Origin of the sequence: Nostoc mirabile CHAB5784 (assembly GCF_020829645.1) — a bacterium.
Taxonomy (GTDB): domain Bacteria; phylum Cyanobacteriota; class Cyanobacteriia; order Cyanobacteriales; family Nostocaceae; genus Nostoc; species Nostoc mirabile.
The window spans coordinates 1-57671 of sequence record NZ_JAIVFS010000048.1; the positions used below are offsets into that span (position 1 = coordinate 1).

At 44.3% G+C, this 57671-nt stretch carries 45 protein-coding genes and 3 pseudogenes (1 of these 48 running past the window's edge); 19 read left to right on the plus strand and 29 right to left on the minus strand.

The genetic code is table 11. The annotated features are described in order from the left end of the window. Positions 1-92 precede the first annotated feature (92 nt). Both LC653_RS25555 and LC653_RS25560 read right to left on the minus strand, forming a co-directional pair. Complete coding sequence (locus LC653_RS25555; protein ID WP_229497518.1) at positions 93-3872, minus strand: strawberry notch-like NTP hydrolase domain-containing protein; 3780 nt, start codon at positions 3870-3872, stop codon at positions 93-95. A 313-nt stretch (positions 3873-4185) separates the two neighbouring features. Continuing rightward, on the minus strand, positions 4186-4632 hold the full coding sequence (locus LC653_RS25560; RefSeq protein ID WP_229497519.1) for a hypothetical protein: 447 nt from the start codon (positions 4630-4632) through the stop codon (positions 4186-4188). A 352-nt stretch (positions 4633-4984) separates the two neighbouring features. Here LC653_RS25560 and LC653_RS25565 point away from each other — a divergent pair, with 352 nt between their 5' ends. Continuing rightward, the gene (locus LC653_RS25565) at positions 4985-5935 is read left to right on the plus strand and encodes an RpoD/SigA family RNA polymerase sigma factor (protein WP_229497520.1); all 951 of its coding nucleotides are present in this window, start codon (positions 4985-4987) and stop codon (positions 5933-5935) included. A 343-nt stretch (positions 5936-6278) separates the two neighbouring features. On the opposite strand, the gene LC653_RS25570 is transcribed toward LC653_RS25565, so the two are convergent. Next, positions 6279-7262: a Rieske 2Fe-2S domain-containing protein gene (locus LC653_RS25570; protein WP_229497560.1), complete on the minus strand. Its 984-nt coding sequence runs from the start codon at positions 7260-7262 to the stop codon at positions 6279-6281. 61 nt (positions 7263-7323) lie between these two features. Here LC653_RS25570 and LC653_RS25575 point away from each other — a divergent pair, with 61 nt between their 5' ends. Together LC653_RS25575 and LC653_RS25585 are read left to right on the plus strand one after the other, a co-directional pair. Further along, positions 7324-8145: a TetR/AcrR family transcriptional regulator gene (locus LC653_RS25575; protein ID WP_443689862.1), complete on the plus strand. Its 822-nt coding sequence runs from the start codon at positions 7324-7326 to the stop codon at positions 8143-8145. Between the two features lie 229 nt (positions 8146-8374). Further along, positions 8375-8758, plus strand: coding sequence for a hypothetical protein (locus LC653_RS25585; RefSeq protein ID WP_229497521.1), 384 nt, complete (start codon positions 8375-8377; stop codon positions 8756-8758). Here LC653_RS25585 and LC653_RS25590 read toward each other — a convergent pair. Continuing rightward, positions 8739-10745 carry a DEAD/DEAH box helicase gene (locus LC653_RS25590; protein ID WP_229497522.1) on the minus strand — a complete coding sequence of 669 codons (2007 nt, stop codon included), beginning with the start codon at positions 10743-10745 and terminating at the stop codon, positions 8739-8741. The two genes, LC653_RS25585 and LC653_RS25590, sit on opposite strands and share 20 nt — an antisense overlap. A gap of 394 nt (positions 10746-11139) precedes the next feature. Here LC653_RS25590 and LC653_RS25595 point away from each other — a divergent pair, with 394 nt between their 5' ends. Both LC653_RS25595 and LC653_RS25600 read left to right on the plus strand, forming a co-directional pair. Continuing rightward, complete coding sequence (locus LC653_RS25595) at positions 11140-11706, plus strand: D-glycero-alpha-D-manno-heptose-1,7-bisphosphate 7-phosphatase (RefSeq protein WP_229497523.1); 567 nt, start codon at positions 11140-11142, stop codon at positions 11704-11706. A 320-nt stretch (positions 11707-12026) separates the two neighbouring features. After that, a complete protein-coding gene (locus LC653_RS25600; RefSeq protein ID WP_229497524.1) occupies positions 12027-12371 on the plus strand; it encodes a hypothetical protein in 345 nt (114 codons plus the stop codon). A gap of 86 nt (positions 12372-12457) precedes the next feature. On the opposite strand, the gene LC653_RS25605 is transcribed toward LC653_RS25600, so the two are convergent. Beyond that, positions 12458-12961 (minus strand): GNAT family N-acetyltransferase, encoded by a 504-nt coding sequence (locus tag LC653_RS25605; RefSeq protein WP_229497525.1) that lies wholly within the window; start codon positions 12959-12961, stop codon positions 12458-12460. A gap of 134 nt (positions 12962-13095) precedes the next feature. Here LC653_RS25605 and LC653_RS25610 point away from each other — a divergent pair, with 134 nt between their 5' ends. Beyond that, on the plus strand, positions 13096-13680 hold the full coding sequence (locus tag LC653_RS25610) for a TetR/AcrR family transcriptional regulator (RefSeq protein ID WP_229497526.1): 585 nt from the start codon (positions 13096-13098) through the stop codon (positions 13678-13680). 177 nt (positions 13681-13857) lie between these two features. Here the strand turns inward: LC653_RS25610 and LC653_RS25615 are convergent, their stop codons facing one another. The 4 genes from LC653_RS25615 to LC653_RS25630 form a co-directional block, all read right to left on the minus strand. Beyond that, positions 13858-14079 (minus strand): hypothetical protein, encoded by a 222-nt coding sequence (locus LC653_RS25615; protein ID WP_229497527.1) that lies wholly within the window; start codon positions 14077-14079, stop codon positions 13858-13860. A gap of 13 nt (positions 14080-14092) precedes the next feature. Next, entirely contained in the window at positions 14093-14545 is a 453-nt protein-coding gene (locus LC653_RS25620; RefSeq protein ID WP_190727755.1) for a cupin domain-containing protein, read from the minus strand. 16 nt (positions 14546-14561) lie between these two features. After that, complete coding sequence (locus tag LC653_RS25625) at positions 14562-14978, minus strand: RidA family protein (protein WP_229497528.1); 417 nt, start codon at positions 14976-14978, stop codon at positions 14562-14564. 71 nt (positions 14979-15049) lie between these two features. Next, positions 15050-15772, minus strand: coding sequence for an SDR family NAD(P)-dependent oxidoreductase (locus LC653_RS25630; RefSeq protein ID WP_229497529.1), 723 nt, complete (start codon positions 15770-15772; stop codon positions 15050-15052). Between the two features lie 105 nt (positions 15773-15877). Between LC653_RS25630 and LC653_RS25635 the strand changes: the two genes are divergently transcribed. Then, complete coding sequence (locus LC653_RS25635; protein ID WP_229497530.1) at positions 15878-16519, plus strand: helix-turn-helix transcriptional regulator; 642 nt, start codon at positions 15878-15880, stop codon at positions 16517-16519. A gap of 85 nt (positions 16520-16604) precedes the next feature. Continuing rightward, a complete protein-coding gene (locus LC653_RS25640) occupies positions 16605-16853 on the plus strand; it encodes a hypothetical protein (RefSeq protein ID WP_229497531.1) in 249 nt (82 codons plus the stop codon). Positions 16854-17154: 301 nt separating this feature from the next. On the opposite strand, the pseudogene LC653_RS25645 reads toward LC653_RS25640, so the two are convergent. Next, positions 17155-17352 (minus strand): annotated as a pseudogene (locus LC653_RS25645) (molecular chaperone DnaJ); the annotation flags it as partial. A 386-nt stretch (positions 17353-17738) separates the two neighbouring features. Further along, a complete protein-coding gene (locus LC653_RS25650; RefSeq protein WP_229497532.1) occupies positions 17739-18245 on the minus strand; it encodes a DUF1993 domain-containing protein in 507 nt (168 codons plus the stop codon). Positions 18246-18332: 87 nt separating this feature from the next. Between LC653_RS25650 and LC653_RS25655 the strand changes: the two genes are divergently transcribed. Beyond that, positions 18333-18497, plus strand: coding sequence for a hypothetical protein (locus LC653_RS25655; RefSeq protein ID WP_229497533.1), 165 nt, complete (start codon positions 18333-18335; stop codon positions 18495-18497). Positions 18498-18613: 116 nt separating this feature from the next. Here the strand turns inward: LC653_RS25655 and LC653_RS25660 are convergent. Next, positions 18614-18793 (minus strand): annotated as a pseudogene (locus LC653_RS25660) (trypsin-like serine protease); the annotation flags it as partial. 26 nt (positions 18794-18819) lie between these two features. Then, positions 18820-19608 (minus strand): alpha/beta fold hydrolase, encoded by a 789-nt coding sequence (locus tag LC653_RS25665; protein WP_229497534.1) that lies wholly within the window; start codon positions 19606-19608, stop codon positions 18820-18822. Positions 19609-20331: 723 nt separating this feature from the next. On the opposite strand from LC653_RS25665, the gene LC653_RS25670 reads away from it, so the two are divergent. Further along, the gene (locus tag LC653_RS25670) at positions 20332-20529 is read left to right on the plus strand and encodes an NblA/ycf18 family protein (protein WP_229497535.1); all 198 of its coding nucleotides are present in this window, start codon (positions 20332-20334) and stop codon (positions 20527-20529) included. A 161-nt stretch (positions 20530-20690) separates the two neighbouring features. Here the strand turns inward: LC653_RS25670 and LC653_RS25675 are convergent, their stop codons facing one another. From LC653_RS25675 to LC653_RS25735, 13 genes are all read right to left on the minus strand, one after another. Beyond that, positions 20691-23972, minus strand: coding sequence for a plasmid replication protein, CyRepA1 family (locus LC653_RS25675; protein WP_229497536.1), 3282 nt, complete (start codon positions 23970-23972; stop codon positions 20691-20693). A gap of 117 nt (positions 23973-24089) precedes the next feature. Then, positions 24090-24689, minus strand: a complete 600-nt coding sequence (locus LC653_RS25680) for an alpha-ketoglutarate-dependent dioxygenase AlkB family protein (RefSeq protein ID WP_229497537.1) — start codon at positions 24687-24689, stop codon at positions 24090-24092. Positions 24690-24758: 69 nt separating this feature from the next. Beyond that, positions 24759-25037, minus strand: coding sequence for a hypothetical protein (locus LC653_RS25685; protein ID WP_229497538.1), 279 nt, complete (start codon positions 25035-25037; stop codon positions 24759-24761). A gap of 29 nt (positions 25038-25066) precedes the next feature. Continuing rightward, positions 25067-25864, minus strand: a complete 798-nt coding sequence (locus LC653_RS25690) for a KilA-N domain-containing protein (protein WP_229497539.1) — start codon at positions 25862-25864, stop codon at positions 25067-25069. Positions 25865-25898: 34 nt separating this feature from the next. Next, complete coding sequence (locus LC653_RS25695; RefSeq protein WP_229497540.1) at positions 25899-26357, minus strand: DUF1392 domain-containing protein; 459 nt, start codon at positions 26355-26357, stop codon at positions 25899-25901. After that, positions 26354-27346 carry a DNA cytosine methyltransferase gene (locus tag LC653_RS25700; RefSeq protein ID WP_229497541.1) on the minus strand — a complete coding sequence of 331 codons (993 nt, stop codon included), beginning with the start codon at positions 27344-27346 and terminating at the stop codon, positions 26354-26356. The genes LC653_RS25695 and LC653_RS25700 overlap by 4 nt, the downstream gene beginning before the upstream one ends. After that, positions 27343-27741 (minus strand): MerR family transcriptional regulator, encoded by a 399-nt coding sequence (locus tag LC653_RS25705; RefSeq protein ID WP_229497542.1) that lies wholly within the window; start codon positions 27739-27741, stop codon positions 27343-27345. Before LC653_RS25705 ends, LC653_RS25700 begins: the two co-directional genes overlap by 4 nt. A 17-nt stretch (positions 27742-27758) precedes the next feature. Further along, complete coding sequence (locus LC653_RS25710) at positions 27759-27968, minus strand: hypothetical protein (protein WP_229497543.1); 210 nt, start codon at positions 27966-27968, stop codon at positions 27759-27761. A gap of 68 nt (positions 27969-28036) precedes the next feature. Further along, entirely contained in the window at positions 28037-28867 is an 831-nt protein-coding gene (locus LC653_RS25715) for a hypothetical protein (protein WP_229497544.1), read from the minus strand. A 125-nt stretch (positions 28868-28992) separates the two neighbouring features. Continuing rightward, entirely contained in the window at positions 28993-29382 is a 390-nt protein-coding gene (locus LC653_RS25720; protein ID WP_229497545.1) for a hypothetical protein, read from the minus strand. 24 nt (positions 29383-29406) lie between these two features. After that, positions 29407-29607: a hypothetical protein gene (locus LC653_RS25725; protein ID WP_229497546.1), complete on the minus strand. Its 201-nt coding sequence runs from the start codon at positions 29605-29607 to the stop codon at positions 29407-29409. Continuing rightward, positions 29600-29926, minus strand: coding sequence for a hypothetical protein (locus LC653_RS25730; RefSeq protein WP_229497547.1), 327 nt, complete (start codon positions 29924-29926; stop codon positions 29600-29602). The genes LC653_RS25725 and LC653_RS25730 overlap by 8 nt, the downstream gene beginning before the upstream one ends. 126 nt (positions 29927-30052) lie before the next feature. Then, the gene (locus LC653_RS25735; protein ID WP_229497548.1) at positions 30053-30973 is read right to left on the minus strand and encodes a hypothetical protein; all 921 of its coding nucleotides are present in this window, start codon (positions 30971-30973) and stop codon (positions 30053-30055) included. Positions 30974-31187: 214 nt separating this feature from the next. Here LC653_RS25735 and LC653_RS25740 point away from each other — a divergent pair, with 214 nt between their 5' ends. From LC653_RS25740 to LC653_RS25755, 4 genes are all read left to right on the plus strand, one after another. Further along, the gene (locus LC653_RS25740) at positions 31188-31640 is read left to right on the plus strand and encodes a helix-turn-helix domain-containing protein (RefSeq protein WP_229497549.1); all 453 of its coding nucleotides are present in this window, start codon (positions 31188-31190) and stop codon (positions 31638-31640) included. Positions 31641-31799: 159 nt separating this feature from the next. Continuing rightward, on the plus strand, positions 31800-32720 hold the full coding sequence (locus LC653_RS25745) for a hypothetical protein (RefSeq protein WP_229497550.1): 921 nt from the start codon (positions 31800-31802) through the stop codon (positions 32718-32720). A gap of 1274 nt (positions 32721-33994) precedes the next feature. Continuing rightward, complete coding sequence (locus tag LC653_RS25750; RefSeq protein ID WP_229497551.1) at positions 33995-41704, plus strand: SpvB/TcaC N-terminal domain-containing protein; 7710 nt, start codon at positions 33995-33997, stop codon at positions 41702-41704. A gap of 103 nt (positions 41705-41807) precedes the next feature. Further along, positions 41808-42056, plus strand: a complete 249-nt coding sequence (locus LC653_RS25755) for a Uma2 family endonuclease (protein WP_229497552.1) — start codon at positions 41808-41810, stop codon at positions 42054-42056. A gap of 132 nt (positions 42057-42188) precedes the next feature. Here the strand turns inward: LC653_RS25755 and LC653_RS25760 are convergent, their stop codons facing one another. Together LC653_RS25760 and LC653_RS25765 are read right to left on the minus strand one after the other, a co-directional pair. Further along, the gene (locus LC653_RS25760) at positions 42189-42569 is read right to left on the minus strand and encodes a type II toxin-antitoxin system VapC family toxin (RefSeq protein ID WP_229497553.1); all 381 of its coding nucleotides are present in this window, start codon (positions 42567-42569) and stop codon (positions 42189-42191) included. Then, the gene (locus LC653_RS25765) at positions 42566-42832 is read right to left on the minus strand and encodes an AbrB/MazE/SpoVT family DNA-binding domain-containing protein (RefSeq protein WP_229497554.1); all 267 of its coding nucleotides are present in this window, start codon (positions 42830-42832) and stop codon (positions 42566-42568) included. Before LC653_RS25765 ends, LC653_RS25760 begins: the two co-directional genes overlap by 4 nt. Before the next feature lie 53 nt (positions 42833-42885). Here LC653_RS25765 and LC653_RS46365 point away from each other — a divergent pair, with 53 nt between their 5' ends. The 3 genes from LC653_RS46365 (at position 42886) to LC653_RS25775 (ending at position 54970) form a co-directional block, all read left to right on the plus strand. Continuing rightward, positions 42886-43008, plus strand: a complete 123-nt coding sequence (locus LC653_RS46365) for a hypothetical protein (RefSeq protein ID WP_267923174.1) — start codon at positions 42886-42888, stop codon at positions 43006-43008. A gap of 96 nt (positions 43009-43104) precedes the next feature. Beyond that, entirely contained in the window at positions 43105-54417 is an 11313-nt protein-coding gene (locus tag LC653_RS25770) for a Tc toxin subunit A-related protein (protein ID WP_229497555.1), read from the plus strand. A 154-nt stretch (positions 54418-54571) separates the two neighbouring features. Next, a complete protein-coding gene (locus LC653_RS25775; RefSeq protein ID WP_229497556.1) occupies positions 54572-54970 on the plus strand; it encodes a hypothetical protein in 399 nt (132 codons plus the stop codon). A 29-nt stretch (positions 54971-54999) separates the two neighbouring features. Here the strand turns inward: LC653_RS25775 and LC653_RS25780 are convergent, their stop codons facing one another. Continuing rightward, entirely contained in the window at positions 55000-55419 is a 420-nt protein-coding gene (locus tag LC653_RS25780) for a hypothetical protein (protein WP_229497557.1), read from the minus strand. 173 nt (positions 55420-55592) lie between these two features. Between LC653_RS25780 and LC653_RS25785 the strand changes: the two genes are divergently transcribed. Then, a complete protein-coding gene (locus LC653_RS25785; RefSeq protein ID WP_229497558.1) occupies positions 55593-56174 on the plus strand; it encodes a tyrosine-type recombinase/integrase in 582 nt (193 codons plus the stop codon). A gap of 60 nt (positions 56175-56234) precedes the next feature. Further along, positions 56235-57671 (plus strand): annotated as a pseudogene (locus LC653_RS25790) (Tn3 family transposase) (it continues 1521 nt past the right edge of the window).

Genomic DNA, 57671 nt, shown 5'->3' on the forward strand with positions numbered 1-57671 from the left:
ACTGGGTTGACTTATACGACAGTCTTAAAGAGAAAAAGTAAGTCTCATTATTTTGTTCGCGAAACTTATCCGCGAACACATTTTTCTTTGTTTTACCCTCTATTCCTCCTTAACCGAGCAGTATTGACACCACCATCAGCGTCGTAGATACTATGTGTCGGAATTGACACAGCAGCATGACCAGATTTGGAGTTGATCATGAGCCTTCCAAGATATTGAGTGGCGAACTCCAACATCTCAATAGCCGTTTTGATGCTATTCTTCTGGGTGCGCTCAATTTTCAAGTAGTTGGTTGTACTATTTGTTGCAGGGTGTGTATAAACTACTTCCTGGCTTTCGATGGTAAAGCGTTCAGCCCGAAGTGTCTCTACACCCATCTCATAGGCCCCTGCCGCGATCGCTGCTTCAATCTGCTGACTTAGCAACAACTCAAAACGCTCGAAAATGATGTTTTGCATATTAATTCGTAAAGCCAACAGGCGATTCAGGAATTGCCGCAATAGGGGCAAGTCGATTTTCATCCCGCCTTCATGAGAGGTTAAGCTGAGTCCAGTCATTTGCTCGAACTTTCCTAAAGGCACTTCATAAAATCGACCTTGGTATATTTGTCTGAATAGCTCATACAGGGCGTGTTCTGCATAGTTAGACTCCAAATTATCCTTAGCTTCAAATATCCCATTGCCACCGGTCTGCCGTTGACCGCGAGTAAGAGCGCCCAAGCTGTCCAGCCGTCGAGCAATGGTTGAGATAAAGCGGCGTTCACCGATGACGTTAGTGGTAACAGGTCTGAACACGGGTGCAGATGCTTGGTTTGTGCGGTGCGATCGCCCAAGCCCTTGGATTGCGTTGTCTGCTCTCCAGCCGGCTTCTAAAAGATAGTGCGATCGCCGCCGCCGATTCACAGCATTTAGATCAGCATGATAACTTCTGCCTGTGCCACCAGCGTCACTGAAGATGAGGATTTGTTTGTCACCCTGCATAAACGCAGCAGTTTCAGCAATATTCGCCCCACTACCCCGTGAATCCACAAACAAACGTCCAGATTCATCTTTCAAAACTCGCTTGCTGCGACCAGTTACTTCGGCAATTTGTTTGTTACCGAAGTGCCATAGCAATTGTTCTAATGCACCAGGGATTGGATCAAGACTTGCTAACTTATCGACTAACGCATCTCTCAAGGCTACAGCTTCTTGGGAGATAATCGGAGAGCCATCGGCATCAAAGACTGGCTCGGATCTTTCTTCTCCATCCTCGCCAGAATGAATGGAATGCAGATGAATGGGGAAAGCACTCATCAGGTAATCCATAACATATTCCCGTGGAGTCAGATCAAGATTGAGATCCTGCCATTCTGAAGCAGGAACTTCATCAAGTCGTCGTTTCAAAAGTTCTTCATTAGTTGAAACTATTTGAATGACAACTGCAAGACCTTGGGCTAGATCCTGCTCAATCGCTTTGATCAGGGTAGGGCATTTCATGCCAGTCAACAGATGATTGAAGAATCTTTGCTTATGCGACTCGAACTGAGACACTGCGCTCATCTTCGCAGCACGGTTGTAAGTCTTGTCACCAGAGATATTACAAGCTTCCAGGGCTTTATCTAAATTATGGTGAATAACTTGAAAAGCATCAGAATAGCTGTTATAACTCCGTTCCTGCGTGGGCGTTAACTCAATTTCGAGAGTCTGATACTCAACTCCCTCGAATGAAAGCGATCGCGCCAAATACAGACCGAGCGCTTTCAAATCTCTAGCGACGACTTCCATTGCGGCAATACCACCGCCCTCAATGGATTCCACAAAATCCTCACGGGAGGTAAACGGAAAGTCGCCCGTCTGCCAAAGCCCCAGACGATTGGCATAAGATAGGTTGGAAACCTTCGTCGCTCCAGTAGCAGAAACGTAGATAACCCGTGCCTGTGGTAATGCGTTTTGCAACCTCAGCCCAACAATGCCTTGTTGGGATGCTGCAACCATGCCCAGTTTACCCTCTTGAGCCATTGCATTGCCCATACTGTGGCACTCGTCATAGGCGATCGCTCCCTCAAAGTCTGCTCCTGCCCATTCAACGATTTGCTTAAGCCGACTTTTACCATTCTTTTGTGAACGTAGAGTAGAGTACGTGCAGAACAGAATGCCTTGGGTGAAGGGAATTGGATCGCCAAGCTTAATGTTGCTTAGGTCGATGATATCGCGCTCAGTACCACCCAGCGCACACCAATCTCTACGTGCATCTTCAATTAGGGCAGAACTCTTTGATACCCAGATTGCTTTTCTTCGTTTCTGACACCAGTTGTCGAGGATGATTCCTGCACACTGTCTTCCTTTCCCCGCACCTGTCCCATCGCCTAAGAACCAGCCACGACGAAATTTGACGGCATTTTCCTCGCCCTGAGCCGCAACAGTCACATTATCCCATGAATCATCCACAATATAAGACCCAGACAAAAATTCACAGTGCGCCTGACCTGCGTAAATAACGCTTTCAAGTTGTGCCTCTGACAACAAGCCTTGTGTGATAATGTTGCTAGGAAGATGCGGTTTATAAGTTGGTGGTGGTGGCGAGACAAGTGCTAGGGCTGCACTCTCACAAAGCAGTGAGGGGTGAGGTAAAGCGTCCTTGATTCGGATTCGCTGTGGGCGATAGGTTTCATATAAAGTATCTTTGAGTCCTTCTGTAGCAGACCATTCGACGACTTCATACTCCAACACTACTACGTCGTCTGGAAGAAAGGAAACTGTTTCTGGTTGAGCTACCACAGAGCGTTTTGGCAATTGAACAACTTTTGCGATGCCTACGGCGGGCGGGTACGCCATCGCAGTAGCTTTGATATCTGAACGTTCCCACGAAGATCGCTTAGGTAATTGCTCAATCAACGCTAGCAGTTCGGGCAAGTCCAAAGTTTCGGAAATACAGGGGATGTCGCCAGGATTATCAGTTGGAACTTTATCGATTACCGTAATTCGGGTTTCCATCGTCGTCCCGTGTTTCGAGTACACTTTGCCGTTAACCCCGACCGACATTAAAACTCGCGCTTTATCTTGCCAGTTAAGGAAAGTCTCTCGCCAGCTTGGGTTAGCCGGAGAGAACCAATTGGCTGTGATTGTTACCAGCCGTCCACCGTCAGCCAGTCTTTGCAATGCCGAGTTGATGTGGCTCTTAGTTGCGTCGGGGTTGCGACTGCTGATTTTGGGAGATGCAGAGAAAGGTGGATTCATCAGCACAACTGAGGGCTGAGTCTTGCGAACCAGATAGTCGTTAATCTGTTCCGCGTTTACTGAGAATAATGGTGTGCCAGGGAATAACCGTCGCAGAATCTTCGATCTATCGGGTGCAAGCTCGTTGAGCATCAGACTTGCACTGTGCAGTTTAGCCATTTGTGCCAATAGACCAGTTCCGGCACTTGGCTCCAGCACCAAATCAGTAGCTTGTATAAATCCTGATTTTGCTACCAGATAAGCAAGCGGCAGAGGGGTGGAGAATTGCTGAAGCTGTACTGACTCTTCACTACGGCGAGTATGCGTCGGGCAGAGGGCTACTAACTTCTCCAATTCCAATAATACTGTTAGCGGCGACTCTAATAAAAGCTTGTAACCTTTTTGACGCAGATATAATATTTGCGCCACTTCCACAGCTTCGTAAGCATCTTTCCATTGCCATGCACCAGACGCGGCAGTGCCTAGAAAGTAGCGATTCATCTGGGAAGAAACAGTTTTTGTAGAGAGAGGGCGATTATCTATTAAAACTTTTGCAAGCTCTTGGGCAACATTACTAACTGACTGCCCATAATCGATTACTGTTTGCAAATCGAATAAAGAACCTTGAGTGAAAAGTTTCTGTACCATTGCATCACTCACAATATTATTTTTCACTCTTGCTATGGCGAAGCCTTTCTCTTATTAATAAATGAGACAATTACCAAGAAAGAGAAAAGGGGGAAAGGGCACAGAATTTAGAACTTTTCCCACAAGGTATAAGCCCCTGTCTTAATTGTGGAGAACAAAAAAAGAAGATTTTTGAGATATGTAGTGCAAGAACTTAGCAGCGTCTTTATTTGAAACAAGAGCTTTTAAGTTACTGGTTCCCTTTCCCCTTCCCCCTTCCCCCTTCTTCATTAGCCTCATTTAAGCTTTTAAACTTTCAGACATTTATTTTTCGGTGATCAGCCGAAGGTTAAAAAGCGAATTAGCCAGCTTTACGCGGTCTGCCTGGCTTGCGCTTGTCTGAAGAATTTACATCAGTCTTTTTAGTTTTCGGTGACTTGTTGGCATTATTGTTAGCTTTATTTGAACGAGTAGTACGTTTTGGTTGTGATGAAATTTCTTTAACTGGAGGCAGCAATCTCAATGTAGGGAATGAGAGAATAACTGCTTCATTATTTGTACGGTGAACAACTTCATCCTCTAATGTCCAAGGATCTGGCAATTTTTCAAAAGTCCGAGCTTGTGGTGTAATTATTTCTGATACTGATGGAATTGTAGAAGCCGCTATATTGTCATTGCTAACCGAAACCACATTACTAACGTTAGCAGCCGATACAAATAGTCCATTAATGAACTGGAACATAACGAGAGTAACGAATGCCCAAAAGATGACTACGATTGTCAAAGTGAGTAGAGATTGCATATCCATGATTTTTTTTTAACTAAGTATTTGTAATTTTCGATTGATTTACGCAAAGCGTCTTTGAGCCTTGTCCAAATGTGAAGCGAATTTGAACATATCCTCTCTTCAAGAGAAGACTTCACTCTAAATTTAGCGTAGCGTACCTCTAATTTAATCAAACCAAATTTTTCATTACCTTAAAACTTAGTTACAAAATAAAGCAGGTTTTAGTATTTACCTATTTGAAGATTTCAAGTATTATATCTATAAATATATTTCACAAATATGAATATTGGTTTAGGTCTATGATTAAGATTTGACTTATTAGCTAATTATTGGAATAAAACATTTTATTCAAACGAAAAATAAAAGTATTCGTATGCCCAATCCAACTACCGACTTAGTTCGCTCCTACCTCAAAGAAATCGGACGCTACCCTCTGCTAACTCCTGAGCAAGAAATTACAAATGCTCGGCTTGTACAGCAGATGATGGCGATTGAAGAACAGCGTTCAAGCCTCGCACTTCAATTAAATCGCCAACCAACTGCAAAAGAATTAGCCACCTCGCTTGGGCAAAGCGATACTGAAGTACAATCAATCATTCAACAAGGTCAAAAAGCTAAAGAGAAAATGGTCACAGCTAACCTACGCCTAGTGGTTTCTGTTGCCAAAAAATACCAGAACCACAATTTAGATTTTCTCGATTTGCTCCAAGAAGGGGCACTGGGTTTGCAAAAGGGAATCGAAAAGTTTGATCCCAACCGAGGCTATAAACTATCGACCTACGTTTACTGGTGGATTAAGCAGTCAATAACACGGGCGATTGGAGAAAAGTCTCGCACTATCCGTCTGCCAATTCATATTAACGAGAAATTAAACAAAATCAGGAGAGTACAACAGCAACTGTCTCAATCTTTGGGTCGTCCTCCAGTTGTAGCAGAAATTGCCGAATCCTTAAATCTGTTGCCTAATCAAATACGTGAATATCTTCACGTTTCCCGCGCTCCAGTCTCGCTAGAAATGCGAGCTGGGGATGAGCGTGAAACTGAACTAGCCGATATTTTACCGATAGATGGTATTTCCCTAGATGAGCAAATAACTCAAGAGCTTTTACATCAAGACTTGAGTAAGTTGCTGATGTTGCTCAATCCAAGGCAACGAGAAGTATTGACTCTACGTTTTGGATTGGAAGATAATCAGCAACTAACTTTAAGTCAAGTTGCAGAACGCCTGAATCTTTGTCGAGAAACAATTCGTAAAACTGAACATCTTGCTCTAAAAATTTTGCGCTCTCATCGAAACAAGATTAAAGACTATCTTCTTAATTAGGACTAAAGGTTGTTTGACTCTAGTTTCATTTATATAAGTCGAACTCGCTACTCCAAAGATTGAGAACAAACCGCTACTACTGGTAAAAATGCCTCCAATTGCCTCTGTCTGGTTGCGATCGCGTACCTGTCATGAACCGGTGGCATCGCCTCTGCTTAATCCCCGGCGAAAAACCTCACTGTTTCAATCAAATGGTGCATGAATATATTGATGCCCAGAAACTATCCTTATAAATAGAACACCGAAGAAAGAACCGATGCCCAGCAAAACGATTTGGCAGTCTGCCCTACTGGGAAGATACTGCAATTTAAGGGTGTAGGAATCGATGGAATAGATTTGCTGTCTATTTGGAGAGATTCGGTTCCACAACGTCAGGAAAGCTCTCAAAATTGCGCCGCACCCAATCCATGCCTACTTCATTGTTTAGTTTAATTTTCTGAGGTGTATCCGGATAAATTTTGCTCAAAATATCTGCATCTTGCTCGACAACAACCTTGCCAAATTTTAGATAGGTGCTGCCAAACAGCTTAAAGACTGGATGCTTTGCCTGACCAAACAGTAAAATATAAGTCCGGGTGCGATTATCAGCTTCTGGCACGAAAAAATGACACTGGGCAGCTTTACCAAGCGGCATTTCGCCGTGAAAAATTATCAGGGATGGAAAGTGGTTTTCCAGGTGCGCTTTGATGGTACTGGGCAACAGCATTAAGTCAGGCTTTCTCAGCTTTTCGCTTAGGCTATAGGGAGCGGTCGGCATATCGTAGAAGGCATGGGAATGATGCCCATCGTCAACAAACTGATGAAACTCCACTTCGGTAATCCGAAATAAATCTCGGTGAGTACCATTTTGATGATTATAGTCATGCATGTTCAGCAGCATCGTCAGCAGATCCGTCTCGATGCTGCGATCGCCTGTATGCCCAACAAAATAGTATTTTTCGGCGATTTCATTCAACACAGTCGGAATGGCTATCTTCGGTGCATAGCCGCCATAGGACCAGATGAAATCCCCTTGAGTGATTAATTCTAGAGGTTGTAATTGAGCTAATGTTTTCTTACCTGATCCGGGTAAAACTGTACAACCTGCCGCATCAAACTGCAACGCGTGAAATGGACACACAACTGCACTTGTCCCATCGCTTTGAACTTCACACCATCCTTCCGATAGCATCGCGCCCATGTGAGGGCAGGCATTGGGTAAGGCATGAATCGCTCCGGCAGCATCCTTCCACATCACGTAATCACTGCCGTATAAAGAAATTTTTCGGGGTTGGTTCACAGACAACATTGACTTGTGCGCCAATAACCAAGGCGCACCGGGAAGCATTGAGTGCATGGTGTTCTCCGTTAAAGATAAAATTGTGAAAAATCCGTCGTGTTTCTAAAATATGACAGAATGTTCACGTTCGTCAAGCAGCGAGTTATCAAAAAATCTCCGTCGGCAACCCAAACAGCAGCGGGGTAAAGCACGGGTTGAAAAAATCCTGGATGCGGCAGCGGCGGTCTTTGATGAAGTGGGCTACGAAGCGGCGACAACTCATCTAATCGCAGCTAAAGCGGGAACAGCAATCGGCTCTCTCTATCAGTTTTTTCCTGACAAAGCTGCCATTTTCAAGGCGATGGAGTTACGCCATACGGAGCGAGTGAAAGCGATGTGGGCACGGGTGGACATCCCAGCCATTGTGCAACTGCCGCTTTGCCAAATGATTCATGCGATTGCCACTGCTGTAGCAGCGCTCTTTGAGCAACCCGTGTCACGGGTGGTGTTTGTGCAGTTTTATCTAGCCCGTGAAATTTTCCAAACGATCGATGAAAGCATGACGCAGGAAGCAATCAACTTCATGGCAAGTATCCTGAGGCAACGCAAGCCCGCCCTCGCCGAGGAACAGTACAGTCTGCTAGCAGAAGTGTGTGTACATAGCAGCAACGCGGTAATGCTGGCAGCCCTCCGCAGCCCAAATCAGGAGCACTGCCAACGGTTAATTCAGCAGATTGAGGACTTGCTGGTGTCGTATTTAGAGCCGCATCTGGGAGATTATCAGCCGAATTATGTAATGAAAGTAATGGTATGCCCTCAGTGTCGATCACAGCAGTTATCGAAAAATGGGTATCGCCGAGGCAAGCAGTGCTACCGCTGCAAGGATTGCGGGCGGCAGTTTGTAGAGGGTGGGCGATCGCATTTTTGCTATCCCAATGAGCCACCTGGGTAACTGAAGCTATCTTGGCATCACCGTGTCAAACCGGGTAGATTGTACGCGCTTGGCTGAAACTAAGATGAGGTAAGCCTTTCAAGAAGTGTTTTTTGGTGAAGGAACTATGATTATGCTGCTAGTAGTCTGCCAACCCAAAAATACACTATTGCCGGAATTCGGTTCATTCTCCAGCAGGGTCAACTAATACCATTTCGCAAAAAGTATGATACGGATAGTCAAGGAATAAATGAAAGAGCAAAATGAACTCCTAAAACAGCAGTTGATAGAAGCGATTTCTTGTCAAAATCTGCAAGAAATTCAAAAAATCCTAACTTTAGCACAATTAGAGGATGAGACAATAATCCTCAAAGAAGCTCTTGTGCAAGTAGAATATGCGAATTTTGTTTGGTTCTTGCAAGAATACGTAGGCAAGGAAAGTTATCAACAAGCCGTAAAGGATGTATCGACAAGCATGACTCAAAAACTAGTTGAAGGAGGTTTCAAGCCAGGGGTTGATTTCAACTTACACCCAGATGGTAGGATGTTGGCATCAAAGGAGGCAAATGAATATTTAGAAAATTATCAAGTTAATTCTGACCCAACATTGGAAATCAACTTAACCGGAACATGATCTTAGCAAGCTTCCCAAACCCTTGAGTAAAGGCATATTCAATCTCTGCGGGATCACAAATCTCTGTTAGTTTGGATCTCAGTCCAGGAAGTTCTCTAACCTCAATACAGATATTTACATATACATCTTTAATTTCCACATGGAACAGTCCAGCATTTATGTTTAAAAAATCACCTGTTAGCATTGAACAGTAAGTTAAGGATTCAAGCCATTGTGATTTGTACTTCACTCTAAAATAATTATCGCCTAAATTCTTTTTGAACTTAGATGACTTTTCCTGTGGTTTTGGCTCCCAGAATATACTATTCTCTAACTGCCCAAGGGCTTCTATTGTCGTTACATTAGTCGCCACATTGCTACTGCCTTGTTGTTTAAGCTTTTTCTGTTCAACAAAAGATATAGCCAGGATGCGGTTCTTATGCCGCTCAAAAGCTTCTTTATACAATTCCCATGCTTTTTTGGTAATTGCTGATTGGGATGGCTCAACCATTTTAACGATTTCGCGCCAATCTCCAAGAGTAAATTTAGTAATATTTTCAATAAAAGCGATGAAAATGGCGCTATAAATTTTAGTGGGACCTGCACCCCGTAAACCTTGCTTTTTTAGGGTATCAATAACTAAGTCTAATCTGTAAGTAGAAACAGAAAGGTCAATTTCTGCAAGCTCAAGGCTAAAACCCTGCCTAAGTCGAATTCTGCTAAAACTTGGCTTTGCAGAATTTTCTTTAGTAATAAAATCAATCGTTTCACCGCAGCTTGGACAAATAGCTTGGTGATGTTGAATCAGCACTCCATCCTCGTCAACTTCGGCATTAAAATTAGCTAATTCATCAGTTAGCGGTTTAAAAATATGGGTGCAATGCTCACATTGAATTAAGCCTTTGTTTTGTATTTCTGATATAGTTTTAGGCAATAAACTCCATTTGCGGACTTCATCAGGAAGTCCATGTTTTTTCCAATTATCGGTAATATCAATGATCACCGCAGTGGGTTTTAAAGTGTAAGTTCTTAGAACCCGCCCCAGCATTTGCAGCCAGAGAGTAGAGCTTTCAGTTGGACGGACACAGTAAACGCATTCAATATTAGGGCAATCAAAGCCCTCAGTTAAGATTTCGTAATTAGTAATTACTTGGGTTGTGCCATTGCGAAAACGCTGCAATATTTCTAATCTCTCTTGTGGGGGAGTCTTCCCATCCAAATGTTCGGCACTAATATAATTACGAGAAAATTCCGCAGCCAGGGCACGAGAATGTTCTAAGCTACAGGCGAAAATAACTGTACGAAGATTTCGTGCATATTTAAAGTAATTTTCAAGGATTTCACTAACTCCAATCTGGCTAGTGACGGCAACCGCTAGCTCTTTGGCTCTAAAATCCCCACGAGATTTTGCAACTCCAAGAGTAGAAATAGTTTGATTCGTTGCAAATAATCTAAAGTTACTTAAATACCCAGCCTGGATTAAGTAAGCCGTGTCAATGCCAATAACCAAATCATCAAATAAATCAACAAAACCTTGACCGTCAATTCTCTGAGGAGTGGCAGTTACACCTAATATCTGGGCGCTTTCATAATGTTCAATTAATCGTCGATAAGATAAAGCAGTTGCATGATGCGCTTCATCTAGTATCAAAAGTCCAATGTTCATTGGCAACTCTAATACCTCTCGTCTGCTTAAGGTTTGAACGCTAGCAACTTGAATTCTTCGCTCAGGATTAGCCAGAACACCTGCTTTGATAATTCCAACTGGTTCACCGATAATTTGTTCTAGCTTTTCAGCAGCTTGAGATATCAACTCAATCCGGTGGGCAATGACTAATACTTGCTTTCCTTGGTCAAAAAATTTATGAGAAATATGTGCAAAACACACCGTTTTTCCGGCGGCTGTCGGGAGTTGCCCAAGTACCCGCCTATTACCTTTCTCCCAAGAATTCCAAATATCTTTTATCCACTGATGTTGATAATCTCTAAGCTCGTAGGTAACAGGCATTCTAATCTACCTCAACAAGAATTTTTCTCCCGTGGGAATATTGCTCATTATGCCATAAGTTCTTAAAGTTAAAATACCGATAATCCTAATTCTAAAAGTAGTAAAGATGTTTGGGATTGAGTTGATGCAATTTTACTTTATAAAGAGCAAATTATAGAGATAATAAGCCGGAGGTGATTGATGCGGCCGCTCTGTTGTAAAGGGCTATACCTGCTTGATTATATTGGCGAGTATTATACTGTGCGATAATGCTGGACACGATCTTGCTTACGGGAGACACGGTAACGCCGTTGTCATCTTTTGCAAGTGGTATTAGATTTAAGATGGTGAAATATAATTCTTGAAAAATCAGAAAATTTGGCATCGAACTAACAAATTAAATTCGCAATCTCAAATGCCGGCGATATTTCTAGATAAAGATGGCACTTTAATTGAAAATGTACCAAACAATGTTGATCCGCAATTAATCGAAATGAAAATCGGTGCTATTGAAGGATTACAAATACTTAGCAAAGCTGGATATAAATTAATTGTGATTACTAACCAGTCGGGAGTAGCACGGGATTATTTTCCAGAATCTGCCTTAATGGGAGTGGAAGCGCGATTGAATGAAATATTAGAAAAAGCGGATCTATCGCTAGATGGGTTCTACTACTGTCCCCATCATCCAAATGGTGTGATATCTGAGTATGCAATTGCTTGCGAGTGCCGTAAACCTAAACCAGGCTTGATTTTACGTGCAGCTAGCGAACAAAATATAGATTTAGCAAATTCTTGGTTTATTGGCGATAATCTCAGTGATGTAGAAGCTGGACATAGTGCAGGGTGTAAAACGATTTTGATAGATGGGGGTAATCAGTCTCAGCCCCAAATATCTCGTTTAGGAATTGCTGACTATATTTTGGCTAACCTTTCAATAGCAGCACAAGTGATATGTAAGCATTCAGTATCTAATTTCTAAGATTTCTGGCATGAAATTATAGAAATTCCTGGAACAGGAAACCTAGAAAAATTTAGATTGATGACAAACAATCTGCCGTTCTGGTCAAATAATTCGTTGTTCTACAGTAGACTTCTCAAATATGCCGCACCAGTATAATAAATAGTTCCTTATCGTCTAGTGCTTGAAATGACTGTACCTGTTTAAATCCGGCTTTTTTCCATGATTTGAGCGCACGTTCATTAAATTGACAACAATGACAGCAGGCGCATCGCCTGTATGTGAGTCTTACGTATAAAGTTATGTTAAACTGTGTGCGAATCTGAAGTGCGTTTTTCTAAATGCGAATGCTATTAATAGCCAATACTGTTTTTGAAATAGGAATTGGTTGCGTATTTCTCTTCTTTCCAACTTTGCTTAATCTGGATAGCCAACTGTCTATTTCTTTAGTGCGGGTAATTGGATGCGGTGCTTTGTCTTTGGGGACTTTGAGTTTTTTAATGCTGGATTTGACTGATAAAAAAGAACTAAAACCAGGATTAATCGCTTTGTCTATTTTTCATAGTCTGGTCTCGATCGCCCAAATTTACAGTTTTGTTGGCAGCATGATTAATACACTTATAATCATTGTACATTCAGTATTTGCAGTGTTATTTACTAGTGTTTTATGGCAACGAATTAGATAAATTTAAAAGTGCTTCAGTTAATAACACATCCGTGCCTGGGCGATCGCTTTGCGACAACAATGACAGCAGTCGCAGTAAGCGCCCGCTTAATGCGACTGAGCGGACAGCGGCTTGCGGTAAACGATTTTGTCAGCGCCCGCTTGATAGAAGTCGCGTATCCGTGCTTCTTCTTCATAACCGCATTTGCGGTAGAACGCTCGCGTGCGCTCAAAGTCCGGCGTACCTGACGTTTCCACCAGTAGTACACGCCCACCGTGTGTCATCAATGTTTGCTCAACATAGCGTAGTAGGGTCGCACCACGTCCTTGTCCTTGGCGGTCGGGTCGGATAGCAATCAACTGTAGATTCCACGTCTGATCAGTCATCCGTTCCATCTCACAGTAAGCGACCCCGACCGCCCCATTGTCATCGTCGGTAATCCAAAAGCGTTCAGCTTTGCGGTCTGGTAGAGAATCGCTGTCGCTACTACCACCGAAGTAATCGGACAACATTTCGCCAAGCTCCTCAAGTTGGTTTGGTTGGAACAGTCCGCTTGCGTCTGCTAAGGCAATCAGTGCGGTTGTGTCATCGGGTATGGTCGGTCGAATCATCGCAAACTCCGTGTGTAAAACAGGTTAGCCTCTGGAATAAATATCACAACAGTTGTTATGTCGATAAAACATAACAACTGTTGTGATAAGATGTCAAGAGACTTGTTTCATGTTGCTGTAAACCGAGGAGAGGTATGAGTTATGACGCTCGCCGTATTGAAGTCACTAAAGCGGCATGGCGGGTGATTGTCCGTGAAGGATTGGATCGTGCCAGTATGCGAGCGATCGCGCAAGAACTTGGCTCTTCGACCGGGGTTGTTACCCATTACTTTCGAGACAAAGAAGAACTTACCCTATTTGCCCTGGAACAGGTGTTTGAAAACGTCCTACAGGATATGAAAACCTGTGCCGAGGGACGACAAGGAATTGACAGACTAGCACAGATGATTTTTGTGGCTCTACCTCTGGAGGACATTGACAAAGCTGATTGGAAGGTTTGGGTGGCATTTTTGGGCTATTCTATCGGGCGCGAACGCCTTGTTCAGGAACACCGAAAACGCTATGACTTTTTACGGCAGATTATTTGTCAAGAGTTAGCTGACTTACAAAAAGCCTTGCTGATTCGAGCCGATCTTGATTTAACTCTCGAAGCCAATGCACTCATTGCCTTAGTGGATGGGATTGGCACTGGTGCTGTCATTTGTCCTGAGCAGTTCTCCGCAGCTCAACAAAAATATCTTGTGCTACGACATATCAATGGTTTAATCGTATCATCTTGAACAGTTTTAGCTTTCGCGCAATAGAACGGGTAAGAAAAGTGTAGACGCTCACGGACTCGCTAATGCTTCGTTATAAGGAAAATGCTAAAAACCCCTGAGAAGCCGAATTGAAGACATCAGCTGGCACAACCGTTACATCGCCATATCCAAATTGCCGCTTTTGAAAGCGATGCTCGATCATCTCTTCAACCATTGGCGGCGATGGACTGCGATCGTGATGATAATGCGATGTTGCCTGGAATAATTTTCTGCCAACTGATGCGGTGGATGGCGATGATATTGCAGTTGAATACCGTCCCATCCTGCTTTGTCACTGGAGAGTAATAGCGCTTCCGGGTAAAGCTTCAGCACATCATCCTGCTGAACAAAGTCAACAACTAAGATATCTGAAGTTACCATTGCTTGACTCCTTTTATGGAACTGGATACTGATCAAATTGCTGCATCAAATGTAGTAGCTCAGTTTGGCTGGGTTGCCGCCCGTTTTCGGTTAACCGGGCTAACCCCTCAAAGTACTGCTCCCGTGAGTCGGCAGGACAAAAGAGGATCAGTAGAGTCGATCTCACTGTTCCAGGATTAGAGAACCCATGCGGCGTATTTTCTGGCACGAGCATCATTGCGCCCGGTGCAGCCATAATTGTTTGCCGATCCAACAGCAACTCCACTTCTCCCTCCACCACATAAAATATCTCGGTCAATTGCTTGTGGATGTGTGGACTGGCTCCTTTCGTTCCTGGTTCCATAACAAATTCAAACAAGCCAAAGTGTCCATTTGTATTCTCCCCAGTCACTTTGAATGTGCAGGTACTGGTGCCGAGTTTAACGGACTTTCCTTCACCGGGTTGCAGAACAATCGGTAACGACATCAGAAGCTCCTTTGGATTAAGAATTGGGAATTGTAGCAACCGCGTCTATTTCAAACAATAGCCCTTCGACTGCTAATCTCGGTACAGGAATCAAAGTACTGGTGGGTTTGCGATCGCCCGACCACATCTCATTCCGTGCGGCTGAGATCAATTGCTGTTTTTCGGCATCGTGATCAACTGAGAGGACTGTAATTTTCGCAACGTCTTCTGGGGTTGCCCCAACCGCTGCTAATGCTGCACGAAGGTTAGCAAATGCCTGTTTCAACTGAGTTGCAAAGTCAGCCGCAACCAGATTGCCCGTCTCATCCATGCCCAATTGACCTGCGATATAGACAAGAGTTGTGTTAGCGGGAACCGTTACAACATGGGTGAAACCGTAATCAGATGGATCGAAGAACCCAGGGGGATTGAGGTGCTGAATTTGTTGAACCATGATTGGACTCCTAAATCAATTTTATTCAAAGTTGTCAGTGCAGGAGATCAACCCAGTGGAGACACAATTGCTCAGGCATAGCGATCGGACATCGCCGGAATATCAATCTCTTTCACACAGGAAAGGCGCGATAGTTGGCGTAAACAGCGCAGTAAGAGAACCAAATCCTGCATTGGAATTTGCCTGCTGTCGTAGGTTTGGATTGCTGCCTCTGCCCCAGCTTCATAGGCGATTTCTGCCGCAATACTACCTGGGTTGAGCGAAGTCACTGGAATACGATGCTCTCGTAAACATTCCCGCAGGGCATGAACCACACCCCGCAGACCAAATTTAGATGCGGTATTCGCAACTTCCGGTGCGCCAGAGTTATCTAAGCCCGAAAGCGAACTCATATAGACAACACGGGGATTGCTTGAACGCTTGAGATTTGGCAACAACCGATGAGTACAGAGAATAGCAGCCAGCAGATTCACTTGGATAATTTGTTCCATCTCTTCTAAAGTGGATTGTTCAAAGGAATAGGTTGGCTCAAACGCATTCTCCTCCCAAATCCCGGCGTTGTAGAACAGCAAGTCAACCGCGCGATCGCCAATTGCCTCAGCCACCTTGACCGCAGCAGTTTGAGGAACCGACAAGTCTGCCCAAATCCAAACTCTAGACACTTGATCGGCGCGATCAAGGCTAGCAGGGCGAGTTCTGGAAATGAGAAACACAGTATCGCCTGCATCTGGCAACCCAACGCTGAAGCCTAAGCCAACGCCGCGACTAGCTCCAAAGATCACAATATTTGCCATTACTGCACCAACTTGAGAAGTTGCGACTTTATAAAGAAAAACCTTTAGTAAGAATCATAAGTGCTTAACTTGACTTTGTAAAGCTTTTTCTTTAATTTGTTAAGTATGAAAGCAGAATCAACTAGCGTTCGGACTCGACGGGCGATCATCCAATATCTCAAACAGGAAGGAGCAGCGGATGCGGAAACGCTCGCCTCCCACTTAAACATCACCGCAATGGCAGTGCGGCAGCATATCTACGCTTTGCAAAAAGAAGGATTGGTGACGTACCAGAAAGAAGCACGTCCCATGGGACGGCCTGCCAAGTTATGGGAGTTAACGCCTGCTGCTGATCATTTCTTCCCTGATCGCTACGCTGAGTTAACGTTGTGTCTGATTAATTCAATGAAAGAGGCATTTGGTGAAGAGGGATTTGATCGGCTATTGGAAGTTAGAACTCGCGAACAAATTCAAGCGTATCGAGCGATCATGCCTCGGCATGCTCCACTTCAACAGCAGCTAGAAGCGTTAGCAGTGCGGCGAACCGAGGAAGGCTACATGGCAGAGGTCACGGCTCAAGCCGATGGCACTTTTCTCCTCGCTGAAAAGCATTGCCCTATTTGTGCGGTGGCAACTGCTTGTACCGGGCTTTGTCGCATGGAGTTAGAAATCTTTCAAGTGGTTTTAGGTAAAGATGTGAGCATTGAACGAATTGAACACATTTTGGAAGGCGATAGACGTTGTGTATACCTGGTTATCAGTACTTAAACAGAACTGAACAATAAAAAATTCAATTCTGACTCCTAAATTCTGAATTCTCTATTATTAAGAAGTAAGGCCATTTTATTAGCCGATGTCCAGCAAAACTATTGAAGTCCGAGAGTATACCGTTAGAGCGCACAAGCGGGAAATTCATACTCGCGTTTTTAACTTTGTATGTAAGCAGTGCGAACAACCCACCCAAAGAGAAACTTTTGGGGTTAGACCTCTATATTGCGAGAAATGCCGTCCGCCACAAGCACCCAAGAAATCAGTAGTTCCTCTGAAGAAGAGAAAACCCAGAGCTATGATTTACAAGAGTGGTAAAGACATAGCCGGATGATTTGTTGCTCAAGGTTTTGAGTGAGCGCACGAAAGTGAGTGAAGCAGTGCGCTCATTCGCTCAACCTAACTCAAATTGGTAAAAAGTAAGTCTAATGAATGTCAACATTAGAGTTACTTTTTTCCGATTTATCTATGAGATTAAGATTAATGTGTTTTTTAATTGGCATAGTTCTGTAAAATCCTTTTAATTTGCTCAGATGAGCTACAAATAAAGCCAAAAGTTTTTTGTTAATAGTCAAATACTATCTCATTAATTCTGACAACATTTGCTCCAGAATGTCTGAGATAAATTCCTCGTCACTGGCTTTATGAAATATTTCTGTGGCGAAAGTTCGCGTCTGTTCAATAAAGTTATTCAGTTCTGTCCGTTTTCTCTTAATCTGCTTGAGTAGCGATTGGTGTGATTTTTCTAGAAACTGTAAGCGGATATGTAATTGAGACAGAGCCAGTGGAGTTGTAACAGTCGAGTGGGATAAAGGTGGGGTTTTTAGAGGCATAGAAGATTTAAGATTATCAAGGGAAAAAACTCTAACGACAATTGACATCTCAATGATGATACACGAATGACTTCAAGGGAAAGCGGCTAGTTTCACACTTTACGTTCACTGAAGACTGGGATACTAGGGAAATGCACCCTGCTGGAGAAGAGTTTGTTTGTCTGCTTTCAGGTCAGGTCGATTTAATCCTGGAGCAAGACGGAGCGGAAAATAGGGTATGCCTGAGTACTATCGGCGCTTATGTCCTTATCCCTCGTGGAATATGGCATACAGTTAAAGTTCATACACCAAGTTCGATGTTATTCATCACTCCTGGTGAAGGAACGCAGAATCGACCGAGAAGACAGTAGGTGCGCGAAATTAGAATAAGTTAGATATCGCTCTAATTAAGGCTGACCAAGAAAGTTTCCTTTGCCAAGTTCTACACCGCAGTGCCTAAGAATGTCATACGCTGTTGTGACATGGAAATAAAGATTTGGTAAAACAAAATATAGGAGAAATGGCATTCCTTGAAAAGAGAGAGTGTTGTCACGCATCTGTAGAGTAATTTCTCTCTCTTCTGAACCATCAATTTGCTCAGGTTTAAAAGTATTTAAATGAGAGATAGTTTTTTGAATACGGTCAATAAGTTGAGGAAATGTAGTTTCATTGTCCTCGAATTTAGGTGGTTCTATTCCTGCTAACCGTGCGGCACCTCTATTAGCGATGTCAGAGGCAATCTGCACTTGTTTTGATAATGGAAACATATCTGGAGATAGACGACTATTAATCAACACAGAAGGGTCTATTTTTTTAGTTTCAGCATAAGCAGCACCTTTTTCAAGAATGTTTATAAGGTTATTTAGTGTGCGAATAGACACGGGTATTAAAGCTTGGTACATTGAAATGGTCATTGAGATTTCTCCAGAAAAAGTTCAAACGACTTTGAGCCGCCCCATCTAATATTAGGGGGTATTGACTGTGATATTGTGTCAAAGAATATGGAACCGAATTTAGTCACAGATCCAAAGATACTAAGTGTTTTGAACGAACTTATACAACGGGAACCGATTTTTCATCGTCCAGAGTTGGGGACGAGACGTGCTGATTTTGAGCAGATGACGGAAGCCACATTTTGGGAAGTGGGTGCGTCGGGTCGGCGTTGATCTACACAGCTTCTAGCCAATCACAGACTACAGAGGTACACTCCGAAGCGAAGTTAACCACCTATATACGTATGTTCGACTCGACCAGTTGCGATCAATTGATTAGCAAGCCTCTATGCTGTTTCAATTGGTATTGCAAAACCTAACCCTTGCGCTTTGCCAATAATTTCTGTGTTAACGCCAATTACTTGTCCTTAAGCGTTGAGCAAAGTCCCGCCAGAATTACCCGGATTAATTGCCGCATCGGTTTGGATAAAATCAAGGCGGAGGGCAGGGGAAACAACTGAGACGGAGCTTGTACTTTGCCCCAGTTCAAACTGTATCAATATTGCTCAAGTTGACAAATAAAATCCAATATGAGTGATGTAAATTTATCAGGATACCAGAGTCCCCATTCGTGAAAACCTTCTTCTACAGTAATTAATTTAGAGTCTGGAATAATTGCCGCCATTTCTTGAGCGTTACTTAATGGTGTAGTTAGGTCTTTTTCTGACCATAATAACAAACAGGGAGCTGGGATTTTTGGTAGCAGATGGTTGATATTTTCGTATAAAGAAATTAGCAATCCTTGAATGACATTGACTGTGTTGAATAACAAGTTATAGGAGAAAACCAAAGGAATATCAACTAATTTCAATCTACGTCTTGGGAGAAACATTTGAGCCGTCATTTCAATTGCCCTTCGCGGTATCATCTCTAGTATAGATGGCGTGGTCAGCCCGGTACTATCTACCAGAATTACACTTCTAACTTTTTCTGGAACAAGTGTAGATAAAGTAATGGCAATACCTCCGCCTAAAGAGTGTCCTACTAGATGAAATTGTTGTAAATCCAAAACTTCCAGAAACGAAAGGAGACATTTGCTATAGCTAAGGTAATCGGGAAGTAGCCCAGAGTAAGTTGATCTCCTAAAACTGGGTAAGTCAGGAGCAATTATAGTATGGTGCTGTGCTAGTAGTTTCAGTACTTCTAGATAAGGCTCAGTAGAGATTCCCCAGCCGTGTAGCAATAGGATAGGGATTGAACTCGACTCCAACCTACTTTGCTGATAAAAAATAGTGCAATCTTGTAAATCGACCCGATGATTAGTTAATTGGGATTTCAAAACCACAACCTCATTTACTATGACTTGGTAAATTACTTCTACTGTGATGTAATAGTAGCAATCCCACAGAGTTGAGGAAACTTTCTCAAGGATTATATAGGTATGACTTATACAAAGAAAGGAATTTGCAATTAAGAAACTTAAATTAGTAGCGCTTTCAGAAATTGCATCTGTCGCCTAATGAAAGAAGAATTGGTATTACTGAATCATGGGGGAATAGCACGAAGACTCATGTGAAACCTTGTCATGGCTATCTTTTTGAGGGTAGGGTTGCAGCTTCGTGTGTTTCAGACAATTAAATACGAGTACGTCAAGCAGTTCAAGAGATTCCTAATTCCCCACACCCGAACCTGCAACTTTGCACCCTTTCATCTAGGAATACCAGGGATATACGCTTTTCACTCTTACCCAAAGGAATAATTGTATTGCCCATCTCTTCTTTTGAGCCATGGCGCTGTTTCGCCCGCCTTCTTGCGATCGCCAGCCGCAAGCAGAGGCTAAAGATGCTTTTAAAAACCTCTTAGTAAGAAACTTTAGAACTTAGGTTTTTACTTGGGTTGCCACAATGGAGTGATATCAAGGTTTTTAGGAGCAGATACGGCATTTCTAACCTACGCAGGTACGGTTTACACCCCTTTAATTTTTGTAAAGCTATCGTAACATTTATTTATATAAAGCAATATTTGCTTAACTTAGCAAACTCAAATAAAAGAGTAGGTAATAAAAACGATGAATCAACCCATTGAATTATCTTTAGAACAAGAATTTAGCCTTAGAACTTTCGCTGACGTTGTGAAGCAGATGTCCCGTGAACAGGCTCAAGAGTTTTTGCAGATGCTCTATAAGCAGATGATGATAAGGGAAAAGACTTACCAGGAATTGCTCAAACATGAGTGGGAAGTTGGTTCAGGTTCAATCTTGGGCTAAAACAAATCTTGCTCCCATTACTTTAAGCGACTCAGAAGATAACGAACACACAATTGTCTTTTTCAAGGGCAAGGCAATAGAGATTATTTGCTCCAAACTGGGAAAGTGCAAAATAACCGACTCACAGTAACAGTTTTTAGGGAACAGCGAACTACTTTGGCCTACACCGCCACCAACCAATCACAGACCACAGACCTACACTCGTCTGCAAACTTAACCCAAACCTGCCACTGCCCCAGATAGCCATTCCAGTAAGGCTCTCCATCAGCAATTCCAACAGCCTCGCCAACTTGGGAGATTAACTCGCTGTAGAACGAGCCAGCGCTATTTAGCCCAAGCTGCATTTTCACCATCAGCCCCTTCCATCCAAGAATCGCGATATTTTCTGGGGTATATGGTGCTGTGTCACTGAGTGGTGTTGCAAAGACTATATTATTAGTGCCTGACACAAAATCAGAATTGTAGGATATGGATAGTGATGTTGTGTCAGTTACTGGTGTAGTTGTACTTATACTATTACTGACTGACACCGACTCACAAGAAAACGCTTCATCTCGATTTAACCACTGCCCAAAAATTGAATTACGCTGATCATCAGGGGCAACAAACCGATAGACGCACTCCCGATTTTCACGCTTACCCAATCGACCGACGTAATCCAGTTTCAAATCAATTTTATTCAGTAACTTCTGAGCGATCGCTATCGGTGTGTGTTTTTCTGAAATTGTTACATTCAAGTAATTCTTGATAACGTGCCGATGCTTTACAGCCAGCACTTTAAACTCCAGCATCTTCTCATCAGACCCCCGCAACTGAACGTCTGGTGTAAGAAACTGCAACAGATTGAGATTTTCGAGTAACAACACAGCCGACAATAGCTGCCCCTTGTTAAAATCTGGTTTCCAAATCGAATTCTCCCCAGCTTCCAATTGCGCCTTAGCCCGTTTAGTATCACGGTTCGTCAGAAATTCCCGCCCCAGCGTCAAATAATAGTGCATCCGCAATTGAGGATACCACCCATCATCATCTTTCTCGACCAAATCAGGGGTAACATCAATTTCATAGCGACGGGACAATTCCGCCTTACGCTGCTGATGTCGTTCGCTTTTGGTTTTCGCCCTTTTATCTTGCAGCTTCTTGAGTTCAGCCCCAGAGAGTTCATCGGAATCCGCGATCGCTTCACACTCAGCAGTATACAATTCCTCACTTGCCGCAATAACCGACTCGATAACTGCCCCACTTTCATCGTCATCAGCATCCGAGGCATCAATAACGGTGTAACCATCCTCGACCAATCCTCCAAGCACAGATTCTCTATAGCGCCGCATCTCAACGTTGATGACAGAACCACGCTTACCCCAAGTCTGCAATGACTCCGGTTGAAAATTCTGGTCAACAAAGCTTAAATCGTCATTGTCCGCCGCCGACAACAGCGCAATGTTCGCTTGTGTTGCAACGTGCTGGCTTCTCAACAATCCTCCGATGGATGTGGAACCATTGCCTACGTTGACAATTCCCCACTCTCTCACCCAAATATGGCGGTCAACAGTTTCTCGGAGGCGTGCCAACATCTGACGCACAGAGTTAACCGGCTGCACTCCCTGAAAAATTCCCCAAACAGCATCAAAATGTCCTCGAATGTCGATGCTGACCCCAGTTTCTAAACTTGGAGAGGCGATAACCAAATCATACTGGGTAAGAATTTCGTTCAGGTGAGCGATACAACCGAAAGCCGCATGAGATGGATCAGCAACAGATTCGCTGTCAATTCTCAGTATCCGCAGGTGTGGGAACTTGCGACGGAACCGTTCTTCTAAGGCTTGCGTTCCCCATTTGGATTTTGCCTTTTGAGCAGAACAGCAGAGTAAATGATGCCCACCTTTAGAAATCGCTTTGTCTAGTGCGGCGATGAGATTCTTCGGGTTACTACCAGAATAGTTGTAACAGTTGCCAGCTACGTGCCGATAGTTGTTGACGATGACAAACGGGTTAACTCGATATTCTCCAGCGAGTGATAAAATATACTTCACATCAGTATCGGACACATCAGCGCTTGATAGGTAAATCTTTCCCTGGCTGCTGCCCAAAACATTCTGCACTAACTGCTTGAGGTTTTTGAGAACAGATACCCGACGCTTCTGCACTTCCGTACCAGAGTTGAGCAAATGCCAGAAAACTTGGTCACATTCATCAATAATAATCACATCATTTGACCAGTCATTAGGGTTGAATCGCGCCTGACTTTCTTGATGCAATGAATCAACACACACCCCGTATCCTAACAATGTGCCTGTTTCATTTGTGCGGACTTCGGTAATATAGTTAACACCAAACCGATTACACAATGCCTCACCTAGCTGGATGCGATGGGTGATAATTAATACCCGTCTCTCTTGGTCGTGTGCTTTTGCTACCTCTGTTGCAAGCCATTCGGTTTTACCCGTTCCCTTTGGCGCTTTGAGAACAATCAGTTTTTCGCCTTCGGGGACGAGCAACTGACCCAGGAATCTTTGGTTGAGTGCGATCGCTGGAGGATAAGTCAGCAGAGTGAACAGCTTAATCTCCCACAACTCCAGTGCAACGGCAGTATTGTAGAGTGCGTCAAATGACGATTGACCTTTGGCAACGATAAAATCATCAACCCCTTTCTCTGCCCCTAACGGTAAATCAATCACTCGCAGCGAACAACCCTCATTTACTAGCAGCCGTCCCATACGACTGATAGCGGTTCTGACACGCTGGACTGTCTCAGGTTTGTTGTCTTGGTCAAAGCAGATGTTAACCTGTCTCCCAAGAGTTGCAAAGTGTTTGAGGTCGGGGATGAGGTATGGTTTACCAATGGCAGTACCATATTCATCAGTAGGTGTGCGGTATCCAGCGTTAACGCCAGGAATTGCGATCGCTGCATAACCAGCAGTTAGTAACGCTCCGGCTTTTTTGACACCTTCTACAATTGTCACTGGTACATTATGCTTCCAAACCCAGTGCCAGAAACCGCCAGGATGCTGTAAATCTTCTTCGGTGATGGGGATACCGCTACGATTAGAAACTTTTACCCAAATGCGATTCGGTAATAAAAGGAAGAAAGCGCGTGTCTCTTCTCTGTAAGGATGCTCGTACTTGATGAATTTGTGGATCTTTTGGCGGTCGCGTCTGGGTTGGTCGGGTTTGAAGCAGCCCCACATCATTAGGACGTAGTTGTTGAGGGGGTCAACGCCATTGCACCACCAGCCGCCTAGTTCAATGTGCTGGTATTTTTTCAAATCGCGATCGCGTAATCGTCCATCGTTGCGACGGGAGATTTTGGGACTGTAGAGCAGATATTCATAAGGTGCTGTACCGTAGAGCGAACGCACATTCAAATGAAAGATTTCTTCGTCAACGCAACTGTTGAGCCATTCTTGTAAGTGTAGAGCTTGAGAATCAGATTCGATTATACGCATATTTCCTCTCTTTTTTGACGCATGAAAATGGAGCGGCACTTGAGTCTGTGCCGCCAGTTCAAACTTTTTACGATGCTTATAGCTGGCTATGAAGTCGTCATTAAGCCAGCTACAGCTTTATCTCTCGCCTCCTGTGTGTGGTCGAAATGTGAGGTTAATCCGCGTACTAACCACTTTGTTTGTTTTGGGGACTTGGTGAAGGTGAGTTGATTGACAACTGGGGTGCATCACAAGTAAGCTCCCGTGTTCCAGCCAGAAGTCAGTGGGTTTACCATCTCTCGGTTTGATTTGAAACTTGCGACATGACCCGAGGCTTACCGATGCAATCGCTGGGTTAAATCCCATCGACGGTTCGTTGTCTGCGTGCCAACCTATACTGTCCTGTCCACTGCGGTATTGATTTCCGATGATGATGCGGAATTTATAGCCAGTCAACGCAGTGATTCTGTCCCGCAAGTTAGCCAGAGCATCTGTCCAAGTCAGGGGTTTTAAAAATACGCTGTTTGAGTAAAGGTAATCACATCCGGCATCACCGTAAAGACATTCCAGGCGGGGGACGGGCATTGTTTTACCCAGCATCCTGATTTGATTCTGTTGCCACTCAAGTTTCAAACAGTGTTGATAGAGCGAGTTGGCAAGTTCCTGACTTAAGAAATCGGGATAATAACTGACTGGTAAAACTGGGGTTGATTCCTGAAATAAATTGAGTTGTTGCATGGTAGTTTTCTCCAAATAAAAAAGTATTCTGAAAACAATTGCTGTTAGTTTTGGTTGATGGAGAAGACTTCATTTTTCTTGAGAGACTTGCTCCCAATACTCAAGAACAAAATCATGGGCTTGCTGTAACACTTGAGGGAGTAAAAATAACGGGACTTCCCAAGCCGCAATAACACTGCCAGCAAAACATTCTGCAAGCTCAATCCGAATACACTCTGGTAAATTACTCTCTAAAAACTTGAGTGAATGATCTTCGTTATCTGGTAGCTGAACAAAAAAATAATCGTCGTGCATGATAGAAGCCTCAAGTCCATATTTTTCTGCCAAGGTTTTTCGTAGAGTGTTCATAACGAAAGGTTGAGCTAGGTAGGGAATTATTAAGAGATGACTTTTACTATTTCGGGCAACCACCGCAGTTGAAAAACAGTTTGGTTTGAAGATTTGGCGACTGCGGGAACCATCCGCCCCCATTGCTTACCTGATTCAGTAGGACGATAGGGAATTTTCTTATCATCAGTTCTGTATTGCAGTCCAGAATTTAGTAAGTAGTGGTTAACAGCCCGTGCAGACATTCCCACTACCTCACCAATTTGTGTTGGGTTTAGAAATGCGTCCTCTGCAACATTTGTTTGAGCGATCGCAATCTTGAGTTCATCTGCTGCTGGCTTCAGCGCGGGGTTAACTCTAGTGGCGGCATTAACTGCTAACTGAGCGGTGAGGGATTTTTCTAATCCGGCAAATTCCCCCAACATCATCGCTAGCTGTGCAGCTTCATGGGACGGAGCTAATGTATGTGATGATTCTTGCTGTTTTACTGGCTCTACTTGGGTTGAGAGCATCACTTTCATTAAGGTTCTGTTGGCCCAGATGCGGAACTCGACAGAAACCCACCGAGCTAAATCAATGGCGATTTCTGGATGAATCCAAGTGCTTTGCTCACTTCCGTATCCCTGGATATCTATCACCAATAACGATATGACGATCTTCATATCGTTAGAAAGTGCTTGCAAATACTGCTTTGTAGACTTGAGCTTCGTGTAATCAGCTAAGAATTTCCCGTTAGCCTTGCACATCTGACTTGCATTCACATAGCCCTTGGGTACAGCATATCTACTTATTTCCCCATCTTGAGGCATTTGATTAATTTCTGAGTCGTGCCAAAAATGTGTCAACATGATTCATTCCCTGGTTATTGAACAAATAATTGATTTAGGCATTTACCCGCACCAAACTTTTTTCACCAACTAATGAGAAACGATTCGATATAGTCGGTGTATTAATTAACGTTGGTGACATCAATTCAACAAGGTAAAACCAAGAATTATGCACCAGCGCGATTCCTAGAATCAGCCGTTGTTTTGTTCCTTTGTCGTGAGTACATAGCATCACTCTTTCGCCCAGAACAAAAGCAGGTTTTTGCAGGTTGAGAGTTTCTAACTCTCCAGTACTGATAATTTGGTTTTGTGTAGCGTGGAGTATTTCATTACGGCAATCAATTGAATAAATCCAACATTCATGTTTCCACTGAATACCGCAGCAATAACCGAATGTTCTCGTGGTTCTGAGGTATACTCTCTCCAGTAAATTCACCTCAACGGGTGGAATTGTTCGACCCCAAGGAGGGGAGAGATACCAACTCGTTAAGAGTGCATTAATGTTGTCAATCATGAGTTTTTCTGTTGTTGGGATAAAATTCTTTTCAGTCGTTCAAAAATTAGTGCAGCGCATTGGGGGACAATAGCATTGCCCAGAGCGATCAACTGCTGTTTGTGTTGTCTTCTGATGGCTTGGTATTCTGCCCAGAGTTGGCGATATTCTTGTTGGCAATAGAGCGTAAGCGCTGCAATTTCTCTACGACTGAGCCGACTGAAGCTGGGGACTGTGGATGCACATAGCCAATCTGTAAGTCCTGTGTGGGTAAGCAAACATCCGTCCAACCTTGCGGGAAACCCATCATCGCCTCTACTAAATGTACGTTGAGCGATCGCTTTGGCTCCGTATTCAACTGAGTTGTGACTTTGTGATGATCTCTGGAAGTTGCAATGATTACCGCCGCCGACAGATGCAGCGTTTGCCCCGGTTTGCGTGTACTTGTACCAGGATGTTCCCCGTCTTGGGCTTTGGGAGTTGGTAGCAATAATCCAAACTCGTTCTCGCAAGTGGACAGCCCCCACGGATGCTGCCGAAACAATTCCCCACTCGACATCAAACCCCATCTCGGCAAACTGCCACAGTACGGCACGGAAAAATTCACCCGATTCAGCAACGAGCAATCCGGGTACGTTTTCCACAATCGCCCACTGTGGTCGAATATTGCAAATGATTCTAAAGAATTCCCCGAACAGGTTGCGCTCGTCTTTTGATGCAAGGCGTTTTCCGGCGAGGCTAAAGGGAGGGCAGGGGAGTCCGGCGATGATACCGTCAACTTCTTTAACTCCGACTCCTGCAAGAGACTCAACTGTAATATCATGGATATCTGGAATAATTGGAATATGTGGAAAGCGTAGATTTAGAACTTGTTGGCAGTAAGAGTTAATCTCGCAAAATGCCACAGTTTGAAAACCACCGCTAATCTTATGACCAAGCGTGAAACCGCCAATACCGGAGTAAATATCGAGAACTTTTTGAGTTTCGAGGGTGGTGATTTGGTCTGTCATCCCAACCCCCCCACCAAATATTCGATAGCATCCTTGTCAATAGCAGCAATGCGCTTCTTAATACGTTGTGGTGGGTTTTGAAGAAATTGCTTTAAATCTTTACTCTTGATTTGGTGATATCTGCCATCGCGTCGAGTTGTACGAATCCATCCTTTTTTTACCCAACTCCAAACAGTCGCTGAATTGAGTTGCAGAACTCTGGCAATTTCACAGCAGTTGTAGTTATCAAGGATTGGACGTGCGGAGTATCCTAAAAAGCGCAGTTTGTTTTGAATAGCTGATGTTAAGCGTGTGTATCCTCTTTTTTTGAGCCGATATGCTATCTGTTTAACAGTGTAGAGACAAGCCATTTCTTCAACGATTGCTAGTTCTTCGTCAGTCCATTTTGTATGCATCTGATTACCTCCTATATTTATGCAGATTTACCATCAGACTGTTCTCGGACAATTCGAGCGCTAATAGATTCAAAGTCCACTTGAAAGATGTTCATATCTGTGGACATTACCCCAGTGTTGTAGCGGTCTACTATGTGCTGTTTGATTGCTAATTTATTCAGCCCATGAGGGATATCGATGTGAGCTTCACTGATGATTTTTTCGACTACTGTGACAATGACTTTCATGGTTTTTATTCCTATCTGATTAATTCAGGATTCAGAAATAAAACTTCTTCTGAATCCTGTATGATTATTTACACTGCTCCGGCTTTTGTAGTTTGCACTTGTTGCATCCATGCGCTGATTGCCGTTAACTCATCAGCACCGCTAACAACAGCATCAACAACAAGATGTTGATACGAAGATTCGGCATGATTGGGATATTCACACTTGCCTGCTGCCCAAGCCAAACACATGGTTTTGATTAGTTCATTAATCTGGTTAATATCAAGTAAACTTGGGCGGTCAACATCCTGGAATTGCAACCACTCTTTGACCAAATCAAGCGGATAATCAAGCAAGGTGCGAATATTTTTTACTCGCAAATCCTGTGGGTGTACTGGTTGAGAGACTACGCTAAGTTTTGGTGTAGATGGAATAGTTGATGAAGCACCACCTAAAAAAGATTGAATGTCACGAATAATTGTTGCCCAATCCAAATCTCTACTCCATTCCCTGTAAATCTTGGTTTTAGTGACAGCATCGTAAAGATTACAGAAAACTGTGTTTTCGTCGCCAGCATTCGCAACAATAATCAGTGGCTTGTCAAAATCTTGGATTAAAGAAGCAGCGAGAAGAAAGCTTTTGGCGAAATTGGTTTCAACACCTGTTCTGACAACATAAAGTTCATCGGCACTGACAACAATATCGAGCTTCAAATTGTCCTTTCCTTTGAATTCTTTAGTGGTCAATCGCAGTTCTGACAAATACCCAGTTAATGCTCTTTGGGGAACTGGGATTTTCTTCTCCTGGCTAATATTGAACTTGTACCAAACGAAAGATTCACCGTCTACTTCCCCCTGATTGACAAATAAATAGATGGGTTCAGGAGGGTTGCATAAACCTAGTTTGATTTCAGTAACCATGTTTCACCTCGGTTAAGCTTCATTGATTAGTGTTTCGCGTGCAATAATGGGAATTCTGTAGCGGGGGAAAAACTTCCGTGCGTTCACTTGAAGTAATGGCATTCCTTTCGGTGAACGCTTTTGTACTAATCAGAAGGTTCTCGATTGCGGTCTAACTCCCATTGCAGATAGGTGAGTGCAGTGCTAGCATCGGCAATGTTTAAATCAGGTTGATATCCCTCGTTCAGTAGTTGTTTGTAGTCTGGGTGCGTAGCAATAAGGGACATCAGATTTTGGGCTTGTTCAAGTAATTGGCAGAGATGCGGGTTAGACATTTCAATGCCGAGCCTTGAACATAAATCTTCTGCCTTTACACCGAATGTTCCTGGTTCAATCTCGGTTTCTAACTCTTCAAGCAGAGATTGGAAATTGGGGTGTTCATCGTTGATTTCAACCTCGAACAAATTTGCACTCTTTGTAACGATGGTTGCCCAATCTGGTAATGTGTGCGGAATCGTCTTAGCGTAAAGTTTCATAATTGATTCCTCTTTGGTTAAGAGCTAAAAATCCTTAGCAATCTCCAACAAAAAGCCGCGTCCCGTGTTCTGTACTTGCACCAGTTCTTTATCCAGTAAGGTTTGAATTACTGAATTTGAAACTTGGCATTGGAGAGAGTACAGAGGAATACAACCACCACAAAGTTGAAGTAAACGCAGCAGATGATTGGCTCTACGGTCAAAACTGTCTGTAGAATTAGCCATTACTGCTACCTCCAGTTACTACAGCTAACTGTTGTTGCAGGATGGATATTTGACGTTGATAAAAGTCAATCTCTGCTTTAATTTGTGTGAACAATTCCTGTGGGGAGAGCGGTTGGATTTGATCCTCTTGCAAGTACGATATTTCATCAGAATTCTTCTTAGGCATCAATACATAACGCCATCCTTCATCAAATTGTTCAGCCAATTCTGTACCAGATGGGTAGTAGTAAAGTCCTAGAATCGTGCCTTGTTCTGTACGCTGATCCAAAGCAAAGCGAGGGTATGCCCAGTGTTGGGGGATTGAGATTATGGGTTGCATTGATTTAATGGGGGATTGGTGAATAAATAATTAGGGAAAGGGGGAAAGAGCAATACCAATTCGCAATTTCCAATTCGCAAGTCGCAATTAAACTGCGAATTGCGAATTGCGAGTTGCGAATTGGAATTACACCGCTACCAGTTCCAAGTGCGGCTCATACCCCCGTAACCGTTCCCAGTCCTCTGTTGTCAGTTCGTCAACTGGGCGGTCTAGCAATTGCTCACATTCGGTCGCTTCTGCATCTAGCAACTGCTGTAGTTCCTCGGTAGTCAGTTGTTCCAGTGGTCGATATTGCAAGTCTTCATCAACAAAACAATTGGCAGTTAGAACAATTGCGAATTGCGGATTGCGAATTGCGAATTGGTTTAGCGATCGCACTGCATCATAGACCGAGTTAGAATACTGCTGTTGACCTGAAGAATCCTGGATTACCCACCAGTTACCGTTAGTGCATCCGACTTGACCCAATTTGCGTAGTTTGCCGTCTTCAGTATCGTGGGTATAAATCCCATCATCAAGAATTTCAAAGCCGTAATTCTGGCACTCGTTGAAGATATGCGCCATGATTCGGTTTTCGGTCGTGGGGGGTGTTGCTTCTTTCTCCTGCACAGGTAATGAGCCGTCTTTGTAGTGAGTGCAGATGAAGCGATCGCAACGCATTAGAGTGTTGGCACGAAATATTTCTTTACCGTTGACCATGACTACCCAGCGTTGCGTTAAGTGGTCGTCGTCATGGCTGATGCTGGCTATGAGTTTGTCATCAGCGTAATATTCGTGATGGTCAAAAGAGATTTCTACAGTTGTCAGTGGTTCGGGGGCTATGGTTTGGGCTTGGTCGGCTATGAAGTGGTCGAGTTCGGCTTGGGCGAGGGCTTGGTTGTCAACTTTCTGAAGCTGGGTGAATTGGTGGGTGATGATTGCGCTTACCCAGGTGTCAGCCGCTCTTTTGTCCCCGGTGGGTGTTACGCCGAGTTCGGCAGCGATTCTTTTGAGGCGGGGGAGGTTATAGCGGGAAAGGGCTTGCTGTGTATACCTTACATGAGTCATAATGGAGTTTCCTTATTATTAGGGACAGAGAAAGCGCTTCAGATTGGTAGTCGAGGGCGCTTTCTCTTTATCTTTTACTATTATGCGCTAAATTTTTAGCGCTTTCAAGAATGTTTTAGCTATTAGCGCTAATATATTAGCGTATGCATTACAAAGGAAGCGCTAAAAAGTTATGGTTTATATGGAGGATATTAATTTATGGGAGCTGCCATTTGTGGCACTTGAAGACAGAAACTCATTGCCGGATGAGCCTTGTGTTTACTTGGCAATCGATAAAGATAACTCGGTGCTGTACGTAGGCATGTCAGACAATTTAAGGCAGAAATGGAAAAGCCATCCTAAGCTAGAAGCCTTAAGTCGTCTTGAAGGCGTTAAAATCTCGTACATTAGAACCGAAGTTGAATTACTCAGAAAGTTAGAAAATGCCCTGATCAAAGTTTTCAAACCTCCGTTGAACTTAACGGAAGCACCCAAAAAAGGTATTGCAGCTTTAAGGGAAAAAATGGGGTTAACTCAAAAGCAACTAGGTGATTTAGTTGGAGTTGATACTTCGACAATCAGAAATTGGGAATATGGCAAAGGCTCAGAAACTTTTGCAAAAGTAGCAAGACTTTGTAAAGTGCTGGAATGTGATATTGAAGATTTGTTTGAGGAAGAAGCAGTGTGATGATTGAACCTGCTGAAGAACCTCTTTTTGCTCTAGCCTCTGTCTCATTTTATAAGCGATGCCTGCGGCAGGCTAAGTCTACACAGTTGCCAGTTACATCCAATATTTACGTTGCAATCAACTCAAAACAAATAGCATCGCATTAAAGGAGGTGGAAGTATGAACCAACCACCTTCTAGAAGACGGAAAAAAGCCACCCCTGCGGCATCTGATGACAGCACATTACCAAATGACCTTGCAGAAGAGGATATCTCCCCTCAAGAAAACCCAGCCTTAGCAACAATTGACGTTACTGCTGTTGAAATTCCTGAATTAACCGAGCAAGAGCAGAGCGATCGCCTGCACTTGGAGCGTAGGGTAGAACGAGCCTTCTTTGAAGCAGGGAAGGCATTGACTGAGTTACGCGATCGCAGATTATATCGTTCCACGCATAAAACTTTTGAAGATTATTGCCGCGAACGCTTTGGTTTTAGCCGCAGACAGCCCTACCATTTAATAGAAGCTGCGGTTATTTTTGATAATTTGGTGGAAAAATGTGAACGGAACGTTCACATTTTGCCGACTAATGAGTGGCAAATCAGGCCACTGTCCAAGCTTGGGCCGGACATTCAGCCCGAAGCATGGGAGCAAGCTGTAGAGTCTGCCAACGGGAAAGTACCATCTCATCGCATTGTCAAAGATGCGGTGCAGCGAATAATAGAGCGAACCAAAGTACCCAATACCTACCAGTTGGGGGAAGTGTGCCAAATTCTCGTAAAGGACAACCCGGAACTCAGGGGTAAAGGAGGCTGCTGGTGCATCGTTAGCCATGTCGGTGAGTTCAGTTGTACAGTTACAATGTGGGATGGAGAGTACACCCTCAGAATCGACCATCTGAAGCCACTGAATTACCTGGAGTCGGAATGTCAGCAGATGCAGCTCCTTTGCGATCACATAAACAGACTACGTAATCATGAGAATTTAGAAGAAGCTGCCCATGCTGTGTTGAAGCATCTGGGGGAGTTGAAGCGGCCGTATTTGACTGAGTTTGAGGAAGAACTTTTGAATTTCATAGAGGAAAAATATTCATTACAAGGATGACTAACGCCTGCACAGGATTGCACTAAAGAATTCACCAGATGCGGGTATGGCTGGGTTAGTGAGCAACTATTAGCACGACAGAGACAGATTGTAGTACTGACAAATGTGCTGATGCTGCTGTAAGGCTACAGGGACCTTGCGGAGTTTAGGGTGATGTGAGTTTACTTCCCAACATTAATTAAACTACCTACTTTCCACTCTTCAATAATAGCCAAGATAAGCTGTAGCGCTTATGGAGTATACCTTAAAGGTTTATAAGTGTGCCATTCAACTCAGAAGAACTATCTTAAGCCTTTAGTTTTGCGAGTGGTGGAGCCGTGTGAACAACACTAGAACCTTGCGTAAGCTTTTAAGAACTTTTGGGTATTTGAAGATATAGATATCGGGTTTTGGTGAAAGACCATTATTGGTGTGGGGATTTTTGACAATTAAAATGCTTGCAGAGTGAAATATTAAAGATAAAAATAATAAGAAGTGTAAACTACATTTATTTTTTATAGAAGATAAAGAGTTGTTTGTAAACGCTAGGATCAAGGTTAAATAAAGACACAGCAAATATTTAGTTAAAAAATTTAGATTTATTTAATTTTTACTACTATTATAAATCTACTGATACTGCTAATATCCACTTTAAGGATTAAGAAACACTACTTAGTACCTTGGAAACATCATTGACGTTGCCAATGATTAGCATAAACTTGCCCATTTCCTTTGGCAATATTTTTACCAGAAAAATCAAGTTAAGTTTGAGACTGAAATGATGCAAAATCATGTTATACGAGTATTTCTAATTAAATTTACAATTCGTAGTATTTGGCAAAATATTTCGATATTCACCTTAATAAATAATTTAATCGCAAATTTAATTATTTAGTTTTGTAAATATTTGCATAACATACAAAAGATAATCTGTCTAATTTTATAGAGATGCAAAATACTTTGTTTATATCTATTTATTTATATAGCTCTGGTTAAAAAGAACGGTTTATTAATAAAAGCTAGATATAGTTATTTCACAATTTACTTGCATATTTTTGATTTAGACGGAAGTCAATACCCCTTTATTCATCTCTAGATCCCTGTTAACCTGCTACTAAAATACACAAATTAGATTTTGAACAACTTATAGAAATTGAATTTAAAGGAACTACTTTCCTCTCACTGACTTTCCTCTTTTGAACTGAAAAGATTTAAAATTTTAATAAAATAAAACTCATTGTTATTAATTATTCATTGATTGAACATAGTTTCAGTAATCACAAATTAATACACGTATGCTTGAAGACTCAAACAAGAATAGTAATAATCAAGTAGACCAAACAGATAAAAGCTATTTTTCCTCACCACCTGCGATATCGCTACCAAAGGGGGGAGGTGCGATCAAAGGTATGGGGGAGAAGTTTGCGGCTAATCCTGTGACTGGGACTGGCTCAGTGAGTGTGCCTATTAGTACTACTCCCGGTCGTTCTGGCTTTACTCCACAGCTTTCTCTGTCTTATGATTCGGGAGCAGGCAATGGGGTGTTCGGATTAGGCTGGAATTTGTCACTATCTGAAATTACACGTAAGACAGACAAAGGCTTACCCCGATACTGGGATGATGAAGAATCGGATATTTTTATTCTTTCTGGTGCAGAAGATTTAGTGCCTGTACTTGAATTAGATGGCACACTTGATGAAACTTTACGAGATGGATATCGCATTCGCAAGTACCGTCCCCGGATTGAAGGATTGTTCGCCCGAATTGAACGCTGGACAAACTTTAATGGAGAAGCTCATTGGCGTTCGATTTCTAAAGACAACATCACGACAGTTTATGGCAGAACTGCCGAAAGCCGCATTTTTGACCCTAATGAACCAACGCATATTTTTAGTTGGCTAATCTGCGAGAGTTACGACGATAAAGGCAATGCCATCCTCTACAAATACAACGCAGAGAATTCTGAGGGTGTGGATATAGCTCAAGCTAACGAGCGCAACCGTACCTCAGAAAGCCGTTCAGCTAACCGCTACCTGAAGCGAATTAAATACGGGAATCTGGTTTCTCGATTGATGCAGCCTGACCTCGCGGAGACAGATTGGCTGTTTGAAGTGGTGTTTGATTATGGAGACCATCATCCAACTGATCCTAAACCGAATGACCCCGGAGTGTGGTCGGTTCGTAATGACCCATTTTCCTCTTATCGGGCTGGTTTTGAAATTCGCACTTATCGCCTCTGCCAACGGGTGTTAATGTTTCATCACTTTCAAAATGAAGTAAATGTTGGGCGAGATTGTTTAGTGCGATCGCTAGACTTTACCTATTCCTACGAACAAAACCCCACTAATATCCGTAATCCTATATATTCATTATTACTTTCAGTAAAACAGACGGGCTACAAGCGAAATCCTGAAGGCGGCTATATACAGAAATCTTTGCCCCCTCTGGAATTTAGTTACAGTGAAGCTAATATTGATGAGACAGTACGTGAAGTTGAGCCTGCCAGTTTAGAAAATCTGCCCCAAGGTTTGGATGGAACTCGGTATCAGTGGGTGGATCTGGATGGAGAAGGGTTGTCAGGAATTTTGACCGAACAGGGGAATGGGTGGTTTTACAAGCGTAACCTCAGCCCGATTAACACTGTTAAAAGCGATGGATCTGAACATATAGAGGCGCGTTTTGCACCGGTTGAATTGGTTGCCAGCAAACCTGCGATCGCTCTGAGTAATGGCGCACAGTTTCTTGATCTCGCTGGTGACGGTCAACTTGATGTGGTAGCTTTACGTAGTCCAACTCCTGGTTTTTATGAACGTACTCACGACGAAAATTGGGAATCATTTATTGCCTTTAAGTCTTTGCCCAACCTGGATTGGGATAACCCGAACTTAAAGTTTATTGACTTAGATGGTGATGGACACAGCGATATTCTGATTACAGAAGATGATTGTTTTGTTTGGTATCCATCTCTAGCTGAAGATGGGTTTGGAGCGGCAAAACGGGTACATCAACCTTGGGATGAAGAGCAGGGGCCTCGTGTTTTGTTTGCCGACAGTACCCTGTCAATTCACTTGGCGGATATGTCGGGGGATGGACTGACGGATATTGTACGGATTCGTAATGGAGAAGTGTGTTACTGGCCTAATCTGGGCTATGGGCGGTTTGGGGCGAAGGTGACGATGGATAATGCCCCTTGGTTTGATGCACAGGATATCTTTAATCAACGCCGAATTGTGCTGGCAGATATTGATGGCTCTGGGACAACAGATATTTTGTACTTGGGTGGAAAAGGCATTCAGGTTTATTTCAATCAGTCAGGCAACGGTTGGGTAGCGCAGGGCACATTGAGACATTTCCCAGCGATTGACAATGTGGCTTCAGTGACGATAATCGATTTGTTAGGCAATGGTACAGCCTGCTTGCTATGGTCTTCTCCTCTGCTTGGTAATGCTCAACGTGTCATGCGATATATCGACTTGATGGGCGGGCAAAAGCCACATCTTTTAATTAAAACAGTAAATAATATGGGTGCAGAAACAGTTGTGCAGTATGCGCCTTCCACTAAGTTTTATCTACAAGACAAGTTTGCAGGTAAACCCTGGATTACGAAGTTGCCGTTCCCCGTCCATGTCGTGGAACGGGTAGAAACCTACGATCGCATCAGCCACAATCGCTTCGTCACCCGCTATGCTTACCATCACGGTTACTTTGATGGTGTAGAGCGCGAGTTTCGTGGCTTTGGTATGATAGAGCAATGGGATACGGAGGAGATTGGGACGATTCAGCCTGGAGAAGCCTCATCAGACAGTACTAATCTGGATGCAGCTTCTTTTGTGCCACCCGTACATACTAAGACCTGGTTTCACACTGGAGTTTATATAGATAGAGAACATATTCCTAGTTTCTTTGCTCAAACAGAGTACTATCGGGAGCCGCAATATCGAATACCACCTAATGCAACAGAGGCACAACGAAAGATAATTGAGGCGAGATTTCAGGCTTCGCTGTTGCCTGACACAATTTTACCTGCTGGATTAACAGCCCAGGAAGAACGTGAAGCAGCGCGATCGCTCAAAGGTCACATTCTGCGTCAGGAAATTTATGCCCTTGACGGTTCAGACAAACAACCCCATCCCTACAGTGTTTCAGAACGAAATTCCGAGATTCGATTAGAACAATCACTACAAACGAACCGTCATGCAGTATTCTTCACTCATGATCGCGAAACCATTGATTATCACTACGAGCGTAATCCTGCCGATCCGCGTGTCACCCACGCGATGACGCTGGAAGTGGATAAATTTGGCAATGGATTGAAGTCAGTAGCGATCGCATATCCCCGCCGTCAACTTGCTTTACCCGATCATCGCTACTACGAACAGAAAAAGCAAGTCATCACCTACAGCGAAACCCAGGTGACGAATAAAGCGGATAAGACGGATTGGTATCGCATTGGTGTGCCGATTGAAAGCCGCAGTTATGAGATTACCGGGGTAAGCCTTCAAGGTGGCACTCGCTTTTCTGTTTCTGACTTCTATGATCAGACAACCAACGGTGATATCTCGGGTTATATTACTGCACCAGAAATTCCCTATGAAGCCATTCCCACGCTTAACACCCTGCAAAAACGGTTGATTGAGCGAGTCAGGACACTTTATCGCCCTAACACTGAGGCAGATAAAACTGATCCTACTCCTTTATTACTAGAAGAAGTTGAATCCCTTGCTCTTCCCTACGAGAGTTATAAATTGGCATTCACCCCTGAATTGCTGACATTGGTGTATGGCGATCGCGTTAATTCCAATCTCTTGACAGATGAAGGCAAATATGTATTGCTGGATGTGCTGGATGGGGGTTGGTGGATTCCTTCTGGTCGGCAAGCATTTAAACCGGATGGGTTTTACCTACGTTACAAATCTCGTGACCCGTTTGGCAATGTTTCTCAGATAACTTACGACGAGTATCACTTGCTGATGAAAAGTACCGTCGATCCGTTGGGAAATACGGTGCAAGCTGAGAATAATTACCGAGTTTTGCAGCCTCAAAAAATTATAGACCCGAATGGCAATAGAGCGGAAGTAGCTTTTGATGCTTTGGGGATGGTGGTTGGTACGGCTGTTATGGGGAAGAATGAAAATAAAGGCGATTCTCTAGATGGTTTTGAGCCAGATTTGGATGAAGCTACTATTGTTGAGCATATCCAGAATCCTCTCGTTAATCCCCACGCTATTTTAGGGAAAGCAACGACTCGACTTATCTATGATTTGTGGGCATATTATCGCACCAAGCAGTCAACGCCGAATGGTGAGGAACATGGACAGCCTCGTGTGGTTTATACTCTGGCACGGAAGCAACATGATGCTGATTTAGCAACGGGTGAGTTAACAGAGATTCAGCATAGTTTCCTGTATTCCGATGGGTTTGGGCGGGAAATTCAAACGAAGATTCAGGCGGAACCTGGGCGGATAAATGATAATGACCCTACACCGATAAATCCCCGCTGGGTGGGTACAGGGTGGAAGATTTATAACAATAAGGGTAAACCTGTCAAGCAGTATGAGCCGTTTTTTAGCGCTACTCATGCATTTGAATATGCCAAACAGTTAGGGGTGAGTTCTACTCTTTTCTATGACCCTTTAGAGCGAGTTATTGCAACGCTGCATCCTAATCATACTTATGAGAAAGTTGTTTTTGACCCTTGGCAGCAAGTTACTTGGGATGTCAATGATACAGTTACACAGGAAAATCCCCAGAATGACTCAGATGTGGGTGGGTTTTTCAGTGCTTTAGATGAAGCGGACTATCTGCCAACTTGGTATGTCAGTCGAAAAGATGGTCAATTAGGTAATGCGGAAAAAGACGCTGCGACAAAAGCACTTGCACACGCTAATACTCCTAGTGTCGCTCATCTCGATTCTTTGGGGCGGACTTTTCTGACGATTGCGGACAATGGATTGGTTAATGGTTTGCCGCAGAAATACGAAACCCATGTTGAGTTAGATATTGAAGGGAATCAACTCGTTGTCACCGATGCGCTAAATCGACAGGTGATGAGGAGTGTGCTGCTGATTAAAGATGCACAGGGTAACATTGTCAGTCAGGTGAATGCCTTTGATATGCTCAGTCATCAATTGTACTCCCACAGTATGGATGCGGGAGAACGGTGGACGTTGAGTAATGTGACAGGCAAACCAATTCGGGGGTGGGATAGTCGCAACCATGAGGTTCGACATACTTACGATCCGCTTCAGCGTCCTACACAATTGTGGGTGCGGCAAGGTACTGACCTAGAGGTACTCGCTGAATGTATTGTGTATGGTGATAGTGCTGATTCGGGTTTGACGCTGATAGAAACTCAAGGGGCAAATCTGCGAGGGAAAGTTTATCAACACTATGATGGGGCAGGAGTTATTACAAGTGAAGAATTTGATTTTAAAGGGAATTTACTTAGCAGCAGGCGACAGTTAGCGACTGATTACAAACAACAGGTGAATTGGGTGGGATTGGCGGATTTGACGAATGTGGCAGATATCGCCAATGCTGCTGGACTTTTGCTGGAAACTGAAATTTTTACCTCTAGTACGGAGTATGACGCACTCAACCGACCGACCCGTCTAATTACACCTGACGATAGCAAAATTCGCCCTACTTATAATGAGGCAAATCTGCTGGAACGGGTAGAGGTGGAATTGCGGGGTGCAGGGGTGTGGACAACATTTGTGAATGATATTAACTACGATGCTAAAGGTCAGCGGCAGCTAATTGAGTATGGTAGCGGTGTCCGCACTAAATATACTTACGATGACAAGACGTTTCGGTTGAAGACAACCCAAACTGGGGATAATGCCCGTCTGCAAAATTTAAGTTATACCTATGACCCGGTGGGCAATATTACAACGATTCAAGATGCTGCCCAGCAGACGGTATTTTTTGACAATGCGGTAGTGTCACCGAGTACAGAGTATGTGTACGATGCGCTGTATCGACTGATTCAGGCGGATGGACGCGAACACGCGGGTCAAGCGATTAATCCTCAATCTGAATATCAGCCGGAAAATAAGCCGCACTACGACTCTAACGACTTTACTCGCCGGAACTTGCCTCACCCGAATGATGGTCAGGCGATGCGTAATTACCGCCAACTCTACGAGTATGACTCAGTTGGCAATATCTTGAATCTGATTCACCAGGTTAATGGCACCACACTCTGGAAGCGGCGCTATGACTATGCAGCAGATAGCAACCGTTTGTTAAGCACCAGTCTGCCAAGTGACTTGGATACGCAACCGTTACCTGTCAGGTACTTCTACGACGAACACGGCAGTATGACGCAGATGCCGCACCTGCTAGAGATGCAGTGGGATTTCAAAGACCAACTGCAAAGGGTCGATTTGGGGGGTGGAGGGACTGCTTATTATGTCTACGATGCCAGTGGACAGAGGGTGCGGAAGGTGGTGGAGAAGAGTGTTGGACTGACGGAGGAACGGATATATTTGGGGGGTTATGAAATCTTCCGCAGGCGGAATGGGAATGGGCTGAAGTTGGAACGGGAAACGCTGCATATTATGGATGACTTGCGGCGGATTGCGTTGGTGGAAACGAAGACGGTTGATGTGGATACTCCTGTTGTTTCTCCTAGTCCTTTAATTCGCTATCAGTTGGATAACCATCTGGGTTCTGCGAGTTTGGAATTGGATCGGGATGGGCAAGTTATTTCTTATGAGGAATATTATCCCTACGGCAATACTTCGTATCAGGCTGGGCGTAGTGTGGCGGAGGTGAGTTTGAAGCGTTATCGCTATACGGGGAAGGAGCGGGATAAGGAAAGTGGGCTTTATTATCATGGGGCGCGGTACTATGCGCCGTGGTTGGGGAGGTGGACGGCAACCGACCCTATTGAAATAGCGGACGGGACAAATGTCTATGTCTATTCACAGAGTAACCCTATCCGTTTTAATGATCCTAGTGGAACAGAGACAACACCGCATCCGCTTGAGGAGGAAGCCCAAGCCAGCTTACTAGACATGCACGGCACAGAAAAGGAGGAGAATGAACTGCAAAGTATACCAGAGGAACACATTCCAGTCAATAATATCGCACCACCGCCACCTGCTGCTGTACCTGCTGCCGCTCCCACACAGAAACAATCAGTGCAATACGACCCCTGGTACCGCTTCACCTACCCTGCATTTTATTACCAAACAGGGTCGCATGACATTTTACAACCCATAGGTCGAAACGAGACTGGCTATATCGCCCTTAATATTCCAGTTAATTTATACATCTCAGTTGCAAATCTTCTATCAGCCCCTGTAAATGTTATTTCGGAGGTTGCGGCTCTGCCTGATGAGTTGATCCGAGCAGCTGGAGGAAGTGAGACAGATGTAAATGCATGGCACTTTACATCAATGATGGCTGGCGTGGGCGAAATCAATTCACTAACCGAGATGTCAGTGGCTAATCGAACACTGTCCGAATTGCGCGTAGCTACCACTGCTGCTCGTACCGATTTGATAGCAAATGAGGCTGCTGTTGTCCTCAGTGAAGCAGGAGCTGCACCGACGGCAGCCGGTGAATTACGTCTTGCCACAAATCTAAAAACTTCGCTTGAAATCGGACACAATGCATCGGGCGGAGGAGTAGGTACAGTTGTTGAAGGATTTCACCAAGTAGGAGATGTAGAACTTTCAACAAACAGTCTCGTCAGACAAGCACAAGTTCTCAAAGGTGGATTTCCAACATCAGTTGAAGCCTTTGATTTTGTTAGAGCTGCATCTGGTGGTCAATATACGATTTCCACGGTAGCAACTTCTGGGGAGAATGCGGCAAGGGCTATTGCTTGGGGACGAATCTTAGAACGCAATCCACAGCTTTTGGGTCTTTACAGCGCTCGCACTAATAACTGCACGACGATTTCGAGGGGAATACTTCAAGCAGGCGGGCTTGAACCCCCATTCTGGGCAATTACTCCTGCTCTACTTCAAATGTGGTTCAAATTACAGCAGTAGTTAGTAATAGTTAATAGGGTAGGCAGTGCCCAGCACTTACTAAAAAAGTTGTAGTTATTTCCTCGAACTTATTCCTGATTACTGAACACTGGAGACATTTCAAATGATTGCTCACTCTCAACCGCAATTAATGTCTTCCCAAGAGTTTCTGGAATGGGAAGAACAACAACCCCTTAAATACGAATACATTAATGGCGAAGTCATTGTCATGACAGGGGGAACAATTTCTCACAGCGATATTGCCATAAACCTTACATCGGCACTCAAAAATCACCTGCGAGGTAAGGGATGTAAAGTTCAGATGGCAGATGCAAAAGTGGGAGTTTCACTTCAGGGGCCTTTTCTTTCCTGAAGATAACCTAGAAAAAAAATCTGATAATTAACGCATTGCTACTGCCGTTTTTTGAAGAAATAAAATTAACTTTATGAGGGAAAAATAATGTATTCAAAAGTATTACATCTTTGCGATCGCGTCATCAACCCATTAACGAATGACACGCACATCCAAAGTCAGACCGAGATTTGCCCAAGCGCGATCGGTCGTCAAAACCGGAATACCAAACTTCAGCCCCAAACTCAAACAAGCGCGATCTCCAAGAGACAAACCATACTGCCTGGTTTGCTGCCAGAGTCGCCCCGTAACTTCCGCATCCTCTGGGGCAAACGGGTATATTTCCAGTCCCAGCGCTTCCAAGTCAACGCGCATCCCATCAACAGTCACACCAGCAGCGATCGATTTCTGTACTACTTCAGCCCAATTCACACTCGAAATAACAGACTCAGCCAACACCACTTCCACCGCTTCACTACCTGGTTCGTCCTGCAAATAGGCAAGCATTGCCGAAGCATCAAGAACTGCGTTCATTCACTTGCCTCTCTTTTAGCTTCTTCACGGCGTTCTGCCAACAACTCATCGGCAAGACTGAGGCCCTTCGGTAAGCCGGAAAAACGCGCCTTAAGCCGATGCTTGATAGCCTCTGGTTTTTCGAGAACCAACCGACCCGCTTCCAGACGGACTATCAGTAGATCGCCTGCTTCCAAGCCAAGCGATCGGCGTAATGCAGCCGGAATCACCAAGCGCCCTTGGGGACCCAAATGGACTTCAGCATATGTAGATGATTCGGACATATTCGTGAGTTTAGTGCCACACCATCATTATACGTGCCACAAACTATCGATTAGTGGCAAGGTCGAGCGGCATTGTACAGGTGGTGTTCCTATCTTTGGGCAAAGTTATCAGAGCGATCGCTCAATGGTTTGGCTTTCTGTTCAAAAAGTTGGGTAATTTCCAGAACCTTGATTAAAAGCGCTTCTTGTTTTTAAGTCAAGTGTGATGCCTGATTACCAGTATTTCAAAATCGAGAGATATTTTTACTCAAATTCCTATTGAGATAACAACAATGAAAGAAATTACTCCTTCCATAAACAGCAATAATTCAGGGCAAGAAGTCACCAATTTACAAGATGGATTGCTATTGCTTCTTCGCCGACAATTTATTCGTGTGGCGGATACCGAACAGCAGGTTTATGAAGAAGGTATTCGGAGAGAGCAAGCCGCACAGGTTTATAATGACTTTACTCAAAAGCTAGTCACGATTTTCCAAGACCAATCTGGATTGAGGGCTACGGGCGAAGTTGATGAACCTACCGCTGAGAGCCTCAATAAAGCCCTAAAAGAGTTGGGAGCATTCGAGCAACCTACGCAATTTCTTGTGCAGGGTCAGGTGTTACAGAGCGATCGCACTCCAGTCAGCGGAGTAATTGTCCGTGCCTTTGATGATAGAAATCTACAGCCTGAAAAACTTCTCGGTGAAACCACTACCAATCAGGACGGATATTATGAAATTCGCTATTCCACTGAACAATTTCGTCGTTACCCCAACGAACGTGGAGGACCAGACTTAATTGTAAAAGTCTACGATTCTCAAGGACAGGTAGTAGCCACCTCTCCCAAGAAAAATAATGCCAAAGCGGAAGAAACGATTGACCTCAGAGTAACAATTCCTGAAACAAAACCACAGGAAGATGCTTTTGTGGTCAAAGGTATTATTCGTCTTGCCGATGGTTTTCCTGTCAGGGCAGTCATGGTGTCAGCCTTCGATCGCGATTTACGCAATGAGCAACTACTGGGGCAGACGCAGACCGATAACAAAGGTTTTTACCAAATCCAGTATTCCGCCAGTCAATTTCGCAGGCAAGAAAAAGGCAGTGCTGACCTCGTTGTCAAAGCCTTTGCTGCCAACGGTTCACTACTAGCTGTCTCGCCAGTATTATTCAACGCCCCACCCGTTGCAGAGATAGATTTAACCATTCCATCTGAGGTACAACAACCAGCGACGCTATTTGAAAAAATCACCCAGGCACTGGAACCCTTGGTCGAAGGCTTGCACGTCGAGGAATTGGAGGAAGATGAACAACACCAGGATATAAGCTTCCTTGCCGGAGAGACAGGGTTTGGAAAAACCGACCTTGCCCGCTTCGTGATAGCACACAAGGTCGCACAGCAAGCTATCCAACCGGAATTCTGGTTTGCTCTGCTGGGTGGATCATTTTTCCAATTCGTCGAAAATCAAAGCCTCCAAGAACAGTTAACAACAATTTTGAACTCCCTGTCTTCCCTTGATGCCGTTACCGTGCGTAAGGCAATGACTCGTAGTTTTAACCTGAAAGAAATTCCTGAACCCTTACGAGAGAGCGTTGCTAACTGGGTAGAGGCATTTCTCCAGTTCGTCGCCCGCCAATCGGTGAGTGAATCTGCCGGACCTACTTTTGTCAAATTGGCACTCACAGATGCCGGGATTAGAGACGCACAAAAGCAGGAAAAATTCGCCCGCTTGTTCAACCAATACAAAGCACTGACACCAGAACTGTTGGGAGCACTAGAACAAGACCAGTCTTTCACAACCACAGAAATTGCTGACCTACACACATCCTTTCAGTTGAGCGACCTTACCCGTGGTGACTTTTCCATTGTCAAAACGATTAAGGAGGAGTTTGGAGTTCGCCAGCCCGAACAAATCCGTACATTGGCAAAAAGGAGCGAGAGCGAGTGGGTAAACTTAATCGCGGTAAAGCACGCTGCTGGTGACATTAATCTACCCATTGAAGTAAGTCCAATTGCCGAACAAGTCAGATTGCCGGAAGCAGAGGTATACGGAAAAACCCTCGATCGCCAATTCCGCGAAGCCTTCCCGACGACCGCCTTTACTGGTGGATTGGAGCGAGCTTTACAAAATGGTGGAGTTCATGGGCTACGTCAGCCTGAAGTTTTGGGCAGATTCCTGAATCGTCATGAGAGCTTTGAATTGCTGAACACGCCCGTGGACGATTTCATGAATAATAGTATTCACCCTGATTTCCAAGAACTGGCACAGGATGAAAACTTCCGCCTGGAGGTCAAAGCAGCCCAACGGGTGTTCAAACTTGTCCCAACCTTCGAGGCGACGGATGCTCTGCTGGCAGATGACCTCCATTCCGCCCAAAAGATATATCGTACAGGGGAAAGCGAGTTCGTGCGGCGTTATGGCGATCACCCCGGCTTTACGCCAGAAGCCGCCCGCCTCGCCTGGAATCGAGCCGCCGACACCCATGCTGCTGTATTGACAATTGTCACTGACCTGAAGGCGCTCGAAGCTGAAGCCCTGCCCTTGGCGCTTTCAAGCGGCAGCGAGGCGCTTTCAAGCTTCCCCAACTGGAGCAATCTGTTCGCAACTGGCGACCTCTGCGATTGTGAGCATTGCCGCTCGGTACTCAGTCCTGCTGCGTACTTCGCTGACCTGCTGATGTTTCTTAAAGACCGCAAGGCAGCGAATCCTGCCCTCACGGTTAAGGACATCCTCTTCCGCCGCCGTCCCGACCTAGGCTTCCTCGAACTGAACTGCGATAATGCCCTCGTGCCGTTGCCTTACATCGATGTAGTGTGCGAAGTGCTAGAGGCAGCCGTCGATTCAGTCGGTGAAAACGATTTAGAATTAATTAATTTCACAAGCATACCTACTAACTCAATCGCTGCCAAAACAGCAGTCTCTACAGCTTTTCAAACAGCCTTTAGCAATCCAATCAACGATGATAAAGAGAAAATTGACCTAGGTGCCAACTTTTCGCTCTCACAGGTCAATGCTTTAGATCCCGATCGTTGGGTAGTTCACGGGGATAATGTAACCTACCTGCTGAAGAAGAAACCCCCGTCAGCCAACTTTTTTGCGGAAATTATCCCCAACACGAAAGCCAGCACCGATGAGCTACGGGCATATCCGCAGTACGTCAATCCCAATGTTTACGAGAAGCTACGACAGGCAAAGTATCCAATGACTTTGCCGTTTGATTTGTTTGCTGAAGAAGTCAGGACAGGGTTTCAAAAAACCAACTTGCAACGCTGGGATTTGATGCGTACCTTCCAGGGTTCTGCTGCACCTAACAATCCCACCGATGGTGATATTGCTGCTGAGTATTTTGGCATTAGCATTAGTGCTAACCCTACCGACCCCAGCGAGAAAAACCTTATTCTAGTGGCAGATTCTGCGATCGCTGTTCAGCAAATTATCTGGGGTGAAACCAGTGCAAACTGGTTGGATACAGTTGCCAATGTCAACAATTTTCTCCAGAAAACAAGCCTGGAGTACAACGACCTACTAGCATTACTCGATCTCAAATTCATCAACCCCAGAGGCAATATCACGATCCAGCATCTTGATGCTTCCTGTGATACGGACAAGAAAGTGATTCAAATGTTGGATGCACTGAAGCTTGATCGCATCCATCGTTTCCTGCGGCTGTGGTGCAAGCTGAAGAACTGGAAAATGTGGGAACTCGATTTGGTCATTCGTCAACCTGGTATTGGCAACCGATCAGACACTGGTGAATGGCTGCTGAATGAGCTGTTTTTGGTTAATCTATTCTATTTCAGCCAACTGAAAAACAAGCTGGGTGGAAAGACAACCGTTGAACAAGTCTGCGCTTTGTTTGGCAATCTGAATACGGAAACCCGATTCACCAAACTTCATAAAAAACGGGAAGATGCCCTCTACCAAAACCTGTTTCTGAACACGAGACTGATCAAGCCCCTCGACCCTACCTTTGAAGTCGCTAAAGTTGATGTAGTCGAACCAACGACAGAGAAAATCTCAAGCCACTACCCGGTCATTGTGGCAGCATTGGGAATTCGGGAAGCCAGTCTGGTTCTGCTTAAAGGATTGTCCAAAGCTTCCGATGGCAAACCTTACATTACCGATGATTTAACACTGACGAATCTTTCGTTTCTCTGGCGACATGCTTGGCTATCAAAGGTACTGAAATTTAAGGTGGAAGACTGGGAGCTAGTACTGAAGCTTTTCCAACAGGATATTTTACAGTTTGTCAACTCCCAGAGCGCCTGGGAGTTTATCAAGAAAATTGATCAACTGAAAGATGCTGGTTTCACACCCGATGAACTGAACTGGTTACTGGCGAGCGATCGCACTGCCAAGTCCGCAATCAAAGAAACCGATGCCGTCCGTTTTCTTGCCGCACTCCGTAAGGAATTAGAGACTATCAAAACTGATTTTGTGGTCGCACTACCGACAGATGTAGATAGCCTCAGCGCACTGCTGACCTCCTTGCTGCAAAAGCTAAACCGAAGTGAGGCGGAGGTAAATTCCTTCCTGAAGATATTGCGTGGAAGTGTGTTGTTGGAAGTCAATGTACAAGATTTACCAGTAGGTTTTGCGTTCCCTGCCGCGATCGTTGACGCACCCAACTATATCCCCATCCAGTATGACGAACCAAAAAAGCTATTTCGTTTTACTGGACTGATGACAGATGACCAACGGAAGGCTCTGACCAATGATGCCTCGCCTGTACTGGTAACCCTGTACGGAAGTGGACAGCTTGAAACAACGGTGCAAGGGATGCCAGCAGGTTTTACGTTTCCGGCATCGATCATTGGCGCACCCCACAATATCCCCATCCAATATGACGAACTGAATCACATCTTCGAGTTTATCGGGGTGATGACCGATGTCCAATTGTCTATCCTACTGAGTGATGCTTCACTAGCATCTGTAGTTGGCATCTCGAGTTACCAAGATTCCATTAAGAACCTGTATCAAAAGTCCCTCAAGGTGTTAACCAACTATCGGGGTGCGATCGAGGAACTTTATGAACAGTCTCTCAAAGCATTGACAGACTACTTGTCAATGGAAAGAAACGTAGCTTTGCCAGGAGACTTCATCTTCCCAGCTACCATCACAGGTATTCCCAACACTATTCCGATTCGCTACGAACAGGTGCTACGTTTCACGGGTGTGATGACTGCTGCCCAAAAGAACATCTTGCTGACCGATCCTTCACTGACAGAGGTGAAGGATATTGACGAATACAAAAAGGCGATCGAGAAACTTTTTACTCAGCCCGGTAAGCCAGCAGTCGTCACAAATTTGCCTACAGGCTTTACATTCCCAGCGACCATCACCGACCCACCCAATGCTATTCCCATTGGGTTTGAACAAACCCTACGTTTTATGGGTGTGATGACTGCTGCCCAAAAGAACACGTTGCTGAATGACCCTTCTTTGCTATCGGTGACGGGCATACCTGCTTACAAGGCTGCGATCGCAGAGTTTTTCCACAGCCCCCGCATGGCTGTGAAATTCTTTGAGTTGGTGTTTACCACTTCGCTTGCCAAGTTGCCAGAGGAAGTGGATTTCAAAGCGCAATTACCTGCCGACCTCGCGGCCAAAATCACCTACGATGCGGAGCAACAATTGCTGCGCTTTACTGGCATCCTAAGTAACGCCGAAAAAATAGATATCCTGGCTCTGTCTAGTGATTCATCCTATGTTGCTGCCGTAAATAGCCTAGCTACCCAGCCTCAAATCATCACTTCCCCAGACGATCGCATCTGGCTGACAGACAGTGATCTCGATATTACCCAGCCTGATAACGATACCTATGCAAAGCGTCTGGCAAACGCAGCGAAAAAAGCCCTCAGCTATCTGTCGAAAACCTTGGCTGAAAAAGCTGTTGTGCAGCAAACCAGTATCCAATTAGGGTTGACGGAAGCCGTATGCCGCTATCTGCTAACTCAGTATGCTGTGGTGTCGAATTCGCCTGATTCTGCGAAGACACTATTGCTCCACTTAACAGGTAATTTCACGATCGATTCCACAACTATCAACGCTTGGTTCTGGGCTAACCGGGTTGCTGCCATCTGGAAAAAAAGGAAAATTGCGCTAGCAGAATTAAAGAAAATTACAACTCTAACTGTCGGAGCGCAGTTGCTTGATTTCCTGACACTACCTTTTGATAATACAGGTGCGATCGCACCAATCGATCTTTTCTTGCGAACCAATCGCCTAATTCGCCTGCAAGATAGCCTGCCGGAAACCGAAATTACGTTGCTCGAAGTGCTAGAAAAACTAAACCAGGAAAATCTCAATCCTGGAACCTATACAGCTAACACTTTTGCAGACGACGTGGAGCGCCTGAACGAAGCTTGGATCGCAGTAGACGTGAATGCGCTTACCGCTTCTCTCGACCTTACCTATCCAGCAGACTATTTACTGGCAGAATCATGGGAGCGTCTGCGGCGAACCTTTTACTTCCTCGACAACCTCAACGGCAGTGCAGATACCGTGAAACAGTTTGCTGCCGCCACTATGGGGTTTGAGAATGCCAAAACGCTCAAGGAATTACTGCGATCGAAGTTTGGTACAGAAACCTGGTTGACTTTAAGCGCCGAAATCCAAGATGTTCTGCGGGAACGCAAGCGAGATGCCCTCGCTGCTTATTTACTAACCCAACCACAACCCAATCCTCCAAGTGACAAATGGGAAAATACGAACGATCTCTATGCCTACTATCTATTGGATGTGGAGATGTGTTCCTGCCAACTAACCAGCCGTTTGGTACAAGCATCGGGATCTGTGCAACTATTCGTGCAACGCTGCTTCATGGGGTTGGAATCAGATGTCAAAGTCAAGGCTGATGGTGCTGATGGCGACAGTGCTTGGCGCTGGTGGAAATGGATGCGAAAGTATCGGGTTTGGGAAGCGAACCGCAAGGTATTCCTCTGGCCCGAGAACTGGATTGAACCGGAATTGAAGAAAGATCGATCGCCCTTCTTCAAAGACTTGGAAAATGAGTTATTGCAAAACGAAATCAACCAGGACACGGTTGAGAAAGCCTTCATCAACTACCTAGAAAAACTCGACGGAGTAGCCCAACTGGAAATTGCGGGTTTCTATCAGGAAGATGATGGAGATAATACGATCGTCCACGTCTTCGGGCGCACCCAAGGAGCAGAACCGCACCTCTATTACTACCGCAGCTACGACTACCGCCAATGGACACCGTGGGAGAAAGTAGACCTCGACATCCAGGGCGATTACTTGATTCCAGCCGTTGTAAACAAACGCCTATTTCTGTTCTGGCCTATATTTACAGAAATCCCTGATGAGACAGGGAACACGACGGTCAAAACGCCACCCTTAAAAAGTACTGAAGGAACTTTTACTCCAGATAAAACCAAGAAAAAGCTCCGGCTACAAATGGCAGTGAGCGATTACCGTCAAGGCAAATGGACACCGAAGCGCGTTTCAAAAGACTTTGCTGAAAGTCAGGTATACGAAGTTGAAATTGTCAGGAAGCATTACAACTTCTTTCCGATCGATCGTAGCGAGATCGATGGACGATTTGGTATTAAGTATGAGGGATACAGCCTTGGTAGCAATGGACTTGAGGCACACCTAGATGGCACTTTTGAAATCTCTGGTTGCAAAGGTGTTCCTGAACTAACCGATCTTCCTGGTAACTTTAAACCTGCTATTCGACCCAAGCAGGATTCAGTTGACTACTACACCACATTTTTGAAATGGATTGAACTTGGGCAACAAGTTAATAAACCTGGCCTCGATACACCAGAAAACGACTTCACCCTCGAAAACGTCTTTTCAATTCAGTCTAACAACCTGCGTTTTACGCCAGTGTTGAACCAGACACCAGGAATTTTCACAATGACCCCCCCCTGGCATTTATCGTATTTAGATAAGCTTTGGCTTGACGGACTTTCCCTGCTTAATTTTCAGCCTGGTAATGCGTTTATAGCGGCAGTTCGAGAGTTCTCTGTACCAACAGGAACCTGGCTACCGTTTTTCTACAATGACAAGAAACGCACCTTCTTTGTGCTGCCCTCGCTTCCCCAGATCGAAGTAGGGTTGACCTATAGTGGCTCATTAACCCATGTTGGGACAAAAAAAGAAATTAACATTGTTGGAAACTATTATTACCCTCAAATTAAGGGATTCTTCCGTTGGTGGGGAACCTTTTTTGAAGGGTCGATCCAAAAAGGTTTGGATGCGATCGACCTCAATCTTTTCGCACCAACGCCTGCCACACGGTATCAGCTAGAGGATTCTCTTTGGAAGGCATTCCCCGAAGAAGCACCGCCACCTTTGCCCATAGAAATATCATCCCCTTATACCCCAGAACAAGTTGAAAAGCTGAAGAACCTGATGAAGCGGTGGTTCATGCGCTTTTTCCACTATTATCTAGGGGCAGTTTCATTGTTGTTGTTCCAGTTTCGGCAGTTTCATTTTAAGAACTTCTACCACCCCTTTGTCTGTGACTTTGCTAAGTTAATCCACAATCCCCTCAAAGGGATTCCCGCTTTGATGAGCCGAGAAACTCAGTTGAAAAACACAAGTTTCCAATTCTTCAACACTTATCAACCCACTCCAGCAGTTGTGTGGGCACCTGACGATCCGAAACTTCCTGCTTACCCACAGGAAGTTGTAGATTTTACGCCCGATGGTGCTTACTCACCTTACAACTGGGAACTGTTCTTCCATGCTCCCTTGCTGATTGCCAACTCGTTGAGCAAAAACCAACGTTTCGAGGAAGCGCGGGATTGGTATCACTTTATCTTCAACCCGATCGGTGTAGAAAGCAAAACTCCAGGTAGTCCAGCTATGAGCAAATACTGGATTACCAAACCATTCTTTGAAACCACCGATCAGCAGTACATTCAACAGCGTATTGACAACATCCTAAGAATGCTGGCAGGCGATACGAGCGTAGGTGGTACGACAACGAAAGATGAACTTGAAAAACAAGTTTATGACTGGCGCACGAATCCTTTCGAGCCACACCGCATCGCCAACTATCGCACTGTTGCCTATCAGAAAACGGTAGTGATGAAATATTTGGATAACCTGATTGCCTGGGGCGATAACTTGTTCCGGCAAGATAGCATGGAGAGCATCAACGAGGCAACTCAACTGTACATCCTCGCGGCAGAAATCCTCGGTCTTCGTCCCAAGAAAATTCCCCCCCAAGCCAAGCCACCGTTAGAGAGTTTCAACGAGTTGGAAACCCAATTTGACAAGTTCTCAAACGCCTTGGTGCAGGTAGAAAACCTCGTTCCCGTGTTACCGGGCAATGGGTCAAACGGCGGAAATGCAGCACCGTTACCGATGCTATACTTCTGCATCCCGCAGAACGATAAGATGTTGAGCTATTGGGATACTGTGAGCGATCGCCTCTACAAGATCCGCCATTGCATGAACATCGAGGGTGTCGTGCGTCAACTGGCACTATTTGAGCCACCCATTGACCCTGGTGCATTGGTCAAAGCCGTTGCTGGCGGTGTCGATATCAGCAGTGCCTTAGCAGATTTGAATGCTCCATTGCCGCTTTATCGCTTTAACGTTCTGCTGCAAAGAGCCAATGAAGTCTGCAACGATGTAAAAACCCTGGGTAGCGCATTGCTTTCAGCCTTAGAAAAGAAAGACGCTGAGGCAATGGGATTGTTACGTCAGAGCCAGGAAATTCGCCTTTTAGAAGCAGTAGAAGCAGTGCGAGAGCAGCAAATACAAGAAGCCAAAGAAAATTTAGAAGGAGTGAAGAAGAATAAGGAACTCGTCACAACACGCCGTGATTACTACCAAAATATTGAGAGAATCAATTCCAGTGAAAGGTTACATCAGGATAAGTTAGAAGAGGCTTTGCTTGCTCAGCAAATTGCTCAAATTATCAATATTGGAGCCTCGGTTGCTCATATTGTTCCGACCTTCGATCTTGGAATATCAGGATTTGGCGGTACACCAAAGGCAGCAATTATGTTCGGCGGACCCAATGTCGGTAGTGCATTACAAGCAGTGGCAGGAGGTTTTACTGTTTGGGCTAATGCAGCAAACTACCTTGCAAATAAGGCATCAATTAATGCTGGTCACGAAAGACGTTGGGATGACTGGAAGTTGCAAGAAAGACTTGCCAATAAAGAACTCGAACAAATTGACAAGTCGATCGCCGCTGCCGAATTGCGGATCGCGATCGCCGAAAAAGAACTCGATAACCATATCATTCAAATCGAGAATGCCAAAACCATTGATGAGTTTATGCGCTCCAAATACACCAACCAAGAGCTATACCAATGGCAAATTGGGCAGATTTCCGGTGTGTATTTCCAAAGCTACAGGCTAGCCTATGACTTAGCAAAGCGTGCAGAGCGCTGCTTCCGTTTCGAGTTGGGCTTGCAGGACAGCAGCTACATCAACTTCGGCTACTGGGACAGCCTGAAAAAAGGTCTACTTTCCGGCGAAAAACTCCAGTATGACTTGCGCCGCCTAGAAACCGCTTACCTAGAACAAAACCGCCGGGAATTTGAACTCACCAAACACATTTCGCTAACTTTGCTCGACCCACTGGCATTAATAAAACTGCGGGAAACGGGTCGCTGCTTCATCAACTTGCCGGAGGAAATCTTCGACCTCGATTATCCCGGTCATTACTTCCGTCGCATCAAATCGGTGAGCCTGACGCTGCCTTGTGTGGTGGGACCTTACACCACCATTTCTTGTACCTTGCGGTTGCTGAAAAACAGCATTCGCATCAATACCAAGAATGGTGACAATGGCTATCCCCGCAATACAGATGGGGATGGCTTGCCTGCCGATGACGATCGCTTTATCGAAAATAGTATCCCTGTGAAAGCGATCGCCGCCAGCAATGCCCAAAACGACAGTGGAATGTTTGAACTGAGCTTCCGGGACGAGCGCTACCTGCCTTTTGAAGGCGCAGGTGCAATCAGCGATTGGTCTATTGAATTGTTCAGCGATCTTCCTTCAAACAACCCAGACTCAACAAACCCCGACTTCGGCAAGCCACTGCGCCAATTCGATTATGGGACTATTTCTGATGCCATTTTGCATATCAAATACACCGCCAGAGAAGATGCGGGTGTGTTCAAGAACGGTGCGATCGCCCATCTTCGAGACTATTTCAGTCAAGATGGAGCAACACCATCTTTGCGAATGTTTAACCTGCGGCAGGAGTTCCCGACCCAGTGGCATCACTTTTTACATCCAACTAACCCAGCAGATGGGAATGTCTTGGAGCTGGATATGTCACCCAACCTTTTCCCCATTCGGGATAAAGCAAAGACTTTGAAAGTCAATACAATCTGCCTGCTGGCACGTTGCACGGACACAGGAAGCTACGAAGTTACGATAGCGCCTCCCTTGCCTGCGCCATCACCACCAGATCAAGATCCGAACAAGATGACGCTCGCCCCTGCCAACCAATATGGTGGCTTGCATTTCAGTCAAAAAAACGGACTGGGCATTGAGGTAGTGCTAACAGCCCCACCGATCAAATGGCAGCTAAGAATGACCAGACCCGATGGTGAGATTATTGAGGTTGAGGATCTACTATTAGTGTTGGGATATGAATGGGAATAATGAATAGCACTTATACACAGCACGGAAGGGAGGCGAGATACTGAAAAAGGCAGTTAAACAAGCTGTATAGAATGCGATCGCTGGTGCAGACAAAGCCCCACTTACACGACTATTCAGTGCGAAACACAAGTTTTCAACTGAATGGGATCGATTCTTGCACCCAGTTGATTCAACAGCACCTAGCCAAAAATTAGAACTTGCTTTGACACCGGAACGTTTCCCTTTCCAGTTGCGAGGTAAGAAGATTGAGATTAGTAAGGTCGAGCTTTTCCTCGACCTTAAGGATGGGGTGAAGCCTGGAACTAATAACACCTATACTGAGATATATACCGAGGCTATACCTTTTGATGTATTGTTCACACCACTTGGGGGTAATGCAGTCTCGCTTCAGAGTAGCCAATCATTTCTGAATAGAATGCCATATTGTGCAACAACTCTGCTCGGTCGTAGCTCCAAATTTTTCTTTTCTGACACGGTGATACCGATTACATCAATTTTTCTTGGTGCAAAATGTGAGACCATCACACTTTTGTTTGAGCGAAAAATAAGCTGATGTATCTAATAAATACATCAGCTTTTGACTTATCCCAAGATTTCAATCACAGCCGCTAGAATAGCTGGGGCTTTGTCTGAAACCGGAATGAATACCCGTTTGCACCAGTTGATGATCTCGGTGAAGCAACCCACAGCTAAGAGTCGCTCTGCCAGTGAGATAGCATTAACCAGTTCTATGCGAGGTTCATTAGCAACGAAAGACCGCCGCAGCGTAATTCCTCCTGGTAGTTGCTGTGTATATCTCTCGTTTAGTACCAGCTTCACAAGTTCTTCTGGAGAAAACACCTGGTTCCTTAGTCCAAGTTGTTCGCGCACGGTTTGAATGTCGTGAGCATTTACCACCCGACCGAGAATCTTTTGTCCATCGCTGGTTTGCAGTCGGAATACTCGACTATTTTGCTGTGGTAGTATTTTCCAGATGGGTAGGAGAATACGGGGTAAAGACAAGATACGCGCAAAATTTATCACGGTGTAAAGTTGTGTAAAGTAGCCATGTATTTATGTCTAGAAAACATTGCCTAGTTGGGTTCAATTTAGGCAATGTATGATGGAGAGAGAAACAGAACATAAGCCTTTGAGGCATTCTTACCCAACCACCCCAACTTCCCTTTTCGGCAAAGATGGTTTCTCACCCTCCTCCCCCGGTGAAAGTAGCTTCAAAGCGAGAGCGGGAATATTTGCGTCCAAAGGAAGTTGAAGCGATGATCAAAGCGGCGCATTCATTCGGAAGGCATGGAGTTCGAGATGCAGCGATTATTTTACTCATGTTTCGGCATGGGCTTCGCACGGCGGAATTAGTTTCTCTAAAATGGTCACAAATTGATTTGAACGACGGCTATATTGAGATAAAAAGAGTAAAACACGGGCATGATAGCATTCATCCCCTACGCGCTCCTGAATTGAGGGCATTACGTCAGATTAAACGAGATTATCCCGAAACCCAGTATGTATTCGTCTCCGAGCGCAAAGCTCCCCTGTCTACCAGAACTATCCGTCACATTATAGGCAGAGCTGGAGAATTAGCCGGACTTAACGAATCTGTTCATCCTCATCAACTGCGTCATGCTTGTGGCTATTATCTTGCTTCACAGGGTCATGATACCAGAGCGATTCAGGACTACTTGGGACATAAGAACATTCACCATACAGTTCGCTACACGCAGATGTCCCCCCAAAGATTTGAATCTTTTTGGACAGATTGAGCCTTTTGGGGCGATAACAATGCTCTTGTAAACTGAAAATGACCATCTTTTCTCTCACTTGTGGCATCAATTGAACGGACAGCTTATCCCAGATTCAAACGGTACTATACCGCCAATGAACTCGATAAAATTTACACCCCCACTAGGATAGAGATAGCATTCGCCTTAAAAGTTACGACTGGGGAAGAGAACTATTTTAATCTGCTAGTTTTACTCAAAGTATTTCAGAGATTAGGCTATTTCCCCCAAATAGCGGACATCCCTCTCGCTATCATCAACCATATTCGGACGGCACTGGCTCTTCAAGAAGATAGGAGTTTTAGCTATCAATATCCACCAACTTTATCCCGCCACAAAAAAGCGATTCGCTCTTATCTCCAGGTGAGTCCTTTTAATCAAAAAGGCAAGGCTCTAATCACAGCAGTCATCACTGAATCAGCATTAAGGATGGATAATCCAGCCGATTTAATCAATGTAGCCATTGAAGAAGTTGTCAAGGAACGCTATGAACTCCCTGGTTTTAATACCTTAGACCGTTTAGTTAATCATCTCAGAAAAGAAGTAAACCAAAAAATATTCTCCCAGGTAATTAGTCAACTTAATCCTGAATATATCCAGCGATTAAAGGATTTATTAGATAATTACGCAACAGTTGAACGCAGTCCTTATAATGACCTGAAAAAACTTCCTCAAAAATCAAGTCGAAATCATCTTAATGATTTAATTGTCCATTTAACTTGGTTAGAAACACTGGGATAAATCGCTCCCTATCTTCAAGGACTAACTAGGGCGAAAGTCAAACATTTTACCTCTGAAGCTAAAGCTCTTAGTGCTTCCGAGATGAAGGATATTACTCTGAATAAGCAATTAACCTTACTTCTTTGCCTCATCTATTCTGCTCAAGTGCAGACTCGTGATTACCTAGTAGAAATGTTCCTCAAGCAGATGAAAAAAATCCATAATCTAGCTATTGAGGAATTAGACTCTATCAAAAAAAGACAGCAGATAACCACAGAAAAATTAGTATCTGTCCTCACCGATGTCCTAGTAGTTTTCAATGAAGATGCTCCCGATTTAAAACCGATAGAGCAATTACAAGCTATCTTCAAGCAAACGGGAGGAGTTGAACAACTATTAACTGAGTGTGAAGAAATCAATGCTTATCAAGGTAATAATTACTTCCCCTTACTATGGCGATTTTATAAAAGTCATCGTAGTGCTTTCTTTCGGGTATTTAAGTTCCTGAAGATAGAATCTACCAGTAGTGACGATAAATTGGTTAAAGCCGTGGAAATTTTATTGTCTAATTCTCATCGGCGAGGGGAGTGGATAGAAACAGAAGTTGACTTATCTTTTATTTCGCAGCAATGGCAAAAATTAGTGATAGTTCAGTCCAAAGATGTCACAAGAGTGATGCGCCGCCATTTGGAGATTTGTATTTTTTCTTATGTAGCTGCTGAATTAAAATCAGGGGATATTTGTGTCTTTAACAGTGAG

What these genes read in the sequence shown, in the direction of transcription:
- LC653_RS25565 (WP_229497520.1), top strand. Translation starts at nt 4,985, where the DNA reads ATGCCCAATCCAACTACCGACTTAGTTCGCTCCTACCTCAAAGAAATC.
- LC653_RS25760 (WP_229497553.1), bottom strand. Translation starts at nt 42,569, where the DNA reads ATGAACGCAGTTCTTGATGCTTCGGCAATGCTTGCCTATTTGCAGGAC.
- LC653_RS25755 (WP_229497552.1), top strand. Translation starts at nt 41,808, where the DNA reads ATGATTGCTCACTCTCAACCGCAATTAATGTCTTCCCAAGAGTTTCTG.
- LC653_RS25570 (WP_229497560.1), bottom strand. Translation starts at nt 7,262, where the DNA reads ATGCTTCCCGGTGCGCCTTGGTTATTGGCGCACAAGTCAATGTTGTCT.
- LC653_RS25705 (WP_229497542.1), bottom strand. Translation starts at nt 27,741, where the DNA reads ATGCATACAAAATGGACTGACGAAGAACTAGCAATCGTTGAAGAAATG.
- LC653_RS25630 (WP_229497529.1), bottom strand. Translation starts at nt 15,772, where the DNA reads ATGGCAAATATTGTGATCTTTGGAGCTAGTCGCGGCGTTGGCTTAGGC.
- LC653_RS25710 (WP_229497543.1), bottom strand. Translation starts at nt 27,968, where the DNA reads ATGAAAGTCATTGTCACAGTAGTCGAAAAAATCATCAGTGAAGCTCAC.
- LC653_RS25765 (WP_229497554.1), bottom strand. Translation starts at nt 42,832, where the DNA reads ATGTCCGAATCATCTACATATGCTGAAGTCCATTTGGGTCCCCAAGGG.
- LC653_RS25650 (WP_229497532.1), bottom strand. Translation starts at nt 18,245, where the DNA reads ATGACCATTTCAATGTACCAAGCTTTAATACCCGTGTCTATTCGCACA.
- LC653_RS25620 (WP_190727755.1), bottom strand. Translation starts at nt 14,545, where the DNA reads ATGTCGTTACCGATTGTTCTGCAACCCGGTGAAGGAAAGTCCGTTAAA.
- LC653_RS25745 (WP_229497550.1), top strand. Translation starts at nt 31,800, where the DNA reads ATGAACCAACCACCTTCTAGAAGACGGAAAAAAGCCACCCCTGCGGCA.
- LC653_RS25675 (WP_229497536.1), bottom strand. Translation starts at nt 23,972, where the DNA reads ATGCGTATAATCGAATCTGATTCTCAAGCTCTACACTTACAAGAATGG.
- LC653_RS25575 (WP_443689862.1), top strand. Translation starts at nt 7,324, where the DNA reads ATGACAGAATGTTCACGTTCGTCAAGCAGCGAGTTATCAAAAAATCTC.
- LC653_RS25725 (WP_229497546.1), bottom strand. Translation starts at nt 29,607, where the DNA reads ATGGCTAATTCTACAGACAGTTTTGACCGTAGAGCCAATCATCTGCTG.
- LC653_RS25600 (WP_229497524.1), top strand. Translation starts at nt 12,027, where the DNA reads ATGCGAATGCTATTAATAGCCAATACTGTTTTTGAAATAGGAATTGGT.
- LC653_RS25685 (WP_229497538.1), bottom strand. Translation starts at nt 25,037, where the DNA reads ATGAACACTCTACGAAAAACCTTGGCAGAAAAATATGGACTTGAGGCT.
- LC653_RS25635 (WP_229497530.1), top strand. Translation starts at nt 15,878, where the DNA reads ATGAAAGCAGAATCAACTAGCGTTCGGACTCGACGGGCGATCATCCAA.
- LC653_RS25640 (WP_229497531.1), top strand. Translation starts at nt 16,605, where the DNA reads ATGTCCAGCAAAACTATTGAAGTCCGAGAGTATACCGTTAGAGCGCAC.
- LC653_RS25720 (WP_229497545.1), bottom strand. Translation starts at nt 29,382, where the DNA reads ATGAAACTTTACGCTAAGACGATTCCGCACACATTACCAGATTGGGCA.
- LC653_RS25715 (WP_229497544.1), bottom strand. Translation starts at nt 28,867, where the DNA reads ATGGTTACTGAAATCAAACTAGGTTTATGCAACCCTCCTGAACCCATC.
- LC653_RS25655 (WP_229497533.1), top strand. Translation starts at nt 18,333, where the DNA reads ATGGAACCGAATTTAGTCACAGATCCAAAGATACTAAGTGTTTTGAAC.
- LC653_RS25695 (WP_229497540.1), bottom strand. Translation starts at nt 26,357, where the DNA reads ATGATTGACAACATTAATGCACTCTTAACGAGTTGGTATCTCTCCCCT.
- LC653_RS25590 (WP_229497522.1), bottom strand. Translation starts at nt 10,745, where the DNA reads ATGCCTGTTACCTACGAGCTTAGAGATTATCAACATCAGTGGATAAAA.
- LC653_RS25785 (WP_229497558.1), top strand. Translation starts at nt 55,593, where the DNA reads ATGGTTTCTCACCCTCCTCCCCCGGTGAAAGTAGCTTCAAAGCGAGAG.
- LC653_RS25730 (WP_229497547.1), bottom strand. Translation starts at nt 29,926, where the DNA reads ATGCAACCCATAATCTCAATCCCCCAACACTGGGCATACCCTCGCTTT.
- LC653_RS25680 (WP_229497537.1), bottom strand. Translation starts at nt 24,689, where the DNA reads ATGCAACAACTCAATTTATTTCAGGAATCAACCCCAGTTTTACCAGTC.
- LC653_RS25595 (WP_229497523.1), top strand. Translation starts at nt 11,140, where the DNA reads ATGCCGGCGATATTTCTAGATAAAGATGGCACTTTAATTGAAAATGTA.
- LC653_RS25670 (WP_229497535.1), top strand. Translation starts at nt 20,332, where the DNA reads ATGAATCAACCCATTGAATTATCTTTAGAACAAGAATTTAGCCTTAGA.
- LC653_RS25560 (WP_229497519.1), bottom strand. Translation starts at nt 4,632, where the DNA reads ATGGATATGCAATCTCTACTCACTTTGACAATCGTAGTCATCTTTTGG.
- LC653_RS25700 (WP_229497541.1), bottom strand. Translation starts at nt 27,346, where the DNA reads ATGACAGACCAAATCACCACCCTCGAAACTCAAAAAGTTCTCGATATT.
- LC653_RS25750 (WP_229497551.1), top strand. Translation starts at nt 33,995, where the DNA reads ATGCTTGAAGACTCAAACAAGAATAGTAATAATCAAGTAGACCAAACA.
- LC653_RS25615 (WP_229497527.1), bottom strand. Translation starts at nt 14,079, where the DNA reads ATGGTAACTTCAGATATCTTAGTTGTTGACTTTGTTCAGCAGGATGAT.
- LC653_RS25605 (WP_229497525.1), bottom strand. Translation starts at nt 12,961, where the DNA reads ATGATTCGACCGACCATACCCGATGACACAACCGCACTGATTGCCTTA.
- LC653_RS25610 (WP_229497526.1), top strand. Translation starts at nt 13,096, where the DNA reads ATGAGTTATGACGCTCGCCGTATTGAAGTCACTAAAGCGGCATGGCGG.
- LC653_RS25735 (WP_229497548.1), bottom strand. Translation starts at nt 30,973, where the DNA reads ATGACTCATGTAAGGTATACACAGCAAGCCCTTTCCCGCTATAACCTC.
- LC653_RS25625 (WP_229497528.1), bottom strand. Translation starts at nt 14,978, where the DNA reads ATGGTTCAACAAATTCAGCACCTCAATCCCCCTGGGTTCTTCGATCCA.
- LC653_RS25690 (WP_229497539.1), bottom strand. Translation starts at nt 25,864, where the DNA reads ATGTTGACACATTTTTGGCACGACTCAGAAATTAATCAAATGCCTCAA.
- LC653_RS25585 (WP_229497521.1), top strand. Translation starts at nt 8,375, where the DNA reads ATGAAAGAGCAAAATGAACTCCTAAAACAGCAGTTGATAGAAGCGATT.
- LC653_RS25770 (WP_229497555.1), top strand. Translation starts at nt 43,105, where the DNA reads ATGAAAGAAATTACTCCTTCCATAAACAGCAATAATTCAGGGCAAGAA.